The organism is Caballeronia arvi, from assembly GCF_001544695.2.
Taxonomy (GTDB): domain Bacteria; phylum Pseudomonadota; class Gammaproteobacteria; order Burkholderiales; family Burkholderiaceae; genus Caballeronia; species Caballeronia arvi.
This window is the reverse complement of the sequence record NZ_FCOM02000013.1, coordinates 1-57,671: the sequence shown is the minus strand read 5'-3', so window position 1 is coordinate 57,671 and position 57,671 is coordinate 1. Positions and strand designations below refer to the sequence as shown.

The following is a 57,671-nucleotide window of genomic DNA, read 5'->3' as shown; positions in this document are numbered from 1 at the left end:
CGGCGCGCGTCGCGAGGCGGTCTGGTTGCCGCGCTCGCCCTCGCGCTGTGCAACTTCGCTTCACTGTGGTTGCAGTCGGCGGCGATGAGCGGTGCGCCGGTCATGCAAGCGGGCGCGTCGCTGTGGCTCGTCGCGACGGGCACGCACGCGGGCGTCGGTTGGTCGGTCGCGCTGGCGGGCAGCGTGCTCCTGCTGCTCGCGGCGGCGAGCGGCGGCGCGCTGTCGGCTTCGCGGATCGGATCGGCGATGCTTGCCGCGCTGATCGTCGCGGCGGGCAAGTCCGCGGTCGGTCATGCCGCCGACGCGGGCGCGTTCTCCCTCGCGGAAGGCGTTCAGACGCTGCATCTGCTTGCGACGGCCGTATGGGGCGGCATCGTCATCGCGGGTGCGTTCGTGCTGCCGGCGCTCGATACGTCGGTGGCGCGCGCGTTCCTGATCCGCATCGTCGCGCGGATGTCGCGCACGGCGGCGATCGCGGTCGCGTTCGTGATCCTGACGGGCGTGTTCAATGGCTGGCGCGGCATCGGCGGTTCGTTCGCGGTGCTGGGCGCGAGCACGTGGGGTCATGCGCTGATCGTTAAAGTCGTGCTGGTCGCGATGGCGCTCGCGTTCGGCGCGCTGAACCGATGGTCGGCGCTGCCGCGCCTGCAACGCTCGGCCTCGACGATGGACGCGCACACGGTCATCAACGTGATGCGCATCGAAGCGGTCATGATGGCGGGGGTATTCGTGGCCGCGGCCGTGCTGTCGCACAGCGTGCCGGGCTCGGCGCTCGCGGGATAAAAAACGCGCAAACGCGTTATTCGTAGCCGAGCTTGTGACTGACGATCGGCGCACAGAAGAGCGCCACCGCGCAGCCGATGACCTTGCCTTGCAGCTCGACGAACGCCGTATGCGAATCGGCGACGAAAATCACTTCGAGCAGTTGCGGCAGGCAGAAGAACACCGCTGCGCCGATGAACCAGCGCGTCACTGCCGCAATGCGCCAGCCGTGCTGCGCGCCGATTCCCGCCGCCACCACGCGCGCGACGCCCAGCGCGACGAGCGAGCCGACCGCGAGCTGAGCGCGGACGTATTCATCGGGAAGGACGTGCCACATGGTCGTTTTCGCTTTTTTCTGGTGACTATGTTCGAGCATATGCGCAAGAAGCTCACCAGTATGTACGAGAAAACGCAGATCGTGAAGCGCGGCCCGCGCGGGGCCGCTTGCGGTCAGAACGTGTGCTCGGGACCGGGGAAGCTGCCGTCCTTCACCGCGCGCACATAGGCATCGACGGCCGCGAAAATGCTCGGCTGACCTTGCATGAAATCCTTGACGAAGCGCGGGCGCTTGCCGTGGAAAATGCCGAGCATGTCGTGCAGCACGAGCACCTGCCCGGAGCAGTCGACGCCCGCGCCGATGCCGATCGTCGGGATCGCGAGAGTTTCGGTGACTTCGCGCGCGAGCAGCGTCGGCACGGCTTCGATCACGACAAGCTGCGCGCCCGCTTCCTGCAGCGCGATGGCGTCGCGCTTCATCTGCTGCGCCGCCGCTTCGGACTTGCCCTGAACCTTGAAGCCGCCGAACGCATGCACCGATTGCGGCGTGAGCCCGACGTGCCCGCACACCGGAATCGAGCGCTCGACGAGAAAGCGCACGGTCTCCGCGAGCCATTCGCCGCCTTCGATCTTCACCATCTGCGCGCCGGCGCGCATCAGCTGCACGGCGTTCGCATAGGCATCTTCTTTCGATCCGATCGTGCCGAACGGCATGTCCGCCACGATCAGCGCGCTGCGGTTGCCGCGCGCGACCGACGCCGTGTGATACGCGATGTCGGCGAGCGTGACGGGCAGCGTCGTGTGATGACCTTGCAGCACGTTGCCGAGCGAGTCGCCGATCAGCATGACATCGACGCCTGCGCGCTCTAGCAGCGCCGCGAAGCTCGCGTCGTAGCATGTCAGCATCGCGATGCGCTCGCCTGTCTCGCGCATGGCCTGGAGCTTGGGGACGGTGATCGTCGAGCGATTCGTTTCCTGCAGATACGTCATGATGATTTCACTAGAGAGAGCGTGATCGGGCTACAAGACTATAAGCTCAGGCCGAAACGCCTTTGACAAAGAATTCCTTGCGCCCGCGCATCGTCCCGATGCGATCGAGCAGAAGCGCGAGATCTTCATCCGATGCAATCGGATTCAGGTGCTCCGCGTTCACCGTGAGCAACGGCGTCGCGTCGTAGTGATAGAAGAACTCGTTGTAGGCATCGCAGAGCGCGCGCAGATAGGAGTCCGAGATTTGCAGCTCCATCGGCAGGGCGCGCTTCTGAATGCGCGCGAACAGCACTTCCGGGCTCGCCTGCAGATAGATGACGAGATCGGGCGCGGGGCCGCTCGAATGAATGCGCGAGGCGACGTCCTTGTAGAGCTGGAACTCGTCGTCGGGCAGCGTGAGGCGCGCGAACAACTCGCTCTTCTGAGTGACGAAGTCGGTCATCAGCGTCGCGCCGCTCATCGTGATATCGGCGGCTTCCTGCGTCTGCGACGCACGCTGCAACGCGAAGCTCAACTGCGTGGCGAGCGCGTGGCGCGTCGTGTCGCGATAGAAACGCTCGAGAAACGGATTGTCCTGCGGACGCTCGAACAGCGTGCGCATCGACCAGCGTTCGGCGAGCAGCGTCGCGAGCGTGGTCTTGCCGACGCCGATCGGGCCTTCGATCGCAATGTAGCGATGCGGCGGCCGCAGTTGCGGCGCGGTGACGGTGAGTGGCGGAACGCTCATCGGCAATCTGTCTTGTTGGTAAGGGCGGCGCTGGCGTTCGATGTACCAGCCATGCACTGGCACGTCGCGACTTTCTCGATGCGCTGATCGGCGACGCCCGCGATGAACGCATCCGCGCGGCCGCGTTGAGGAAGAATGAGCTCGGGTTCGAGCTCGACGAGTGGCACGAGCACGAAGGCGCGTTCGGTCATGCGCGGATGCGGCACGACGAGATCCGCTTCGTCGATGCTCGATGCGCCGAACAGCAGGATATCCAGATCGAGCGTGCGCGGCGCATTGCGATAGGGCCGCTCGCGCCCGAACTGCTCTTCGATGTGATGACACAGACGCAGAAGCGATCGCGCCGGCAGACTCGTTTCGAGCTTGACGACGCAATTGAAGTAATCGTCGCCCGATGCATCGATCGGCGCGGTGCGATACACGCTCGATTTCGCGAGCACGGTGATCGTGTGCTGCTGGGCGAGACACACGACTGCGTCTTTCAGGGTCTGGCGCGCATCGCCGAGATTCGCTCCCAGGCCCAGATAAGCAATCGTCATGGCAGAAGTCCTACGCGTAGGTTGCAGCGAAAGGCGCGAAAGCTACATCGCTCTCTCGCTACTGTAACCAAATCCGGCCTTACCCGTTGTCGGCGTCGCCGGCGTCTTCGCGCTTGATTGCCACATCGGGCATTGCTTCGCCTTCGCTTCCCTGTGCGGCCTGCTCAGTAGGCTCACCGGACCGGCGCTTCGCGTTGCTGCGACGCCGCCGCTTCTTCGGGCCGCTCTTCTCCTTACCGCCTTGCGACAACAGCGCTTCGCGTTCGGCGTGATCGCCGCTGATGAAATCGCTCCACCATTGACCGACTTCGGCATCGAGCTCGCCCGATTCGCAACGCAGTAGCAGGAAATCATACCCCGCTCTGAATCTTTGGTGTTCCAGCAGCTTCAGTGCGCCGCGGCCGCGTTTTTCCAGCCGATGCTGAAGGCCCCAGATCTCGCGCATGTCCGACGAGAAGCGCTTGTGGATCGCGAGCTTTTCGGTCTGCATGTCGAGCACGTCGTCCATCGCGCGATGCAGCGCGGGCACCGGATATTCGCCATTGGCGGTGAATTGCTGCCAGCGAGTCTGCACGTCATGCCACAAGAGCGTGGCGAACAGAAAGCCCGGCGAAACCGGCTTGCCCGCGCGCACGCGCTCGTCGGTGCTGGTGAGCGCGAGCGTGACGAACTTCTCGCCGTGAGGCTGTTCGAGCACGACATCGAGCAACGGCAGCACGCCATGATGCAGGCCTTCCTGACGCAGCCGCGTGAGACAGGCGAGCGCGTGACCGGACAGCAGCAGCTTCAGCATCTCGTCGAAGAGACGCGCGGCCGGCACGTTGTTCATCAGGTCCGCGAGATCCTTGATGGGCGCGCGCGTGGCTTCGTCGATCTCGAAGCCGAGCTTCGCCGCGAAGCGCACGACGCGCAGCATGCGCACCGGATCTTCGCGATAGCGCGTGGCCGGATCGCCGATCATGCGCAACAGGCGCGCGCGGATATCGGCCATGCCGTCGTGATAATCCAGCACGGTTTGCGTGGCCGGATCGTAGTACATCGCGTTGATGGTGAAATCGCGGCGCGTGGCATCTTCGTGCTGCTCGCCCCAGACGTTGTCGCGCAGCACGCGGCCGCTCGAATCGACGGCGTGCGTGCGGCCATCGAGTTCGCCGCGCTTGAGGCGCCGCGGCGGTTCGGCGGACGGCTCCTGCGGCACGTCCATGAGCGCGCGGAACGTCGATGTCTCGATGATCTCCTGCCCGAACTGCACGTGCACGATCTGAAAGCGCCGCCCGATGATGCGCGCACGGCGGAACAGCTTCTGCACCTGATCGGGCGTGCCATCGGTGGCGACGTCGAAGTCTTTCGGCGCTACGCCGAGCAGCAGATCGCGCACCGCGCCGCCGACGATGAACGCGCGATGCCCCGCGTGCTGCAGGCCTTCGGTGACGCGCACGGCGTTCTTCGAGATCAGCGACGGATCGATGCCGTGAATCTCCGACGACAGGATCACCGGCACGTTCGGGTCGCGCCTCACGGGCGCGGCGGCTTTCTTGCGCGTGCTCTTGCGAGCGGGTTTTGCGTCGGGCGAAGCAGTCGGAGTGTCGTTCGCCGCGCCTTCGTTGCCTGCGTCGGCAGGGGCGCTTTCTTGCCCGAACAGCTTGCGGATGAGTTTTTTAATCACGTGTGTCGAACAGGTTCAGGATGCGCCAGCCTTTGGCTTGCGCGTGCGCGCGCAGGGTGTCGTCGGGATTGGTCGCGACCGGGTCGGTGACGCGCTCGAGCAGCGGGATGTCGTTGTGCGAGTCGCTGTAGAAATAGCTGTGCCTGAAGTCGCCGAGCGTCTTGCCGATCGACGCGAGCCATTCCTCGACGCGCACGATCTTGCCTTCGCGATAACTCGGCGTGCCGGTGGGCCGGCCGGTGAGCGCGCCCGCCGGATGGTTGCCGACGGTTTCGACTTCGCAGGCGATCAGCGTTTCGATGCCGAAGGCTTCCGCGATCGGCGCGGTGATGAACGCGTTGGTCGCGGTGACGAGGCAGCACAGATCGCCTTCGTCCTGATGCTCGCGCACGAGCGTGACGGCGGCCGGCACGATGCGCGGATTGATCACCTCGCGCATGAACTGGGCGTGCCAATCGGTCAGTTGCTCGCGCGAGTATTTTGCGAGCGGTGCGAGCATCGCATGCAGATACGCGTTGATGTCGAGCACGCCCGCCTTGTAATCGGCGTAAAAGGCATCGTTCTGACGCGCGAAGGATTCCGCTTCGACGATGCCGAGTTTCATCATGAAGCGACCCCATTCGTGGTCGCTGTCGGTGGGAATGAGCGTGTGGTCGAGATCAAAGAGGGCGAGGTTCATGGGTGCGCATTTTACTTGAAGCGGGTCGGAGCGTTGTCCGGCGCGGCGCAAGCGGAATCCGCGGCCGGTGTCTGGGCGGGCGGATCGTCCGTTGCGATCGAAGCGAGCGGCGCGGCGCGTCCGGTTTGCTGGAGCATCGCGCGCAGGAGAGGGCGCGTCACCGCGCGCTTTTGTTCCAGCGAGAAGCGGTCGAGCTCGTCGAGCAGCGCCATGAGGCTCGGCATGTCGCGCCGGAAATGCGTGAGCAGATAGCCGGGCACGTCTTCCGCCAGCACGATGCCGCGCTCGCGCGCCGCGTGTTTCAGCACCGAGGCCTTCGCATCGTCCGAAAGCGGCTGGAGATGGAACACGAGGCCCCAGCCGAGACGCGTGCGCAGGTCTTCGCGCACCGTGAGCGCGAGCGGCGCGTCGTTGCCGGTCGCGACGAGCGCGCTGGTCGGGTGCGCGCGCACTTCGTTGAAGAGGTTGAAGAGCGCGATCTGCTGGGCGGGCGACAGGCGGTCGCAATCGTCGATGGCATAGAGCGTCACGCGCGGATCGAAGCCGAATGCGTTGAGCGCGCTTTGCGGGCTCAGATAGCGCGCATGGCCGTTCGCTTCGTGCGTGAGCGCCTGCAGCAAGTGGCTGCGGCCGCTGCCCGGCTCGCCCCACACGTAGAACGTGCGGTCCGCGACGGGGCCCGCCGCGAGCGCGCCTTCGAGCTCGCGCAGCCGCGCGATCACCTCGTGATTGCCGGCGGCGAAGAAATTGTCGAAAGTGGCGGGCGGCGGCGTGCCCAGATCGAGCGTCAGTTGGCGTTGCACGGGGAGATCGGTGTCGTCGGGCCTTGCGTCGGGCATATCTTGAAAACCGGCAGATGAGCCATGCGGGCGCGCGCAAAGCCGCTTCGGACCGTTCCGCGCGCGTTTCGCGGCTACGCTCGTTCGATCACGCTGGATCTCGAAAAGAGCGCCGCCGGCGCATGTCGTGCGCGCGGGAAATCCGGTCGTCGGGTCATCATCGGGTAAAATCGCATTTTACCGACCTTCTCGCACTCCCCCCATGAATCAACCGAAATCCGCCTCTGACACCCAGGGTTTGTCGTACCGCGACGCGGGTGTGGACATCGACGCGGGCGATGCGCTCGTCGACCGCATCAAGCCGTTTGCCAAAAAGACGTTGCGCGATGGCGTGCTGGGCGGCATCGGCGGATTCGGCGCGCTGTTCGAGGTGCCGAAGAAGTACAAGGAGCCGGTGCTCGTGTCGGGCACGGACGGCGTCGGCACCAAGCTGCGCCTCGCGTTCACGCTGAACCGGCATGATACCGTCGGCCAGGATCTCGTCGCGATGAGCGTGAACGATATTCTCGTGCAGGGCGCCGAGCCGCTCTTTTTCCTCGATTACTTCGCGTGCGGCAAGCTGGATGTCGATACGGCCGCGGACGTCGTGAAGGGCATCGCGCAGGGTTGCGAATACGCGGGCTGCGCGCTGATCGGCGGCGAGACGGCGGAAATGCCCGGCATGTATCCGGACGGCGAGTACGATCTGGCCGGTTTCGCGGTCGGGGCGGTGGAAAAGAGCAAGATCATCGACGGCAGCACCATCAAGCCGGGCGATGTTGTGCTGGGGCTCGCGTCGAGCGGGATTCATTCGAACGGTTATTCGCTGGTGCGCAAGATCATCGAGCGCGCGAATCCGGATCTGAACGCCGATTTCGACGGCCGCTCGCTCGCCGATGCGTTGATGGCGCCCACGCGCATCTACGTGAAGCCGCTGCTTTCCGCGATGCAGAGCGTCACGGTGAAGGGCATGGCGCATATCACGGGCGGCGGTCTCGTCGAGAATATTCCGCGCGTGCTGCGCGAAGGGCTGACGGCGGAGCTGGATCATCGCGCGTGGCCGTTGCCGCCGCTCTTCGCGTGGCTGCAGAAGCACGGCGGCGTGGCGGATGCGGAGATGCATCGCGTGTTCAACTGCGGCATCGGGATGGCGGTGATCGTCGCGGCGGAAGATGCCGATGCGGCTATCGGCTTGCTGTCGGGTGCGGGGGAGCAGGTCTGGAAGATCGGCGTCGTGCGCGAGAGCAAGGAAGGGGAGGCGCAGACGGTGGTGGTTTGAGTCAGCCGCTCCGTCTGGTCGCATGAAAAACCCTCGCTGCGTGCGAGGGTTTTTCGTTTTGCGAGCCTACGCGCCAGCAGCCCGCTCCACCGCCTCCACCGCCCGCTCCGTCGCGTCCCCCGCGCAGCAATCCACGACGATGCGTTCCGGCATCGCCCTCAACCAAGTCAACTGCCGCTTGCACAACTGCCGCGTCGCGAACACGCCCTTGTCGCGCATTTCGTCGTAGGCGAACGCGCCGTCGAGATACTCCCACGCCTGCCGATAGCCGACGCAACGCATCGACGGCATCGAAAGATTCAGATCGCCGCGTGCACGCAACGCGCGAACTTCGTCGATGAAACCATGCGCGAGCATCGCATCGAAGCGCGCCTCGATACGCTTGTGCAGCACCGCGCGATCCGACGGCTCCAGCGCGACCGGCACGAAGCGATACGGCGTATCCGCGTCCTGTGAACGCGGCGCGGCGAGCAGCGCGGACATCGGCTTGCCAGAGAGCATGAAAATCTCGAGCGCGCGCTGAATGCGCTGAGAATCGGTCGGTGCGAGCCGCGCGGCCGTCTGCGGATCGACAACGGCGAGACGCGCATGCAACGCTGGCCAGCCATCGCGCTCGGCGTCGGCATCAAGCGCGGCGCGCACGTCGGCATCGGCGGAAGGCAGATCGTTGAGGCCCTGCGTGAGCGCCTTGTAGTACAGCATCGTGCCGCCGACCAGCAACGGCACCTTGCCACGAGCAACGATCTCGCCGACGAGCCGCAGCGCGTCCGCGCGAAACTGCGCGGCGGAATACGTGTCGGCGGGATCGATGATGTCGACGAGATGATGCGGCGCCGCCGCGCGTTCCTCAGCGCTCGGCTTGGCCGTGCCGATATCCATCTCGCGATAGACGAGCGCCGAATCCACACTGACGATCTCGACCGGATGCCGCGCCGCGAACGCGAGCGCGGCGGCGGTCTTTCCAGACGCCGTCGGACCGAGCAGACAGGCTACCGGCAAGAGGCTCATTGTCCGCGCATGAAAAGCCGGTCGAGATCGGCGAGCGTCAGTTGATACCACGTCGGCCGGCCGTGATTGCACTGATCCGCGCGCTCGGTCGCTTCCATCTGGCGCAGGAGCGCGTTCATTTCATCGAGCGTGAGGCGGCGATTCGCGCGCACCGCGTTGTGGCAGGCGAGCGTGCCGAGCAGTTCGTGCTGGCGTTCGGTCAGCACGCGCGAGCCGCCGTAAGCCTGCAGATCGGCGAGCACGGCGCGCGCGAGCGATTGCAGATCGGCGTCCTTCAGGAGCGCGGGCACGGCGCGAATCGCAATCGACGTTGGCGAAAGCACCGCGAGATCGAAGCCAAGCGCATCGAGCGTGTCGCGCTCTTCCTCGACGATGCCGATCTCGACCGGCTCGGCCGTCATCGACACAGGAATCAGCAGCGGCTGCACTGCGATCGCGCGATCGGCGAGCGCGTGCTTGAACTGCTCGTAGAGAATGCGCTCGTGCGCCGCGTGCATGTCGACGATCACGAGTCCGCGTGCGTTCTGCGCCAATACATAGATGCCGTGAATCTGGCCGACGGCAAAGCCGAGCGGCTGTTCGTCGCTGCCACTGAGCGGAGCGTGGTAAGCGGGCGTTTCGTCCGATGCCCACGCCACAGCCGGCGACGGTTCATCGCGCGTGGTCGTCGCGTCAAGCGTACCCGCGCCGGCATCCTTGCGGCCGAAGAGCGCGTCGTAAAGCGCGAGCGGCTGCGCGACCGGCAGCGTGCCCTGTGTCATGCGCGACTGACGCATCCATGTCGAGCCGTTCTCGCTTTTCAGGCTCAGCGTTTCGGGCGCGCTGGTGAAAGGCTTCGCGCTGAACGATGCCGGCCCGGTCGGCTGCAACTGCGCCGCGTGCCCGCCCGATGTCGTCTCCGGCGACGCGCCCGCATGCCGCGCGAGCGACCGCTGCACGGCGTGAAAGACGTACTGGTGAATCGAGCGTGAATCGCGAAAGCGCACTTCGATCTTCGACGGATGCACGTTCACATCGACCGACTTGGGCGGCAGATCGAGAAACAGCACGTACGCGGGATAGCGGTTGCCGTGCAGCACGTCCTCGTACGCGGCGCGCACGGCGTGCGTGAGCAGCTTGTCGCGCACGAAGCGGCCGTTCACGAAGAAATATTGCTGATCGGCGCGGCCGCGGCTCGCGGTCGGCAAGCCCGCGCAGCCATAGACGGCGAGCGGCCCGGCGCGCTCGTCGAGCGGCAGATGCGATGTTTCGAATACCTCGCCGAGAATCTTCGCGACGCGCGCCTGCGGATCGCTCGCGTTCCAGTGCTCGACAGCCTTGCCGTTGTGCATCACCGAAATCGCCACGTCTGGCCGCGCAAGCGCCGTGCGCCGGATCACTTCCAGGCAATGCCCGAGCTCGGTCTGCTCGCTTTTCAGGAACTTGCGGCGCGCGGGCGTGTTGAAGTACAGCTCGCGCACTTCCATCGTGGTGCCGACGGTGCCCGCGGCGGGCGAAATCGCGCCCGTTTGCGCGTCGATGCGCGTCGCGTGCGGGCAGCTTTCGGTGCGGCTCGTGATGAACAACTCGGCGACCGACGCGATCGAGGCGATCGCCTCGCCGCGAAATCCGAGCGTGGCGACGGCTTCGAGCTCGGCGAGCGAGCGGATTTTGCTCGTCGCGTGGCGCATAAGCGCGAGCGCAAGTTCGTTCGGCGGAATGCCGTAGCCGTCGTCGGCGACCACGATGCGTTTCACGCCGCCTTCGTCGAGTGTGATGCGCAGCGTGCGCGCGCCCGCGTCGAGTGCGTTTTCCAGCAGTTCCTTGACGACCGATGCCGGCCGCTCCACGACCTCGCCCGCCGCGATCTGGCTGATGAGCTGGTCGGGCAGCGGGGCGATGGCGCGCGAACGGCGCGCGTCATCGCCTGTCAAAGTGGCTGCCGGGCCGTCGACTGCGGCGCCGGCGAAGGGTTCGTTGAAATCGGCCATGACGAAATTATAACGTTCGCGACCCATCGCCTTCTTCGCGCGTCCGCATCCGTCCAGGTCCGCCAACCTGCCGCATGTGGGCGTTCGGACACGGTTTTTTAACCGTCGCGACGCGTCACTTCGGTATCATGGCGCGACTCCCACGTTCGTTGCCGATGCGCCTTTTTTGCGGCGCCGGCGCATTTTTTTTCGAGGAAAGCTTTTTGGACACGCTGCTGCAATTCCTGGGACTCATCCTTCACATCGACAAGTCGCTCGGTGTCTTCATCCAGAATTACGGCGCCTGGGTCTACGCGGTCCTGTTCCTGATCGTGTTCTGCGAAACCGGGCTCGTCGTGTTTCCGTTCCTGCCGGGCGATTCGCTGCTGTTCATCGGCGGCGCGTTCGCCGCATCGCACGAGATGGATCTGTTCGCGCTGATCGCGCTGCTGCTCGTCGCGGCGATCGTCGGCAACACGGTGAATTACTGGATCGGGCGCGCGATCGGACCGAAAGTCTTCGACACGAACATTCCCGTGCTCGAACGCTTTCTCGACCGGGCGGCGCTTCAGAAGACGCATAACTTCTACGAGAAACACGGCGGCAAGACCATCGTGATCGCGCGCTTCGTGCCGGTGGTGCGGACCTTCGCGCCGTTCGTCGCGGGTGTGTCGTCGATGAGTCACGCGCGCTTTCAACTCTTCAATATTATGGGCGCGCTCATCTGGGTGCTGCTGCTGGTGTTGCTCGGCTACTTCTTCGGCAACATTCCGTTCATCAAGCAGTATCTGAACGTGATCGTGCTGGTGGGTATCGGTGCGGCGATCGTGCCGATCGCGATCGGTGCGCTGTGGAAGATGAGCCGTCGTAATTCGAAGGCCTGAGTTGAATCGACTGCCGCGAGGCCGCCGGACGACGGCCTCGCGAGCGCCGTGCGCCGCTTTAGCGGCGGCGGAACAGGCGGACGATGAAAAGCAGTACCACCGCGCCGATGACGGCCGTGATCAGCGTCCCGAAGATGCCGCCGCCGAATGAGACGCCGAGCGTGCTGAAGAGCCATCCACCGATGACACCGCCGACGATGCCGACGATGATATCGACGATCACGCCGAAGCCGCTGCCGTTCATGATGAGACCGGCGAGCCAACCGGCGACGCCGCCGATGATCAGACTGAGGATGATGCCGTGTTGCATGATTTGCATGCGCTGAGACTCCTGTGAAATTGAGGGTGGCGGGATGCGGGCGGAACCCTGCACCCGGGCGCGGGGAATGTAGCGGAAATGACGGCAGCGGGGGCATGATGACTGTCACAGATTGTCAATCCCGCCGGGTGCGATGGTCCTCGACGGCACACGCCGCGAGCTCTGGCGGTATACGTCAAAAATTTAGAATGCCAAACGGTTATGTCGGCCATTTCGCGAAGTGTGTCGTTTAGGTCACTGCGACGAAATTGGTTCTGTAATGTTTTATGCTGGCGGGGTTTGTGTTTCTTCAGATTTTGGGATTCGTTTGGGGCGAGCGGGTACGAGCGGTGGCGAAGGCGTTCGCCGTTCTCGCGCTCACGGCGCCGATATCGGGCTGCGGCATCTTTCAATGCTTCGGCACCGCGATATACGGCGTCGCTGTGAACATTTGTTCGTGATGAGGGCGCCGCGTGCGAGCGCGGCAGACAAGTTAGAAGAGTCAAGACGACGAGCATGGAAAAGCTGGTGATGGTGCACAAGAAAGCATGCGGACCGAAGCCCCGCGCGGTGATCGCGAGCGTGACGCTCGTGGCGGCGATTGCAGCCGGATTGGCAGGATGTACATCGACGCCGCGCACGCCCGCGCCGATCGTCGAGAATTCGGCGCTGAGCGCGCCGCCGGTCGTGCAGAGCACGTCGCCAAGCGTGACGCCGGCGCCGGTCGTGCCGCTCGGGCCGGCCACGGGCGCGTCGACATCCGTCGAGCCGGGTCTCTACCGCGTGAAGCCGGGCGATACGCTCTACGCCATTTCGCGCAACTTCAAGCAGAAGCCCGCCGATCTGGCGAAGTGGAACAATCTGCCCGAAAGCAGGCAGGTCAATGTCGGGCAGGTGCTGCGCGTGACACCGCCGGGCGCATCGGTGACGGCGAGCACCGCCGCCGCGGCATCCACGCCGTCGAAGATGGCGCAGCCGCCGCTCTTGCCCACGCCGGAAAAATCGGTAGCCCAGAAGCCGGCTGCGGAAAAACCCGCGGCGAGTGAAGAGCATCAGCCCGCCGTTTCCGCGAGCGCACCCAAGGGCACGTTTGTCTGGCCCGTGCACGGCGAAGTCGTGCGCAAGTTCGGTGCGAGCGGCAACAAGGGCATCGATATCGAGGGCAAGGTCGGGCAACCCGTCAAGGCGGCTGCGGCCGGCAAGGTCGTGTACGCGGGCAGCGGCCTGCGCTCCTATGGGCGCATGATCATCGTCAAACACGGCAACGACTATCTGACCGCTTATGCCTACAACGAGAAACTGCTCGTGAAGGAAGGCGATTCCGTCAAGCAGGGCGCCACGATCGCCGATATGGGCACCGGACCGAGCGGCACGCCGGCGTTGCATTTCGAAGTGAGAAAGTCGGGCGCCGCGGTCGATCCGATGCCGCTGCTCGGCGCCACCGGCGGCTGATCCGGCGCGCGCGGAAAGGGAGTATCGAGGTGAAAAAGACCGTGATTGCCGCGCTGGCCGCGGCAGTGTCGATGTCGCTGCTGTCCGGCTGCGATCAGCAGCAGAGCGAGGAAGGGTTGAACAAGCTCAAGGCGTTTTTCAATGCGGTGAAGCCGGACAACCTGCTGCTCAAGAACCTGCAGCCGGGCGTCACGACCGAAGCGCAGATTCGCGATCAGATGGGCGAGCCCGAGACCGAGCGCACCTTCACCGATGGCAGCAAGCGGCTCGAATATCCGCGCGGACCGGCGGGCACGAACACCTATATGGTCGATCTCGATGCGAACGGCCGCTTCGTCTCCGTGACGCAAGTGCTGACCGCGGAGAATATTGCGAAGGTGCGGCCCGGCATGACGATGGACGAAGTCCGCAGACTGCTCGGCAAGCCGACCGAGATCGCGGAGTACCGGCTGAAGAAGGAGCGCGTCTGGAGCTGGCATTGGCTCGAGGACGGTGTCAATCAGGACGCCATGTTCAACGCGCATTTCGGACCCGACGGCACTGTCGTGACGACGTCGCGCTCCGAGTCGATCCGCGGCGGCCAGCGCTGATCTCAGACATACGTACGATGAGCGATTTCTCTTTCTCCGACACCCGCCTTCGCCTGATGGACGAAGCGGCAAGCTATCGCGAGCAGATGCTCAAAAAAGCCGGTCAGAAACCGGTTCCGATCTGGGAATGCGGGCGCGGTCATCGCTGGGACAAGACGCTCGACATCGCGCAGAACGTGCGCTGCATGAATTGCGCGTCCGAGCGGCGTGACCTGGAGACCAGGCGTCTGCGAGAACTGGCGGACGTGCGCGGCGGCATGCTGCTTTCGCACCGCTATGTGGACGCCGCGACGCCCCTGAACTGGAAATGCGCCTACGGCCATGTGTGGGACGCCCATCCCGACGCGGCGTCGCGTCACTGGTGCGCCCAATGCGCGCGGATGGTGTTTGCCAGCTATCGCTGACTCTGGCTCAGTCGCCGTTCAGCGCCGCGATCAGTTCGTCCGTCGTCAGTAGCGCGTGCGCGAAGGTGCGCGCGTTGATTTCGTGTGCGGCGTGCAGCGCTTCGTCGGAGAAGGCGGCGGACATCGCAAACCGTGCAACGCGGGCATCGTGTGCATCGCGGAAAAAGAAAAAGCCGGCGAATGCCGGCTTTTGAGCTTCTTTGTCGGGACGATGGCTTCCTTCACCTGCTACTCGCCGCGTCGTTGGCAAAAACTCGCGCTTTGATTTTCTTGTTGCGCTTTGCTTTCACTCACGACCCGGCGCAGTGCCGTCCTTCCTGTTCTTCGGTCTCTCGGCGCGTTCTGCTGCTTCCCCCCGTGCGCTGGAATGAGTATTGCCGACGTCGTGTCATAACAATGTACGCTCGCAAACACATTCGCAAATTGATAAGCGTATTGGGGGAAAGTCCTGATTCGCGTCCGGTCTTCAGCCTGCCGACGACACCGGCTGCGCATGCCCGATGCCGGAACGCATGTTCGCCGCGACGAGCGATTGCGTGACCATGCTCGCTTCGGCCTGCGCGATATGTTCGAGCGTCGCTTCTTCGAGTTGCTGCGCGAACACGTCGAGCGCAGCACAAAGCCGGGCGTATTCGTCCGCGTCGAGCGACCACGCCGCGTCGGCCGCGTGACGTGCGTCGAGTGCGACGAGCGTTTCGTGCGCGAGCGTGATCTCGTGCTCGGCCTCCGGCGCATGGCCGAGCTGGCACAACTCCTCCGCGACCAGCATGTGACGGCAGAGCGACAGGAAAAGCGGCTGCGAGCCATGTCCGCGATGAAACGCGTCGAGCGCCGCATAGCATTGCAGCAGCATCGCGTCGATCATCGGCTCGCGCGCCGCACGGCTGTAAGTCAGTGCGCGCAGCAGCGGCGACATCGCCGGACGGCTGGACTTCTTGTTCGTCGTTTTCTTCTTCACGACAGTGCTCCCGAAAAATGCGGACTCGATGCGTTGAACGTTGAAAGCATCATCGCACTGGAAAATTAGGTGCGTCTTAAGGCTTGCGACCGCTTTTTTCACGCAGGCGTCAGCGTCTCGCCGGACACATGCACCTTCTGGCCGACCGCCACGCCAGGCGCAGCCTCGTAGTTGAAGCTGCGCACGCTGCCGTCGTTCATGCGGACCTGCACCTGATACGTCGTCGCCTTGTGAACCGCGTGCTCGATCTGATTGCCCGCCAGCCCGCCGCCGATCGCGCCGATGATCGTCGCCGCCGTGCGTCCTCGGCCATTGCCGATCTGCGTGCCCGCGAGCCCGCCGACCACCGCGCCACCGACCGCTCCGAGGCCGGTCGTCGGCTGCGCGGTCTGCACGGCGTTCACGGCGGTCACTTCGCCAGCGTACGGATCGTAGGCAGGCGCGGCGGCCGGTGCGTAGGAAGCGCTCGACTGTTCGGGCGCGGGACGATGAACCGGCGTCGGATGATGTCCGCGCACGGCGCGCGGCAGCGAAGCGGGCTGTTGCGGCGCGGATTGCGTCACGGGCTTCGCAGCAGGCTCGGTCGCGGGCTTGGCCGTTTGCGCATCGACGAGCGGCGAGGCCGTCACGGCGGTTGCCGTCGCCTTCGACGATGGCAGCAGGCCCGTCATCGCCGCGATGCCCGTGCCGCACGCGAGGATGACCGACACGGCGGCGGCCGCGACGAGCGGGTGAATGCGGGACGGCTTCGTTTGAATCTCGGTTGCGGCGGTCATGGCAGCGACTCCTGTGGATGCCTGCCAGCTATAACGCCGCGCAACGCGAGCGGTGTACGCGACTGCTGTGACATTTGTAAGCAAAACTCGCAGCGATGCGGTCTCAGGACGCGGCTAAGGGTGAATACATATGTTGCGTTAATTTTGTCGATGGCAACATATGTATCATTCCATCCTGAAAAGAGAACGCCATGAAATCCACGCCGCTCGTCGCATCCGCTGTCGCGTTCGCCGCGCTTTCGCTCGTCACGGGCGCGAGCTACGGCCAGGACGGTCAGGCTACGCTCGCCAAGGTTCAGAGTGTCAATCTGATCGCGATCGGCCATCGCGAGACGTCCGTGCCGTTCTCTTATGTCGATGCGAACAACAATGTCATCGGCTTTTCGCAGGATTTGTGCAACAAGGTGATCGACGCGGTCAAGGCGAAAACGAAACACCCCGATTTACGCGTGCGCTTCATTCCGGTGACGTCGCAGAATCGCATTTCGCTCGTGCAGAACGGCACGGTCGATCTCGAATGCGGCGTGACGACCAATCTCACGTCGCGGCAGAACCAGGTCGCCTTCTCTGATACGTTCTTCGTCGCGACGACGCGTCTGCTCACGAAGAAGGATTCCGGCATCAAGGACTTTCCCGATCTCGCGGGCAAGACCGTCGTGACGAATCAGGGCACGACGTCCGAGCGCATTCTTCGCAAGATGAACGAAGAGAAGAAGATGAACATGAGCATCATCAGCGCGAAGGACTACGGGGAAGGGCGCGCGACGCTCGAGACCGGGCGCGCCGTCGCCTACATGATGGACGACGTGCTGCTCGCCGGCACGCGCTCGCTGACGGCGAAGCCTTCGGACTGGGTGCTCGTCGGCACGCCGCAGTCGTCGGAGGCGTACGGCTTCATGATGCGCAAGGACGATCCCGAGTTCAAGAAGCTCGTCGACGACGCGATGAGCCAGGTCATGAAAAGCTCCGAGATCAAGACCATGTACGACAAGTGGTTCATGAAACCCGTGCCGCCGAAGAACATCAACTTCGATTTCCCGATGAGCGAACAGATGCAGAAGCTCTACGCCGAGCCGAACGACAAGGCGTTCGAATAACGATCGTTCATTCCGCGAAGGGCAAGCTCGTTTGCCCTTCGGCGCGCATGCCGAATGTGTTGAGCGTCATCGCGACGAGCGCGTAATAGCCGAGCAGCCCGACGAGATTCACCACCACCGTATGACCGAAACGTGCGACGGCGGCGTCGTAGGTCGCGTCGCTCACGCGCTTCGTTTCATAGAGCTCGGTCGCGAAATCGTGGATGAGCTTGTCATCGGCATCGGCGAAAACGGGCGTCTGGCCGGTGCGCAGCGCTTCGGCGAGTTCGGCGGGCAGGCCGGCGTCGAGCGCGATCGGATGATGGATGTGCCATTCCGCCTGCGAGCGCCAGCGCGCCGCGGTCACCAGAATCGCGAGTTCCGAAAGGCGCAGCGGCAGGCCCGTCTTGTAGCGGCAGAATGCGCCCAGCTTTTGCGCGTTCTGCGCGAGCTCCGGGCTGAAGATCCAGCCGAGAAACGGACCGTTCAGATTGCCACGCGGTCCGCTCAGGATGTCCTGCAGCACGGCTTTCTGTTCGTCGGATGCGGTGGCAGTGTCGAAGTCGGGAAGTCGCTTGTTCATGGTCGTTCTCACTTGATGGAGGCAAGCGCGCCGTCGATCGCATCGGAAAGCCGCTCGACGATGGTTTCGATCTGCGCGGCCGTCGTGATGAACGGCGGCGCGATGAGCACGTGATCGCCGATCCGGCCATCGACGGTGCCGCCCATCGGATAGACCATGAGGCCGCGCTTCATCGCCTCGCTCTTGATGAGCGCGTGCAGCTTGTGCTTCGGATCGAACGGCGCCTTGCTCGCGCGATCCTGCACGAGCTCGACGCCGGTGAAGAGGCCGCGCCCGCGCACGTCGCCGATGAACGGGTGATTCGCATGGCGCTCGCGCAACAGCGTGCGCAGTTGCTCGCCACGGGCCTTCACGTTGTCGAGCAGCCTGTCTTCCGCGATGACCTTCTGCACTTCGAGCGCCGCCGCGCACGCCGTCGCGTGACCGATATAGGTATGACCGTGCTGAAAGAATCCCGAGCCGCCGACGATCGTATCGAAGATCTCGTTGGAGACGAGCGTCGCGCCGATCGGCTGATAGCCCGCGCCGAGTCCTTTCGCGATCGCGAGAATGTCGGGTTCGACGCCGTCTTCCTCGCACGCGAAGAGATATCCGGTGCGGCCCATGCCCGACATCACTTCGTCGAGAATCAGCAGCACGCCGTATTTGTCGCAGACCGCGCGGATCTTGCGGAAGTACTCGCGCACCGGCGGCACCGCGCCCGCCGTCGCACCGACGACCGTCTCCGCGACGAATGCCGCCACCGACTCCGGCCCGAGTTCGAGAATCTTCGCTTCGAGTTCGTCGGCGAGACGCTGCGCGAAGGCTTCGTCGCTTTCGCCCGCCTGCTGTTCGCGATACGCGAAGCAGGGCGTGACGTGATGCGCTTCGATGAGGATAGGCAGGAACGGCTCGCGGCGCCACGCGTTGCCGCCGATCGCGAGCGCGCCGAGCGTATTGCCGTGATAGCTCTGTCGCCGCGCGATGAAATGTCGCCGCTCGCGCTCGCCCTTCTCGACGAAATACTGGCGCGCGAGCTTCAGCGCCGCTTCCATCGCTTCCGAGCCGCCGGAGACGAAATACACGTGACCGAGATTTTTGGGCGCGTTGTCGACGAGAAAGTCAGCGAGTGCTTCGGCGGGTTCGGTCGTGAAGAACGACGTATGCGCGTAGGGCAATTGCTGCACCTGGCGCTGGATGGCTTCGATCACGCGCGGATGGCTGTGGCCGAGACACGAGACCGCCGCGCCGCCGCACGCGTCGATATAGCGCTTGCCGTCCGAATCGACGATCTCGATGCCGTCGCCGCGCACAGCGACGGGAAGCCTGGCGCGGGGCGCGCGATGAAATACCGTGGTCATGGTGCCTTGCCTTGTAAGTGCGTGCACAACACGCGATGTATCATTCTAGCTCAATAACAACATATGTTGTCAATGGCGCGTGCATCACAACGCACGCGCAGCCGCGATGCTGCGCGCGGCAAACGCGGGGATCGGCTAGCTTGCCGCGTAGGCGCCTTGCGAGTGGAGCGCGGCTTCGGCCTGTTCGAGATTGGCGATTGCGTCCTTGCCTTCGAGCGCGAGCAGTTGCGCGACCAGCATTTCGGCGAGCGCCGATGCCGCGACGAGCGACGGAAAGAACGACGGCGATTCGTGCGAGAAGATCAGCGTGTGATCCGCATTCAACGCGATGGGCGACACGGCGCTGTCGGTGAGCGCAATGAGTTTCGCGCCGCGCTCGATCGCCGCCTGCGCGACGCGCACCGCTTCGACGGAATACGGCGCGAAGCTGACGACGACCGCCGCGTGCCGCTTTTCGATGCCGCGCAACTGCATTTCGAGCGTGCCGGCTTCGCCCGAGATCAGGCTGACGGACGGACGAAACAGCCGATAGCCGTACAACAGACCAAACGCGACCGGATAGCACGAGCGAAAGCCCGCGACATGCACGTGCGGCGCCTTCTTCAATGTCTTCGCCGCTTCGACGACGTTTTCGGCGTTTTGCGCGAGCGTCAGCTCGAGGTTGTGCGCCTGGGCCTGGGCGAGATCGCGGCTGAGGTGATTGTCGGCGCCGCTTTTGACGAGCGAGCGCGCGCGGGCAGTCAGCGGTTCGGGGCGCGTGCGCACGCGGCTCACGAAGATCTCGCGCAACTCGTTCCAGCCGGGAAAACCGAGCTGCTGCGATAGGCGGACCATCGCGGCGGGCTGGACTTTTGCGCGCTCGGCGACCTTGCGCATCGAGAGGACGGCGACTTCGTCGGGATAGTCGAGCAGGAATGCGGCACCCGCCTGGAATTGCGGGCTCAGGTCGGGGAAGCGGTCGCGGATGGTCGCGGCGAGTTGATCGAAGGTGGGCACGTTGGGCTCGTGATGGGGCGCAGCGGATGCGCTATTTAAACACGACGCCGGCGGTTGACAGGCGTTTGACGCCGCGCGCTGCCTGTGTTCGGGACGGGGCGGATTTTTGTCCGGCATCAAACCCGCGCCATATTCCACTTGCTCCTATTTTCGCGGGGTCTCGACTCGGGTATAAGTCCCCGGCTTCGCGGCCCGGGTGTGGTCGCCTTCTGTGAAAACAACAAAAAATAACCAAATGAATAAGTATTCCTACAAATTGGTCTTCAGTCGCGTGCGACACATGTTCGTCGCGGTGGCCGATTTTGCAATGGCTCATGGTAACGGCGCGGCGCGGGGCGAAGGCGCTGCACGGTGCGCGCATACGGCGTCGATCATGACGCCGGTGGTGCGGGCGATGGCATTGGCTGCCATGTCGTTGTTCGGAACCGCTTCGACGTTCGCCGTGGCGCAGATCGTCGCCGCGCCGGGATCGGGCGCGCAGGTCATCCAGACGCAGAACGGCTTGAATCAGGTGAATATTGCAAGGCCCTCCGCGGCGGGCGTGTCGATGAACACCTACTCTCAGTTCGACGTGCCGGGCAAGGGCGCGATCCTCAACAACTCGCCGACCATCACGCAGACGCAACAGGCCGGTTACATCAACGGCAACGCGAACCTGACGCCGGGTCAGGAAGCGCGCGTGATCGTGAATCAGGTGATGTCGAATTCACCGTCGCAGTTGCGCGGCTATCTGGAAGTGGCGGGTCCGCGCTCGGAAGTCATCGTGGCCAATCCGAACGGCATCGTGGTCGATGGCGGCGGCTTCATCAATACATCGCGCGCCATTCTCACGACCGGCACGCCGAACTTCGGGCCGAACGGCAGCCTCGCCGGCTTCAATGTTTCAGGCGGCAGCATCACGGTTCAAGGCGCAGGCCTCAACGCGACAAGCGTCGATCAGGTGGATCTGCTCGCGCGTGCGATTCAGGTCAATGCCGCCATCTACGCCAACAATCTGAGCGCCGTCGCAGGCGCCAATCAGGTCGATCACGACACGCTCGCAGCCACGCCGATTGGAGGCAATGGTGCGGCACCGTCGCTTGCCATCGACGTGAGCGCATTGGGCGGCATGTATGCGAACCGTATCTATCTCGCGTCGAACGAATACGGCGTTGGTGTGAGTACGCGCGGCGTGCTCGCGGCGCAGGCCGGGGATTTGACGCTCCAGTCCAACGGTCAGCTCGTGCTCGCGGGCCAGACGAACGCGCGCGGCAGTATCAGCGCGCAGGCAGCCGGCGGCATCGATAACAGCGGCGTCACCTACGCGCAACGCGACGTGATCGCGACGACGGGCGGCGCGTTGACCAACAGCGGGACGCTGGCCGCGCAGCAAAACGCGACCGTCAACGCCAGGAGTGTCGCATCGACGGGCACGCTCGGCGCGGGCGTCAACACCGATGGCTCGATCGCGCCGGGCGGCGATCTGAATTTGATCGCATCCGGCGCGCTGAGCGCCACGGGCCGCAACGCGGCGGGCGGCAATGCCGTCTTGCAGGGCGCATCGGTGAATCTGGCGGGCAGTTCCACCACGGCGAACGGCAATCTCGGACTGACAGCCACCGCGGGCGACGTGAACCTGTCCACCGCGTCCACGACCGCGGGCGGTGCAATCAACGCAAACGCTACCGGCTCGTTCACGAACGACAATGGCGCATTGAAATCGGGCGGTGCGCAGACGATCACCGCAAGCGCGTTGTCGAATCGCAATGGCCAGATCATTGCGGGCGGCGCGCTCACCGAAAGCATCGCAGGCGCGATCCAGAATCAAGGCGGCACGATGCAGGCCGCAGGCGCGCTCACGACGCGTGCGGGCAGTCTCGACAACAGCGCGGGGCATCTGAGCTCGCTCAATGCCGATGGCTTGAGTCTCACGGTCACGGGTCTCCTGAACAATGGTCAGGGCGGCACGATCGGCGGCAACGGAAGCGTCATCGCGCAGGCGGGTCAGCTCGTCAATGCCGGTTCGATCACCGCCGTGCAGGATCTCGTGGCGAGCACGACGCAGACGCTGACGAACACGGGCACGCTCGCGGCGAATGGCAATGCGACGGCATCGGCGGGAACGACGCTCGCCAACTCGGGAACGCTGTCGGCCGGGCGGAGCGCGACGCTCAAGGCCTCGACGCTCGATAACAGCAACGGTGCGATCACCGGCGATCAGCTCAGCGTCACCGCGACGAACTTCACGAATCGCAACGGCCGCCTGACGCAAACGGGCGCAGGCGCGACGACGCTGGCCATCTCGAATACGCTGGACAATGCCAGCGGAACGATTGCGACCAACGCGCAAGACCTGACGCTTGCGCCAGCCGTGCTGATCAACGACCACGGCAGGATCACCGCTTCGGGCACGGGCACGCTGTCGATCGCGACGAACAGCTTGTCGAACAACGGCGGCACGATCGCCACCAACGGCGCGCTCGCGGCGAACGTGAGCGGCGCGGCATCGAACCAGAGCGGCACATTGCAGGCGGGCAGCGCGCTGTCGATGCGCGCGGGCAGTCTCGACAACACGGGCGGAAGCATCGCCGCGCTCGGCACGGGCGGCGTGGCGCTGACGGTCGCGGGCCTGTTCAACAACGGCTCGGGCGGGACCATCGGCAGCAATGGAAATATCGTCCTGCAAGCCGGACAACTGGTGAACGCGGGGTCGATCACTACGGTGCAGAGCCTGATCGTCGCTGCGGTGCAGAGCCTCTTCAACAGCGGCACGCTGGCATCCAACGGCACGACGAGCGTTTCGGCGGGCACGACGCTGACGAACACGAACACGATTGCGGGCAGACAGCTCGCGGTGTCGGCATTCGATCTCGTCAATCGCGGCAGCATCACCCAAGCCGGCACGGCTGCCACCACGTTCACCGTTTCGGGCACGCTCGACAACACGTCCGGCACGATCCAGACCAACGCCGATGATCTGACGCTCGCGCCCGCCGTGCTCGTGAACGACCGCGGCACGATCACGAGTTCGGGCACGGGCACGCTGTCGGTGAATTCGGGCAGCGTGTCGAACAATGGCGGCACGATTGCGACCAACGGCGCGCTGGACATGAAGAGCGGCGCGCTCTCGAACCAGGGCGGCACGTTGTCGGCGCAAACATCGGCCTCGCTCGATGTCGCTTCGCTCGACAACCGTGCGGGCTATGTGGGCGCACAGAACGTATCGGTCAGCGATGCAGGCACGCTCGACAACACGGGCGGCACGATGCAGGCGAACGGTGCACTGGACGTATCCGCGCAGGACGTGCGCAATGACGGCGGCTCGATCTCCAACGGCGGAACGGGCGCGAGCACGGTCCAGGCACGCGGCGCGTTGAGCAACACGAACAATGGCGTGATCGGGGGCAATGGCGACGTGTCCGTATCGGGCGCGAGCATCGACAACTCGGGCGGCACGTTCGTGGCGGGCGGATCGATTGCGGCGCACTCGGATAGCACTTTCGCCAATCGCGCGGGTCTGGTGCAAGGCGGCGGCGACGCGTCGATTGCCGCGACGGGCGCAATCGACAACACCGGCGGTCAGATCGAAGCCGACGGCGCAAACTCCGCGCTGTCGGTGTCGGGCGCCTCGCTCGATAACTCGAACGGCCGCATCGCCAATAGCGGCGCCGGCGCGATGAACGTGAGCGCGGGGTCGATCGTCAACAGCAATACGAATGGCGTGGCGGGCGCCGGCACGATCGGCGGCAATGGCGATGTGACGCTCGACGCACAGGCGCTGTCGAACACGAACGGCGCGCAGGTGCTCGCGGGTCACGATCTGACGCTGAACATCGCGCAATGGGCGGACAACACGAACGGGACGCTCTCGGGCGCGAACAATGTCACGCTCAACGGCCCGAACGCGGCGCTCGTGAATGCGAGCGGATCGATTCACGGCAACGGTGCGATCGGACTCAATACGGCTTCGATCGATAACGCGAATGGCCGCATCGGCAACGATCAGGGCAGCGGCGGCAGCGTATCGATTGCAACGGGCACGCTTGCGAACCAGAACGGCGCGATCGGCAGCGATCAGGACCTGAGCGTGAGGACGAACATGCTCACGGGCGATGGACGCATCGTCGCGGGCCGCGATGGCACGGTCACGATCGACGGCGATTACACGCTCGATGGCGCGAACCTGATCCAGGCGAATCACGACCTCACCTTAACGACGTCGGGCACCTTCACGAATCAGGGCATGCTCGCGGCGGTGAACGCGCTGAACGTGAACGCGTACAACGTCGACAATCAGGCGGGCGCGGATCTGAACGCCGCGACGACGACGGTAAATGCGGCGAACGCGATCAGTAACGAAGGGCGCATCGAAGGCGATTCGGTGACGACCACGAGCGCGACGCTCGTGAACACGGCGACGATCATCGGCAATATCGTCACGCTCACCGGCACGCAATCGATCGTGAACGACGGCGCGGCGGCGGTGATGGCGGCGGCGTCCGAGTTGAATCTGTATTCGCGCGGCGATATCGGCAATACGAACGGCGCGAACATCTTCAGCCTGGTCGATATCGTTATCGCGGGCGATGCGACGCGCGACGCGGATGGACTGCTCACGAACCGCGCGAACACGGTGACGAACGATCAGTCGACGATCGAGGCGTTGAGTAATATCGAAGTTGCGGCGAACACGCTGAACAATACGCGTCCGGCGCCGGCGGTGGAGACCGTCGAGACGAGTGTCGAAACGAAGCATGAGACCAAGCGTGCGAGGTACTTTGGCTGCACGACCACGGGCAACGACGACCACGCGAACTGCTCGAACGCGGACTACAACGGGCCGTATCAGCATCCGCTGGACGTGACGTACAGCGACTCCGATGTCGTGTCCACAGCGAGCGGACCGAACGCGGTGGATCGTGTGCTGGTGGTGAACATCGCCGGCACGCCGACGACGATCTACTACAACACGCTCACGCAAAACGCGGACGGCACGATCAGCGTCAGCTACTGGGACGCCTACGATCCGCATATCAACTACGATCCGGCGACGGAATATCCCTCGACCAACGACGCGCACAACGGCTGGCAGCGCGTGGAGCTGGCGCGGGACACGACGACCACGACGCAGGAAGATCGTGTGGTGAGCGGAGCGCAGGCGCAACAGGCGCAACTGCTCGCGGGCGGCACGATGACGCTGGCCAACGTCGGCACGATCAACAATGCCTATAGCGCGATCGCGGCGGGCGATGCGATTCAGATCGGCAACGCGGTGCAAAACGGCGAGCTCGACACGAGCGGCAACGGCAGCGTGGGCGGCACGATCGTCAATAACATCGGGCAGACGCTATATCGGTATCAGCGTCAGGACATCGAGTCGACCTACACGTGGAACGAGGACCCCAACCGGGATGTGGGCCCGGTCACGCAGCCGTCGATCGTGCTTGCGCCGGTGGCGATCGGCGGCACGGGCGGCACGATCATCGCGAACAACCTGATCGACATCCGTGCGCTCGATGTCAATAACGTCAACGTGGCGGCGGCCAGTTCGGCCACGGGCGCGACGGGCGGCACGCTCGGGGCGAACGCGGCGATGACGTCGGTCGCGGGCGCAAGCGGCGCGAACGTGAACGCGGCGGGCGGCGCATCGGTCGATGGTGCGAACGGAGCCGCCACGCAGGCCGCGACCGGCAGCGGTGCGCGCATCGACGCGCCGCAATCGGTGGCGGGTCCAACCGGGGCGCTGAATATCCCGCTGCCCACGAGCGGCCTGTATCACTACAACACGGCGCCGGATGCGGCGTATCTGATTGCAACCGATCCACGCCTGACGAGCTACACGAGCTTTATTTCGAGCGACTACATGCTCAAGGCGCTGGACCTCGATCCGTCGAAGGTCATCAAGCGCCTGGGCGATGGCGTGTACGAGCAGCAACTCATCCGCAACCAGATCACGCAACTGACGGGCCGCGTGTATCTGCAGGGCTATACGAGCAACGAGGATGAATATCGTGCGCTGATGACCAATGGCGTGAACGTTGCGAAGGCATTCGGCCTGGTGCCGGGCATGGCGTTGACGGCCGCGCAGATGGATGCGCTGACGAGCGACATCGTGTGGCTGGTGGAGCAGACGGTCACCCTGCCCGATGGCAGCGTGCAGCATGCGCTGGCGCCGGTGGTGTATCTGGCGCATGCCCACGCCAACGACTTGCAGCCCACGGGTGCGTTGATCGCGGCTGATGACGTCGAGATCCACACGACCGGCAGCGTGAGCAATAGCGGCGTGATCAACGGCGGCACGAAGACGGTGATCAGCGCGACGGACATCCTGAATCGCGGCGGCACGATCGGCAGTTCATCGGCCAATGGCACGACGGTTATTTCGGCCACGAACGACATAACCAATGCGTCGGGCCGCATCACGGGCAATCGGGTGGCGGTGCTGGCGGGGCATGACGTCGTCAACACGACGCTGGTCGATGCGGTGGGCGTGAGTTCGGCGGCGGGCGACAGCCGCGTTCAGCAGACGCTGATCGGCGCGCAAGGCACGATCGACTCGACAGGCGACATGCTGATCGCAGCGGGCCACGATCTGACCGTGCATGGCGCGACGATCAGTGCAGGTGGTAAGGCGCAGATCACGGCGGGTCATGACGTGCTGGTGGATACGGTGCAGTCGGAGACGTCGCAGTCGGTGACGAAGAACGCGGATCATCACTGGGAAGCGCACTCGACGATCAACGAGACGAGCGGGATCAGTGCGGGCGGCAGTCTGTCGATGCAGTCGGGCAACGACATGACCTTCAAGGGCGCGAAGGTGAGCGCGGGCGGGGACCTGTCGGCGGTGGCGGGCGGCAATCTGACGGCGACGACGGTCACGGACAGCCAGAAGCTCGACAACGTGGCGACCGATGATCGGGTCAAGCGCATCGAACATTACTACGACGAGCAGGCGCAGGGCACGACGTTCTCGGCAGGGGGCAAGGGCACGCTGGCGGCGCTGTCGACCGACGAGTCCAAGGGCAACGTGACGCTGACAGGCTCGACGCTGTCGACGGACAAGGGCGCGGCAAGTATCGCCGCGACGGGCGATGTGACGCTCAACGAAGCGCGTGAGGAGCACGACAGTTTCAGCTATGTGCACTCGGAGCGTGGGAGCTTTGTGAGCAAGACGACGGAGGACGACAGCGTCGATATCAAATCGAACGATGCGAAGGGCAGTCTTGTCAGCGGCAACACGGTCGCAATCATCGCGGGCAAGGACATCACGGTGCAGGGCAGCGACGTGGTGGCGACGCACGACATGTCCATCGCAGCACTCGGCAACGTGAACATCACGGCCGCGCAGAACCAGTATCGCGACGTCGAGCAGCACGAAGTGAAGACGTCGGGGATTTCGGGCAGCGGCGGCATCGGCGTGTCGATCGGTTCGAGCGAGCAGAAAGCCGCCTATGACAGCAGCGCCGTCACCGAAAGCCAGTCGCGCAGCACGATAGGCAGCGTGCAGGGCAATGTGTCGATCAAGGCGGGCAAGGATCTGCATATCGGCGGCAGCGATATCGTGGCAGGGCGCGCCCCGGACGACATCGCTGGGGCGGGAGGCAATATCGCCCTCAAAGGGCAGAACGTGACGATCGATCCGGGCCGAGACAACGCGAATTCGCACGAGCATCAGGAAGCGAGTTCGAGTGGTGTGGCAATCGGAATCGCCGGCACGCCGTTCGACACGGCGCGCAACGTGAAGGCGGCCAGTGCGTCGGGCAATGGTTATCAGCGTGCCAAAGGCATCGGCAATGAACTGGCCGCGAGCCCGCTCGATACGCCATCGGTGACGGCGACGTTCAGCCACAGCAGCAGTTCCGCTACGATCGATGCATCGAGCCTGACGAACAGCGGCAGCACGATTCGCGGCGCGGGCAACGTGAGCGTGACGGCCACGGGTGGCGCGCTCATGGATGCGAATGGTCACCCGCTCGATGGCGACATCACGGTAACCGGTTCGACGATCACGGCGGGCGGCACCGCGAAGCTCGACGCCAATCGGAACGTGACGCTGCAGGCATCGACCGATCAGATGCAGCAGTCGAACCAGTCGGAGAGTTCCAGTTCGAGCCTGCAGATCGCCAGCCCCAGCTTGGGCGACGTCAGCCGCTGGGTCAACGGCGGTCCGAACAGCAGCGGCGTCAGTTCGTCGCCGTACAACGCGGCGAGCGGGCATAGCAACGCCAACGGATCGTCGAGCACACAGACAGCCTCGGTCGTGACGGGCAACAATGTGACGCTGGTGAGCCATACGGGCGATATCAACGTGATCGGCTCGGGCATCGTCGGCACGCAGGGTGTCGATTTGTTGGCGAACCAGGGCTCGATCAACGTGCTCGCCGGCATCGAGACTAGTACCAGTCATCTGGACGAGAGCCGTCACCAATTCGGTGATCTGGGCAGCAATGGCGTGGGCACGGGTTTCAGCCAGGGCGTATCGAACAGCCATCGCACGCAGGACGACGCGGCGCAGACGCAGAGCACGATCCGCAGCCAGATCGTGAGCGGCAACGGCAGCGTGACGGCGGTAGCGAAAAACGATATCAACGTGCAGGGCGCAGACCTGGTGGCATCGAAGGATCTGACGCTGATGGGCCGCAATGTCAATCTGGACGCCGGCGCGGACGCGACGCAAAGCCAGATGAGCCAGAGTTCGAGCCAGTATGGCGTGACGTTCGCGCTGGGCGGGGTGGCGGGCGATACGGTGGCGACGGTGAATCGCAACGTGACCGCGGCCAGTCAGACGCACGACAAGCGGCTCGCGGCACTCGAAGTGGCACAGGCAGGTCTGGCGGGTTACGGCGCGTCCGCAGCGGCGGCAAGCGGTAATGCGCCGCTGATCAAGGCGACGGTGAGCGTGGGTGGCGGCAGCAGCCAGAGCGAGGCGCAGTCGGACGCGGTTGCGCACGCTGGCAGCACGCTCACGGGCAAGAACGTGACGATCGTGGCGGCGGGCAGCGGAGCGAAGGATGCGGCGGGCTACGCATCCGATGGCGACATCAACTCGCGCGGCACGACGATCAGCGGCGAGAACGTGACGATGATGGCCGCGCGCGATGTGAATCTGCTCAGTGCGCAGGACATGAGCCGGCAAAGCGGCAGCAACAGCAGCAGCAATGCGAGCATCGGCGTCGGCCTGGGGCTGGGAGGCCAGCAGAACGGCTTCACGCTGGAACTGGCTGCGAGCGGGACGAAGGGCCACATGAATGGCAACGGCGTGACGCACGTCGACACACAGGTCAATGCGAGCGATGCACTCACGATTGCCAGTGGGCGCGACACGAACCTGATCGGCGCGGAAGCGGCGGGCAGGACGGTGAACGTGGACGTCGGGCGTAACCTGACGATCACGAGCCCGCAGGACACGAATGCCTACGATAGCCAGCAAAAGAGCGCGGGTATGCAGGCGAGCATTTGCGTGCCGCCGTTCTGTGTCGGCCAGACGGTGAGCGGCGGCGCGAGCGTGAGCGAAACGAAGATCGACGCCAACTATGAGTCGGTGAACCGGCAGAGTGGTCTCTTTGCGGGCGAGGGCGGTTTCAACGTCAACGTTCGCGAGCACACGCAACTCGATGGCGGTGCGATTGCGAGCACGGCGGCGGCGCAGAGGAATACGTTGTCGACGGGCACGTTCGGGTTCAGCGACGTGCAGAACCATGCGGATTACTCGGGTTCATCGATCGGATTCAGCGCGAGTACGACGATGGACAAGGGGGCGTCGGCGTTCCCGGGGATTGCGGGTATCGGTCCGACGGGTTTCGGTGTGGCAGGCACGAGCGGCAGCGCATCGGGCACGACGCACGCAGTGGTGAGTGCGGGCACGATTACTGTGCGTGACGATGCGCTCACGGGTCACGACAGCACGGCAGGCCTGAGCCGTGATGCGGCGAATGCGAACGGATCGGTGCTCAATTCGTTCGATGCGCAGAAGGTGGCCGATGATATGGCGGTGCAGCAGGCTGCGGTGCAGGTGGGCATGACGGTCGCGGGCGATGTGGCTGATTCGCTGGCGAAGGGCAATCCGTCGCTGTGGGGTACGGATGGGGCGGGCCGGATTGCGTTGCATGGAGCGGTGGCGGCAGCAGGCGCCGCGCTGGGCGGTGGCAATGTGGCGGGTGCGATCGGAGGCACGATAGCGGGGGATCTGGCGTCGGGAGCATTGAACACTGCGATGGGCGCAGGTGCGGGAGCGACGCTGGCGGGCAATGTTGCGGCGGGGGCTGCGGGGGCTGCGGTTGGTGGTTTGATCGGTGGGGCTGGCGGGGCGATGAGTGGCGCCAATGGGGCGCTGGGGGCGGATCTCTACAACAACCAGGGACACAGGGACAAGCCAGATGAGCGGCCGGGGCATGAGAACACGGCGGGTAACGATGTTACGGACACGCATCTGAATATACTGCCGACTGCTGGCGGTGCGATGTCCAAGGATGCGCAGCCCGACACGTTCACCGTAGGCGGCGGTGTGGCTCTGCCGGCAACGGGCCTGCCGACCGATTGGGAAAGTGTCACGAAGGGCTTCAGCACTCCAAACGCTGCGATCGGCTTGACTCGTGAGGAGTTTGAACGAAACTTGCTCAATAGTGGCTTTACAGCTACGCCCTTAGGCGGAGAAAACGACATAACTCTCTACAGGAACGGTGATGTTCAATACACTGTGAGAAATAATGCTAGTTCAACAGGTGGGCCTTCCGTTGACTACCGTGTCGGCAATAAGACAATAAGTAAGATTCGGTTGAAGTAAAGGATGCTTTAAATGCCTTATATAACTGATTTGTCGCTGTTTGAGCAGATTACGAAACTCGCCAAAATTCCTCTGGGGACTTCCTCGCGGAGCATCGAGATTCGAATCTTGGAATGGGGCGAGTTCTCAGTCGGAGGTTTCTGGCCGTATGTCGTTGAACTGGCAAAAATGAGCTTGGATAACACCCTTTATTTCTGGGATGTTAATCGTTCAATGGACGACACGTTTCACAAATCTTTCGGTAAATATCCTGCGATTGCGCTTTCCACATCAATGACCGAGCAAGAATACTTGGATGAATTGGGTGGGCTTTTTGCGGGCAAGGACGAGCAGTGGTTTGTTATGAACGCTACAGACTCGTATCTCCTTGCTCCCGCGTCCGGTGCGTGGCGAATCTCCGGTGAATACGCGACCGAACGCGGCAAGATTATTTCAACGGTCGGATTGCCGCCCGACGAATTGTTTCCTCACGATTTCCTGAGGGAATAGAAGAAGTAAAACCGCTGTGGTTGATCTCTACAACCGGCAGCTGCATCCGGATGAGAAGAATAAGCTGGCCGAGTTGCAGGATGGCAAGACGCCGGAAGAGCAGCAAAGGCTGGCGGATGCGGCGTGTTATCGGGTGCAGTGTGCGGCGCAGATGTCGGACAGTAATCCGGAAAAGGCCGATGCGCTGGCGTCGCAGCAGCGTGGCGCGGGGTACATCACCGAGCAGAACGAGCTTAAGAACACGGGGTTGTTCGTGTATAGCCCCTCGGATGTGGCGAGTGATGCGTCGTATCGTGGTGCAGATTATCTTGCGCAACAGGCGAAGTCAGCGGGTCGTGGCGCGTCGAATCTGGCGGACCAGTTCGTGAACGAGATGAAGGCGCGGGGAGGTCAGTCGGCGCCGGCGGATGCAGATCCGTTGGGGGATATAGGCAACGGCAACAAAACGCCCCCGACGGCGGGTGGAGCGGCGCCGGTGATGGTGTGCGTGCCTCGGGTGTGCGTCGAGGTGCCGGTGGTGACGCCGGGGATGCCTGGGAATGCGATCTTCGCAAAGGGTGATGGAGCGCCGCCGCCGAACATGTCTCCCGATGGTGCTGGCCGTAGCGGTGCCTTCAATGAGGCAAAGCGCAACGCGGGAGTTCCTGTTAGTCAGCAACCGGTCGAAGTCAGGCCCAATGTTGATCGACAAGGAAACGTTCAGCCTGGTTATCAGTACGTGTACGAGGTTCCCTCGGAGGGGGGTAGAACAAAAGAAGTGATCATTCGCGACGACGCTGGCGGGCATAATTTTGGAACGAATGACCCACAGAATCGAGGTGCTCATTTTAACGATCCAGCAGGAAACCACTATGACTATTGAAATCAATGTTGGCGTTGCCGAGGATGCATTCCAAAAGAATGCTCTAATTAAACTCGAGCGTTCTAGATACGAAACGGCTATCGCTTTGTCAGTTGCTGACTGGAGCGCAAAGAGAGTGCCGCATGATGTGGCACTACTCGAAGTTTTGCGTTTTGTATTTCTCACGATATGCGAACGTATGAGCGGATACCATGTTTGGCTGCTTTTAGGCGACACATGCTGGCAAGATGACACACGGATCATCCGCTACCGGAAAATGTTTAATGCTCTAAAGGCTCAGGGTTTGGATTTCGCAGCACTTCAAGATCGACGAGAGTTCATGATCGAGCAATATGGAAAACTGAAGTTCTTTGGGGCTGTTCGCCTTGAAGAGGATGCGCTGCCACTTGTGCCTAAGACAATGCAGCCAGGATCATGCACTTACCTACTTGCGCTACCCGACATTGTGCCGGAGTTGTCGGAGTTCAGCGGATGGTCGGGGCGATTGAACGAAGATTCAAAATTGATCCAATCTAACGTCAAAAATGACGGCATCATTTTTCAACGCACCGGCTACTTTGACGATCCCGAAGTCGGACTCGTTGCACTTGGGAAGCCGAACGTTGTGGCGAGGCTCACTGCATAACGGGGTACGTGCCGAGGAATGCGACTCTGAATAGCGGAAGTCGGGAAACGGTGCTCGAAGGCCAAAGCAGTACAGAGCGGTCTGTATGCGGGCGATGGCGGTTTCAACGTCAACGTTCGCGAGCCACGCAACTCGATGGCGGTGCGATTGCGAGCACGGCGGAGGCGGACAAAAACACGCTATCGACGGGCACATTTGGGGTTCATCGGTCGGATTCAGCGCGAGTACGACGATGGACAAGGGGGCGTCGGCGTTCCCGGGGATCGCGGGTATCGGTCCGACGGGTTTCGGTGTGGCAGGCACGAGCGGTAGCGCATCGGGCACGACGCACGCAGTGGTGAGTGCGGGCACGATTACTGTGCGTGACGATGCGCTCACGGGTCACGACAGCACGGCAGGCCTGAGCCGTAATGCGGCGAATGCGAACGGATCGGTGCTCAATTCGTTCGATGCGCAGAAGGTGGCCGATGATATGGCGGTCCAGCAGGCTGCGGTGCAGGTGGGCATGACGGTAGCGGGCAATGTGGCTGATTCGCTGGCGAAGGGCAATCCGTCGCTGTGGGGTACGGATGGGGCGGGCCGGATTGCGTTGCATGGAGCGGTGGCGGCAGCAGGCGCGGCGCTGGGCGGTGGCAATGTGGCGGGTGCGATCGGAGGCACGATAGCGGGGGATCTGGCGTCGGGAGCATTGAACACTGCGATGGGCGCAGGTGCGGAAGCGACACTGGCGGGCAATGTTGCGGCGGGGGCAGCGGGGGCGGCGGTTGGTGGTTTGATCGGTGGGGCTGGCGGGGCGATGAGTGGCGGCAATGGGGCGCTGGGGGCGGATTTGTACAACCGGCAACTTCATCCGGAAGAAAAGACGCTGGCGAAGCAGCTTGCGGACAAGAGCGGCGCGAAGTACACCGAACAGCAGATCGAGGATCAGATGCGGATCATGGGCGGCACGATCGGCGGAGATCGCGAGTCAGGTGCGCCTGCCACGTTGATTGGTCAGATGCCGACCGATTCTGGAGCGCAATGGCAGTACGCAGGCAAGACGGATGACGGTAAGCCGATCCTGACGCAGACTACCGCGCAGGCGAATGCGGACTTGCAGAGCTACATTCTGGCGAACTCGGGATCTGCACAAGGCGGTGTACCGAATATCGTGTATGACCAGACGGGCAAGAAAGGCTTCAGCCTGGATTTGACGGGGCCGTTCACGAAGTTTGATAAGTCGGATGCGGATTACATGCGTGGCACGGTTGCGGATGTGGCGTCGGCAGTGTCTAGCAATTCGGGCAACTTCCACTGTTTGAGTCGTTCGTCGAGCAAGTTATCGAAAACCCGATAATAAAGGCTGACGCAGGCTCGATTGGCGGAGTCGTAGTATCCGTATTGAGCTTCGACCAATGCTGCTGCCGCCTGTTCGGCCGATTCGAATGAGCGCCGCGCCTCATCTCTTGTGATTGTTTGCATGTCTACTCTCTTGAAGTTAAACGTTTGCTGAGTTCTAGGGATATCGGTGCACTCCGCAGTTCCTTTAACTCCTATCGCTCGATTGAGGCATCTCTCGTTTAAGTCTTCTTCGGTTAAGAACGGGTCGGGATAGCGCCATGCGGCCCTGCGCCTTGCCGACGTTAGCTGCCGCTACGCCGTTCGATTCATTGGGCGCGAAGATAAGGGCTGGATAACAGCCCTTATAGGCGCGCTCAAATCTGCGCTCGTCTAGTTGCACGCTTCGTCGCGGTAGACAATCACAGCTTCATCGGGACGTGGGCAGGCGCCGGGTCTGGCGTGTTCTCAAGAACAGTCATGTCGTGAATTACGCCGTAGAGTTCGACGAGCGCTTTTTCCTTTTCCACGTCGTGTCCACCGATGACGCGAGCCATCGCTGTGTGAGACAGTTCTTCTTCGTGTCGGAGGTCAACTGTAGTCAGCGTGCTCATTTCGATTCACCTATCGCAAAGTAGTGTGGGACTTTCACCGTGGGTCTGGCCGAGCGGTTCTTAGCTCCGCTCGCCCAGCAATAGACAGTTTCTGTGCCAGTCGACGCTTGTCACGCCCCTTCAACGCAACGTGATGTTTTCAAAGGAGAAGATTCGGGGTTTCCTTTTGTAAAAGTCGTCCTCCGTCGGCACTATGTTGGACTTCCAACAACAGACCGGAAGTCGCCCGTTGGCGTCATGCAGACGCGTTAGCTGCGATGGGAGTCGTCGCTTCCACGTAACGCCTGGCGAGGCAACACTGCAGGGCGGGAACCGGCCCAGCTCGAAAGCTCTTGTTCGATTGGTGCACCGTCGGCTAGGCGGCGCCTTCCCGCTCGCGCAGCAAGGGTGCGATTTCAAAACGAATGCACCTAAAATGAGCAGGGATGCACGGCAACGAGCGTTGCGTCAGAAGCTGATTCCGGCAGCTCCGAAGCATGGCAGAAATCGGGAGGCGGACGATGAAGGTTCCGGTGACAGACCGGCTGGTCCCTCTTGGGCTGACGTTGTTTGGCGCGGCACTTTTTGGGCTCGCCGGATACGGACTTCTTAAGTTCTTTTTATCGCTGCTGCTCCTACTCCACGGAGACTACTGACCTCAGCACAGTCGGCGACTCGCATCTCATCCTTGAGCCCAAGCTCACGCGCCACGACCTCGACATCAGTCGCCACATCTGCCAGCACCGAGCAACGGACGCCCATTTGGGTGTTTCTCGTTAATGGTATAAAACTGACCGGGGTCATCACTTCGTTCGACCAATACGTTCTCGCCGTCGAATCGAACTCCGTAACCCAGATGGTTCTGAAGCATGCCGTGTCGACAGTGATTGAGCAGCACGCCTTAGGCGCTCGCTCGACAGATACGCGAAAACCGCCACGAGGTGACAGCCAACACGCCTCCAGTCGGTGAAGGTGAGCGACTTCACAAGTCCCGCCGACGCGCTTAGATTTCTTCGGCGTCGTTCTCGGAACTGGTGACGACCCAAGCATCCTCCTACGAGATTTGCGCGGGCGCATACCTCGAACCAAACGGCCCGCGCAGCGATGACGGGCTACGTCCCAAACGGGTGGACTCCCACCGGTTATGTCAAGACTGCGCTACCTTTTTGGTAGCTAATGGGCTTTTTTGTCCGAGCGACAATATCTGCACCGTGGTGCTCTCGAGTCGTTCCGAGCCGGCGTCGCAGCGCTGTCAAATGCATCTGCTACCGTGCTTACTCCACGCCCTTCGACTTGCAAGGGTTGAAGGAGTGGATGCGTTGCCACGGCTCAATCCAAGTGACAGGAACAGGAGTCAACGATGCTGACGTGTTTCGCCGTGAGCCACACCGCCAATGACCCGACGCTAGAGTCAACTGACCACGGTATTCTGCAGGCAATTGCCGATGAGGCTAGCGTTCAGTTTGAGCCCGGGTTTGCTGGAAGCAGCTACCTAGAGGTACCAGTCGATGATGCCGCCAAGCAAGCCGTCGAGGCACGTTTGGAGCAGAACAGGATGTCCTTCAGCGTCGTAACGCGTATAGCGTACTAGGGGCGAACCGCGGACTCGGCGGCGAGAGCCGGCGCTCGTCGCCCGGCGTACCGGCGGAGTGGTCGGGCGTCCACCGCAATGTCTGCCGCCCGACATCGGCGCCACGTCGCTATTCCCCCGCTCGAGCCCATTTCATCTTCGTGGTGGAAGGGGCTCGGACCATCCCGCTCAGCGCTGATTGACGATGGCGCTGTTCGCAATGCCCGACTGGCTCACAGCGGCGAGATTACCCGTGCCTGCCTGACTGACGCTGGAAATGTTGGTAGCACCGACTTGGCTCAGATATGCGCGATTGCCGGAACCCGACTGGATAGAGTCTATGCTGTTGTTCGTACCGCTCTGGGCAAGCAACAGACTTTCCTCAAACCCACTTTGCGATGCCGTCACCGAATTCGAAGTGCCATCTTGCAGCGAACCGATAGTCGAGAAGGACGACGTTGCTTGAGTGAGACTCGCGACGTTGCTGTTTCCAGTCTGAATGGACGTCAGCGCGTTGTTGTTGCCACCATCTTGCAGCGATGTCAGGCGGTTCATCCAGCCACCCTGATTGACGTAGGTGTGGTCATTCGATTCGCCGTCGACCTGGAAGACGTACGCTACGTTTGAACCGAATCCCGTTTGACCGATGCTCACGCGGTTGCTGAAGGCATCGTCCTGATTGACGAAGGCGACGTTGAATTCGCCGGCACCCACCTGGGAAATGTTTGTCCGGTTGTATCCGCCGTTGTTCGCATGTATGACCGCTGACTCCGTACCGCTTTGGTAGATGGTGATGTTGTCACCCATCTCAGCCGACTGATAGACGCGAGCATCGGTGAGGCCGCCGGTCTGTTGGATGGCGATGTTGTTGCCGCCGAATCGATTTATCTCAACGTACGCGTAACCGTTGCTCATGCCCTGGCTTACCTGGACGCCATTGCCGACAGTGTCGGTCTCATTGACTTCTGCGCGAGCCTCCAACACCTTTCCTGCAGAACGAGATGTACCTTGGTCGATGCTAACGAAGTTGCCGGAGGTGCGAGTTTGGGTAACAGTCGCGGTATCGTTGGCACCGACTTGACCAATTCGGTTCGAGTCACTCTTCGAGTCGCTCTGCGTGACTGTTGCCTGGTGATTGTCGCCGGCTTGGAACACGGAGTTTTTCGTGTTGAACGCCCCGCTTTGAGCGACCGTGGTCGTGGATGCAGATTCACCGCTCGCTCCGGGCAGCGTCGTTTGCACGATGTTGGTCCAGTTTCCTCCGCCGGACTTTGACGTGACCTGCGCCGATGCGCCATTAGTTGACTGCAACACTGACACCGCATCGTAAGACGAGGCCTGCTGGTCGATTGCTGCGTTGTTGCGGTCGCCCGTTTGAGTCACCGCGGCTCGTTCCCCGAAAGACTGTGAGGCGGGTGCGGCCTCATCTGCCATTGCGTTGCTCGATGCGAAAGCGATGATTCCCATCGCCAGTACGGATGCTTTGAGTCTCACTGAGCTTCTCCCCTTGTTGTTCTATTTCGGTCGTGCTCCGCTGACCGGAGTCGTTATTGAACCATCACGTTAATACTTCGCGAACAATGGTACGAGTGCGCTTGTCGTATTACCGGGCCTTCTTCACGGGAATGTGAGCTGCCGCTCGTTTTACGACTTGAGCGTTGGTTTCCGTCCACGACTAGATGCGCTCGAAACTCCCGCGCGTCGCAGCGTCGCGAGAACTTTGGGAAAAGCCATGCCCGAACCATCCGGAACCGTTGAGCGTCCAATCGTCAAGACCGAAACCGGCGAGGAGGGCAGCTCGCGTTAGCGAAGGATTTCGGAAAGGCGCTCGATACTCGGCGAAGAGGTGATGCGCGGTAACGAAGACGGGTAGTCGTGCGGCCAATTCCTCGCGAGCAATTCCAACGCGCATCGGAGGCGCATCATGTTCGCGTCATGACCGCATCCGGAATTTCTCGAACCCTGGCAAGCAAGCCGATGTGTCGTTCCACGAAGTTCGCCACGTTCGTGTTGTCCGGCACGTCTTTGACTGCAATTGCCTCCAAAATCTGCTGGGCGCAGTTAAGTCGGTCGACCGCGCGTTGCAGTCGCGCGACCATTTCGTCGCGAAGACCGAGCTCGCGTGCGACTACGTTGACGTCTGTCACTGCGTCGGACATGAGGAAGTCGAGGAGCTTTAAAAGCTGGGGCGACGAAGGGGAGCCGGGCAGGCCGCTCGAGTTCGCGGAGTTAGATGAGGTTTGCATCCGCAGTGAAGCGGATGCATTTATACATGAGGGCGCGATACGGACTTTAGACGAGGCTACAGGTTGGGCCATGCCTTGGCGGTCGCAGCCAGAGCCTCCGGAGAACCCTCTGGTGCTAGGTATTCGTCGCAGACAGCCACGGCTCGTGATACCTCCGGGGTGTTTGCATCCGCTCGTGCTAACAGTTCTGCACGCCATGCCAGCACGTCCGAACGCCCGCTGTGGCTCAAATTCCACACACAGTAGTCAAGGAGGTTGACCAATTCGCTGGCGGGGATGTCTGCTAGTTCCGCACTTGCCATCAGTTGCTCCTATTCGGAGTTGTGCATTTCATCGTCCGCAATCAAACGACTGATGCTTTTGTAGTCGCCGTCAGCTCAAAGCCGGCGCGTTCAATCTATGCACTGAGGCGACGCCTCGTGAATCCTCGCGGTCCTCTTGAGCACTGACCCGCCTAGTCAGCTTTAGATTCATCGTTCACGCGCAGCGGAGCACGGCTCTGCTCGTTGTTCAAATGAACAAACTTTCGAAGGAGGCGAATCAGGTCTTCGGCATCCTCCTCGCCCATTCCATCAAATAAGCCCGCCCGAAGCTTCTTTACTGCGGGAATGAATTTGTGCAGCAATTCCTCTCCGGCAGGTGTAAGAAGCAGTCGCCGTTGGCGGCGTGGGAGGACCTGGCGGACTATCCACCCCTTCGATTCCATGCGCGCAGCCATTTCAGCTGTCGTCGACGTGTCCAGAGCGACACGCTGAGCAAGCGTCACTTGGTCCAGGCCCGGGCATTCGTAGAGCATGCGCAGTACGGCGTACTGCACCGGGGTGACTTCCCGCCCCAATTTCTCGTGGAACATCGCCACGGATATCTGGTGCGCCCGACGAATCAAGTGCCCCGGTTCCTCATAGAGGTCGAGACTCGATGCGGCCTCGCTCACGTCCTTCATATTTTCCATAGCTGAAACCATCACTGGCTCGTAGAACTCCGCGTTCCGGGAAAACCAGTATACCGCGCGCCTTGTTTCATCACTCATCAATGAGTACACTGAATGTCATTCAGTGTACGGAATGTAAGTTCCGGCGGGTTGAGAATCTGGTTCCCCAGGAGATGTAAAGTGTTTTTGAAGAATGCTTGGTACGTGGCGTGTACGCCGGACGAAATCAAGGACGACAAGCCCCTTGGCCGAAAGATTTGCGGTGAGTCGATGGTCCTCTATCGTACGGCGGACGGCAGTGTCACCGCGCTTGAAGACTTCTGCCCACACCGCGGTGCTCCCCTGTCGCTTGGATTCTTGCGCAACGGAACGCTCGTGTGCGGATACCACGGTCTCGAGATGGGCTGTGCGGGGAAGACGACGGGTATGCCCGGGCAGCGGGTCAACGGTTTCCCGACGATACGCAGCTTTCCGGCTATCGAGAAGTATGGATTCATCTGGGTCTGGCCCGGCGACAGAGCAGAAGCCGACCCTGCCAAGCTGCACCATCTTCAATGGGCGGAAGACCCGGCATGGGCGCACGGAGGCGGTCTGTATCACATCCGCTGTGACTACCGGCTCATGATTGACAACCTGATGGACCTTACGCACGAGACGTATGTGCATGCGAGCAGTATCGGTCAGAAGGAAATCGATGAAGCCGCGCCCAAAACGACTAGCGTGGGTGATGAAGTCATTACCAGTCGCTTCATGGAGAACGTCATGCCGCCTCCCTTTTGGCGCATGGCGCTGCGAGGCCATGGCCTGGCCGATGATGTTCCGGTCGACCGCTGGCAAATCTGTCGATTCTCGCCTCCTAGTCACGTGATGATTGAAGTGGGTGTCGCCCACGCTGGAAAGGGCGGCTACAACGCCCCTGCTGAGGGCAAAGCCTCCTCCATCGTTGTCGATTTCATTACGCCTGAGACTGAGTCGTCGATTTGGTACTTCTGGGGTATGGCTCGCAACTTCCGTCCCGAAGATAAGGAACTGACGGACACCATCAGAGAGGGGCAAGGCAAGATTTTCGGCGAAGACCTCGAGCTGCTTGAACAGCAGCAACGGAATCTGGAGGCATGGCCCGACCGCGCACTGCTTAAACTCAACATCGACGCCGGCGGAGTGCTGTCGCGCAAAGTCATCGAGCGCCTGCTCGCGGAAGAGCGCAAGTCTCAGTCGGACCGCAAGGTTATCCCGCTTGCGAACGCGTCGGAGGCGTCATGAACACTGCGACGCTTGAAGTGAAGATTTCACGGAAATGGGAGGAGGCGCAAGGCATATGCGCCTTCGAATTCACCTCTGGAAATGGAAGTGCGCTGCCGCCGTTCAGCGCCGGGTCGCATATCGACGTTCATCTGCCGGGCGGGCACATCCGACAGTATTCCCTGTGCAACAATCCGAACGAGTCAAATCGTTACCGCATTGCTGTCTTGCGTGATGCCGATGGTCGTGGCGGTTCCAAGGCGATTCACGACCTCGTCCACGAAGGCGACACGCTCAAGATAAGCGAACCGAAGAATCACTTTCCGCTGGCACACGAGGCTCAGAGTCATCTTCTGCTGGCAGGTGGCATTGGCATAACGCCCATCCTGTGCATGGCGGAGCGATTGCATTGCGCTGGCGAGACGTTCGAGATGCACTATTGTGCGCGCTCGCCGCAGCGCACAGCGTTTGTCTCCCGAATCATGTCATCTGAACTGGGCAAGTCGGTCAGCATTCATTTCGACGATGGCGAGCCCGAGCAGAAGTTCAATTTGTCCGCAACGCTCAAGCAGGCATCCGAGGGGGCGCATCTTTACGTATGCGGGCCGCGTGGCTTTATGGATGCAGTTCTTGCTGAAGCACGTCAGCAGGGGTGGCCCGAAGACAGACTTCACTATGAGTTCTTTGGCGCTGTCGTCGAGCAGGAAGTCGGAGACGCAACGTTCCAGGTGAAGCTAGCGAGCAGCGGCCTCACGGTCGACGTCCCGCCCGGATGCACGGTCGTCGAGGCTCTAGCTGAGAAAGGCGTCGAGGTGCTGACCTCGTGCGAACAGGGCGTTTGTGGCACGTGTCTCACGCGCGTTTTGGAGGGGCAGCCCGACCATCGGGATTCGTACCTTACCGACGACGAAAAAGCTGCTTGCGACCAGTTCCTGCCGTGCTGCTCGCGTTCGAAAACCCCGGTCCTCATTCTCGACCTCTAAGCAAGGCAATTATCAGGCTCGCGCCTGCAGGCTGTCGTCGTTCACGAAGCCGGGCGCGAACACCCATCGGAGACAAGAAGTGGAAAACCTTCAGGTAGAGCAGCTCGTAAAATTTCGTACAACTACGTTCCCAATGAATCAATGGTGGGTTGCCGGCTTCTCGTGGGAGCTCGATGGCAAGCCGGTCGCGAGAAAGATTCTGAACCGTCCAGTCGTTTTGTTCAGGCTGCCGTCCGGCGAAGTAGGCGCGCTCGAGGACCGTTGCTGCCACAAGGAACTCCCGTTGTCATGCGGCTCGGTCGAGGGACGTGGCGTTCGATGTGGATACCACGGCCTGCTGTTCAATCGAGAAGGGGCATGCATCGAGATTCCTGGGCAAGACCGTATCCCTTCCAAGGCGCGCGTGCAGTCCTATCCCGTGATGGAACGCGACCAGATTGTTTGGGTCTGGATTGGGGAGTTCGCCGACGCGAAGCCTTCATCGGAGCCACCTTCGTACACGTTCCACTCCGACCCGAGCTACCAATTTGGTGGTGGCAACTACCACTACGATGCACCGTATCAACTGATTCACGACAATCTGATGGACCTCAGCCATCTCGGATACGTCCATTTGAAGACCATCGGCGGCAACGCGCCCGTTCACATGAACGCACAAACCCGGGTGAGCGTCGAAGGGGATACGGTGAAGCTCGTACGCACCATGCTGGACTCTGAGCCGCCGCCGACTTACACCGCTGCGTGGCCATTTAAAGGACTCGTCGACCGATGGCAGGAGATTGAGTTTCACGTCTCGCACATTCGCATATGGACAGGCGCCCTCGACGCTGGTGAAGGAAGCCTCGAAGACCCTTCGCGGGGTGGCTTTCATATGCGTGGATTCCATGGAATCACTCCAGAGACTGAGACGACGACGCACTACTTCTGGAGCGTAGCAAGCAATTTGCAGACGGACATCGAGAAGGTCAAGCAGACCGTTATTGAGCAGAGCGCCGCAACCTTCGACGAGGACAAGCTAATCATTGAGGCGCAATACCGTAACCAACGCGAGTTTCCGGTGCGCAATCAAATCGACATCCACGTCGACGTAGGGCCCAACCGGGTTCGTCGCGTCATCGACCGGCTTCTGAAGCAGCCGCAATCCGCATAGAGAAACCATCCATCACTCAGGAGGCATCCTTCATGGCATCAAATCGCGGTGTTGCGTACGTTGGACCTGGAAAAGTAGAAGTTCAGTCGATTGCCTACCCGACACTCGCTGACCCAAGAGGACGCAGGATTGACCACGGCGTCATTTTGCGGGTGGTTTCGACCAACATCTGTGGCTCGGACCAGCACATGGTCCGCGGCCGAACAACTGCGCCTGCTGGCTTGATCCTTGGCCACGAAATCACCGGCGAAGTCATCGAAATTGGACGAGACGTGGAGACGCTCCAGAAGGGCGATTTGGTTTCGGTACCGTTCAACGTTGCCTGCGGCCGCTGTCGGACCTGCAAGGAGCAGCACACCGGCGTTTGCCTGACAGTGAATCCCGCGCGCGCGGGAGGCGCATACGGCTATGTCGACATGGGCGACTGGGTCGGCGGACAAGCCGAATATGTCATGGTGCCCTATGCCGACTTCAATCTCTTGCGCTTTCCCGACAAGGCGCAGGCCATGGAAAAAATCTGCGACCTGACGTGCCTCTCCGACATTTTGCCTACCGGTTACCACGGCGCAGTCACGGCCGGCGTCGGTCCAGGGAGCACCGTGTATGTCGCAGGTGCGGGTCCGGTCGGTTTGGCAGCCGCCAGTTCCGCAGTATTGCTCGGCGCAGCCGTCGTCATTGTCGGTGACATCAATGCTGCACGCCTGGACCATGCCCGCAAGCAGGGGTTCCAGACGGTGAACCTGTCCGAACACGACAGCCTCGCAGACCAAATTGCGCAGATTCTCGGAACCCCGGAAGTTGACTGCGCTATCGACGCCGTCGGCTTTGAGGCACGCGGGCACGGGCACGAAGGGGCCCAACACGAAGCGCCCGCAACCGTTTTAAATTCCTTGATGGAAGTGACACGCGTGGCCGGAAAGATTGGCATTCCGGGCCTATACGTCACTGAAGACCCCGGCGCGGCCGACTCTGCCGCTCAAAAGGGGGCTCTGAGTATCCGCTTTGGCCTGGGTTGGGCCAAGTCGCACAGCTTCTTCACTGGTCAGACGCCGGTCATGAAGTACAACCGAGCTCTCATGCAGGCGATTTTGTGGGACCGAATCAAGATTGCCGAAACGGTTGGCGTAGAGGTCATTTCCCTCGACGACGCCCCGATGGGTTACTCGCAATTCGACTCCGGTGTACCCAAGAAGTTTGTGATTGACCCTCACAACCTATTTAGGAAAGCAGCTTGACGGGTTGTGCGACGAGAGTGCGTTGACCCCAAGGCACGGTGTTCTCGCCATCGAATCGCTTTGAATGCTCCAGGGCGACCAGACGAAAGACCAAAGAAGCGAAGCAACACCAGCGCTCGAGAGTGTTGGTACCGACCGCGCGTGCCCGGATTGGCTTCGCAACCGGCCGGGAGTTTTGGAGTCAACCACTGCCTAAAGCACGCTGGGTGTCCGTCCGCGGGCCGTTCCCGAGGGCACTACTTACTACATCACAAGGAGACACAGATGGAAATCAACGTGCGGCGAACAGTCGATGAACGCCCGATGAGCCGTTTCCAGGTAACTGCAGTGGTCGTTTGCATCGTGCTCAACATGCTCGACGGCTTCGACGTGCTGGCGGTTGCGTTCTCGGCCGCCCATCTGTCGGCGGACTGGAAACTGACGGGCAAGGAAATAGGCGTATTGCTCAGCGCAGGCCTGTTCGGTATGGCCGGCGGTTCGATGTTTATCGCACCTCTCGCAGACCGCGTAGGGCGCAGACCACTTGTTATCGGCTGTTTAGCGACCATTGCATGCGGCATGATGGCGTCGGCTTTCGCACAAAATCTGACGCAACTTGTCGCTCTTCGAGCCGCTACCGGACTGGGAATCGGTGGCATGCTTGCCAGCACTGCGGTCATCGCATCCGAATACAGCTCCCTTCGTTGGAGGAGCGGCGCGGTGAGCATGCAGTCCACAGGTTACGCCCTTGGCGCAACGCTAGGCGGAGCAGCCTCCGCGTACCTTCTGATGCACTTCGGCTGGCGGAGTGTCTTCGTCTTTGGTGGCCTGGCGACAGCGATTGTGCTTCCGCTTGTCCTGTCTTCGCTGCCCGAGTCATTAGACTTTCTGATTGCTCGCAGGCCGGCCTTCGCGCTCGATAAAGTCAACAATATTCTCGAAAGAATGGGTGTTGAGCGTATTTCCGCTTTGCCAAAAACAGAGCCGACAATCGGGCGCGAGCAATCATCCGCTTCGCCACTCTCTCATGGAACGATGGGGCAGACTCTCTGCATCTGGGCCGCGTTCTTCTGCGTGATGGCGGGCTTCTATTTCGTCATGAGCTGGACACCCAAGCTGCTGGTCCAGGCGGGACTGTCCGCAGTACAGGGCATCACTGGCGGAGTTCTTCTCAACGTTGGCGGGATGGTGGGGTGTACCTTGTTCAGCTTTGCCTCGGCGCGCTGCAACGTCGTTCGCCTGCTAGCCGGCTTTCTAGTTGCAAGCGCGCTGCTCATTGGGATGTTTGGTGCAGTTTCGTCGTCCCTGAGCGTGGCGTTGATTGTCTCGGTGATTTTGGGAGCGGTCATTTCTGCGTGCGTTGGAGGACTCTATGCCCTCACGCCTCGATTGTATGCACCGCAGGTGCGCGCCACTGGCGTGGGCTGGGCGATTGGTATGGGCCGCGCAGGTGCAATCCTCGCGCCATTCGCTGTGGGCGCACTTCTGGATTCCGGATGGAGCGTATCCGGTCTCTATTACCTATTTTGTGGTCCATTCATTTTAGCAGTCCTATTCGTGGTTTCGATTTCGCTTAAGACGAGTGTCCCGGCATTGCCGGAAGGGCAGCAGGCGCTTCATTAGCGGAAGGTCGATGGCAAACATATTCAAAACTACAATCTGTTTGGAGACGCAATGAAGAAGCTATGGTTAATCCCCACGATGATGGTCAGTTCTATCGCCCCGGTGTTCGCGCAGAGCTCCATAACCCTTTACGGCATCGTCGACACTGGAGTTGAATATATCTCCCACGCGAACGCAGCGGGAGACAGCCTGTTTCGGATGCCGGCAATCACTGGGTCGCTTCCGTCGCGGTGGGGTCTCCGCGGTGTTGAGGACCTCGGTGGCGGACTGAAGGCTGTCTTCCAATTGGAAAACGGCTTCAATATTCGAGGCGGCGACCTGGGGCAAGGTGGTCGGCTGTTTGGACGACAGGCTTGGGTCGGTCTGGCGTCCAACTACGGCACCTTTAGCTTTGGACGGCAGTACACCATGACGTACATCGCGTTGCTGGAAAACGACGTCATGGGGCCCGCCATCTACAGCCTGGGCTCGCTCGATGCGTACGTCCCGAACGCGCGCAGTGACAACACGGTAGCGTACAAGGGAACTTTTTCGGGCGTGACGATTGGTGCGACCTACTCATTCGGACGCGATTCCGCCGGTACCGGCAATTCCCCTGGACAGGGCACATGCGCGGGTTCGGTTGCGGGTGACTTCCAGCAGTGTAAGCAGTGGTCGGCAATGCTCAAATACGACATCAACCACTTCGGCGCCGTAGTCACGTATGACCAGCAACGCGGTGGCACCAATGCGGCCGCGAACTTCTTCGACGGTGTTGCAACGACGCCGCTCACGAGCAGCGGGGACAAAGACACACGCATTCAGGCCAATGTGTACGTTTCGTACGCGGGTGCGAAGGTGTCGGGAGGATGGCTCGGCAGATGGGTCGAACCCGGGAACGACGCCGTCGCGAGCGTGCGTTCCGATATCTACTACCTTGGTGCGCAGTATTTCGTCACACCAGCGTTTATTGTTGATGGAGCCGTTTATCGAGTCCTTAACGCCCAGCACGACACACGAGCGACGCTCGGGACCGTTCGCACGACCTATCTCTTGTCGAAAGCCACAGCGTTATACGCGCAACTTGGCTACCTCGGGAATAGCGCGCACGCCCGCTATGCGGTAAGTTCGGGCGGAGCGGGCGCCACGCCCGCGGCTGGAGCAAATCAGACTGGCGCGATGGTCGGGATGAGGCATCTATTCTGATGCGGCTACAACATGCCTCTGCAACCTCGCGGGACTAACTGGTGCGATTCGAACTGCCGGTGCTCTGCGAGCCTCGCACGAGCGGTCGATGGATGAAATGCCGGTCCGGCGCGATTGCATCACTTGCTGAAGTCAGGACGACGGCAGAGGCCGGTTCATTCGTGACGCTTCACGAATGACGCCGCCGCTACATGACCAATTCTTTGATTTCTACTGGAGCCGCGACCATTCTTAGTTCGAAATCGTGCGCGACGAGGCACGGATGCTTCATAACGCGAAAAACAGCGTTTCAACGCGCGGCTTGAGTGCGCAGGACACAAAGCTATATATTGTGCGAGCGCTCTTGCGTGGAGTGCGCTCTCTTTGCCCGTCGCTCGCGACGGGTCTCCTTTCAAGCCGGCGAATAGTCTCGTGCGTTCAACGTCACGGTTGCGCGAACGGATTGATTGGCTGCACCGTCTTTCGGTCCGTCAGAACTCAAGCTGGTCGCGTCGCTTTAGAGCCGCGTGCTTACGGAAGCCCATTTCTACAATGCTCGGCAAAGTTTTCGGAACATTACCACTGCAGTTGGACATTCGATGTGCCGTGACAGGACAATTGGACGCTTGCCCTCGTGGCGGACGTGGATGCTCGCGTTCTGAACTGGGTTTTCATCAGCTCCGCATCGCGTCTTGTCTGAACGCTACGCATCGCTAGTAACGATGCGCTGGATGAGTCGACTCCACTGGCGCGGCCCCCCTCGCGACCGCAGCCGTCTTCTTAGCGCTGACCTTCCGTGCCGGTTTCGACGTGGTTACCACGTCAGCCTCCGAACCATTCGACTTGGCGGCAGGCCAACACCTGGCTGTTTGCCGTCAGAGGCGACCAATCTCGAGACTAGGCCCACTGCTTCCGGTCAAAGCGACCACGCTCCCGCACTGGTCACACACAGCAACGAGCGCATCCTTCGCCTTTATGGTCGGCTCGTCCAGGTCGCGCTGCTCGAAAGTCGTTGAGACCAGTTCATCGCACTGCGGGCAGTACGCCTTGCATTTGTCGCCAAGGCGATATACGTGCTGCTGCATCGTCCCTGACTCACTCATGCCGTTGTCCGCGCCTATTTTTTTCATTCGCTTAACCGAGAAAACGCCGCGCGAAAGGTAGTTATCTTTTACTCGCAGCAACACCACGACTAGCACGCCCGCGATTGCCGGCAGCAAAATCAAGCCCGGATTCGTGAGCGCAAAGTCAAGAAGCGAAGGCACGTGTCCATCCTCCGGTTAAGTCGGCGGTCGCAATCAGTTTCTGAAGCTCTCGCCCCGGCAATCATCCTCTTGCTCGAGTGCAGCTAGAACTCGTCGACGTCACAAGACTCGCCGCTCTAGATTTCAGCTTCACCCATCGCCAAGATTGCCAGCAGGGGGGTGGTTTCGTCGCTCGGGCTCATCAAAACCTCCGTTCGGTCTTGATTCAGCCTCCAATCGTCGATAACGCTCTAGCGGCCGAATTTGCGAACAGAACCAACACGACCCCCACTATCTCGAGCGAGCGCGCTCGGCGTCCCCGAAGCGTGAGCAGCGTCCATTGCGCGAGCGCGCCCTCATCGTCTTCTACTTCCGCCGTTCCGGCAAGAAAGCGCACACAAGCGTTGTCGAGATGGCGGGTCGCAGCTCCTGTCTTGTCTCGCGGGCCATGCGCCAGACAGGAAGTCGACCGCTCATGGGGTTTACCCCAGTATGGAAATTGCATAAAAGTAAAATATTGACACCAGATTAACGGATGAGTACCGTGGCACCATGCGTCGGATGTCCCGCCGCAGTACCCACGAGACAGCGAAAATGTTGATTTGTTTGCTCAAGCGCGTTGGACAGCTTCTTGGTTTCGCGGCGACGGCAGCTGCGTTGACTATGTCGACGCCTGTCTACTCTGCGAGCGACACACTGAGAGTGGCGACGGAGGGGACCTACCCTCCGTGGAGCTTCAAGGATTCCAGCGGTAACTTGCAGGGCTTCGATGTGGACATCGCGAACGCCCTTTGTGCGCAGTTGAAGATGAAATGCCAGATTGTGGCGCAGGCATGGGACGGCATCATTCCAGGCCTCCAGGCCAACCGGTATGACGCCATCGTGGCTTCTATGTCAACCACCCCGGCGCGTCGGAAGCAGGTGCTGTTCACGAACAAATACAAAGAAACCACATCGAGCTTCATCGTTGCCAAAGATAGTGGAATCAAGGATGTGACGCCTGTCGGTCTGAAAGGCAAGCGCATTGGTGTCCAGCGGGGTTCTTCCCAACATCAATGGCTGACCGCGAATGGCTATGAGAAGACAGCGACTCTTGTTCTCTACGATAGCACGCGACAGCCGGAGCTTGACCTTGTTGCGGGACGGGTGGACGCAGTCATCGGCAACAAGGCGACCTTCTACGCCGATTTCTTCAAGCGTCCTGAGTCCAAGGACTTTACGTTTGTCGGTCCTGAATTCAAGGGCGGTGTTTTAGGGGAGGGCAATGCCATCGCTGTCCGACTCGACGATAGTGACCTCTGCAATCGCCTTAATACCGCGCTAGACGCAATCATCAAGAACGGTACTTACGACCAGATTCGCAAGAAGTATTTCCCTTTCCCCTTGATGTAACTAGGTGCCAGCATGTCTAGTTTCACGCTCAACGGATACGGCGGTCTGATTTTATTGGGGGCCGTCACAACGCTACTCGTGGCGTTGGCGGCCACGGCAATTGGTTCGCTCATCGGCGTTTTGATGGCCGCCGCTAAGCTTTCGCCGTCGAACGTGCTTAGGCACATTGCGGGAGCTTACACGACGACGATACGAGGGGTACCGGACCTACTGGTCATTTTCCTCGTCTATTACGGCGGGAGTTCGACTCTCTCGCACGTACTGGGTCGACCCATCGAAATCAACGCGTTCACGGCCGGTGCAGTATCGCTCGGCCTTGTCTTCGGTGCCTACGCAACCGAAATCTTCCGGGGCGCAATCCTTGAGGTACCAAGAGGACAGACCGAGGCAGCAGCTGCGCTAGGTCTGTCGGGAGCCGGTGTTTTCGCACACGTGATAGCACCCCAGGCGTGGAGATTGGCGCTGCCGGCGTTTGGAAACCAGTTGACCGTACTGCTGAAAGAGACCGCATTGGTATCACTCGTCGGGCTCGAGGACCTCATGCGCCGTACCGGGTTCGCGGTGGAAGGAACCAACCGACCCTTCTTTTTCTATCTGGTGGCCGGCATTCTGTATTTCATACTTAGCTACGCCATGACGAACGCATTCAGCATGGCACGGCGGAAGACTGCCACAACCCTGGCAAGGTGAGACATGTTCGACTTTTCTCTGCTTCTCTCGAGTCTCCCTCAATTGCTTGCTTCGTTGCCTATAACGCTTGAGCTCTTCGCGGCTATTGTCTTGACGGGTATCTGCATCGGAGTTCCGATGGCGCTCGTTGGGCTAAGTGACTCAAGAATTCTGAGTGGCTCCGTCAAGTTCTACATTGGCGCATTCCGCGGGACGCCCGCCCTGGTGCAACTGTTCTTTATTTACTACGGCTTCGGGCAATTTTCATTCATCCGCCATTCGATGCTTTGGCCAGTGTTGCGCGACCCTTTCATGTGTGCAGTGCTCGCACTAGGAATGAACTCTGGAGCCTATACAGCTCGGATTCTCATGGGTGCCCTGAGTGCGGTTCCAAAAGGCATTGTCGAAGCCGCGCAAGCATTAGGCCTCAGCAATACTTCGATTCTCGTTAAGATAAAGGCTCCTATTGCGATACGCATTTCGATTCCAGCGTACGCGAACGAGACCATTCTTAATCTCAAGGCTACCTCGCTGGCGTCAACCGTGACCATCATGGAACTGACTGGAACCTCGAAGCTGCTTGTTAGCGAGACCTATGCCCCATATGAGATTTTTGTCGGAGCTGGTCTTGTTTATCTGGCAATGACCTACATTCTCGCCCACTTCTTCAAGTACCTCGAGTCTTTCGTGGGGCGTAAGACCGGCAAACTCGAGACCTCGGTGAGGCCCAAGAGGAAGAACAGTGCAACGGCGCTCAAAGCGAAAGATTCAGGTGAGACACAGGCCGCATCGCACTGAGCGAACGGTCGCTAGTAATGTTTGGAGATACAGAACGTGCTTCGTTTTATGACTCTCGGTCCGAGCGGCAGCAATCATGAGTTCGTTACCGCTCGCTACCTCAAATTTCACGGAATTTCGGACAAAGCGTCCGTGGAGCTAGTCCTCGATTTCGATAGCGCGGCTCAGGCGGTGATAAGGGGCGATGCCGATTACCTTGTGCAGGTAGCGGTTCACCCTTCCACTACCGAAATCGTGGCGAGATTTCGGAAGCATCTGTTTGTCGTCGATGCATTTGTTTCCGGCAGCAAAGACATGGCGGTGGTCACGCGTGTAGATGTAGAGCGTCCGAGGTCACTGGCGCTGCAGCCGGCGACGCGGGACTACATTGATACGCAAGGGTTGAAGCTTATTCCGGAGACATCGACGGCATCGGTTGCCGAAGGCCTGCTTTCCGGCAAGTACGAGAGCGGTCTGACGTATTCGTCCCTTGCAGCCGACTATCCGGCGCGTTTCCGCCTGGATGAAGTGGTCGGAACAGTCGACGACCCATGGATTGTTTACGGTCGGGAGCGCCTCTCTGGGGGACGAGTGGTGACATGGAAAGATAGTCCCGCCGGACAGGCTTATCAACGCGAACTTAAGCAGGCTGTCTGCTGACAACCCTGCCCAGCTGACTGACACGTAAGCACGCAAGAGGATTCATCATGGCCACTCAATCGAACGCAGATTACGTCATCACCATCAAGGGACTTCGCAAGAGCTATGGCGATGTCAATGTCTTGAAGTCCATCTCTCTCGACGTACGGAAGGGCGAAAAAATCGTGCTCTGCGGCCCGTCTGGTTCGGGCAAGTCGACCCTCATCCGATGCGTGAATCGTCTCGAGAAGCATGACGCGGGTGATATCGTCGTCGACGGAATCGCACTGACCGACGACGTCAAAAACGTCCGCATGGTGCGAGCAGATGTCGGCATGGTCTTCCAGCACTTCAACTTGTTCCCACATATGACTGTGTTGGAGAACTGTACACTCGCGCCGATGAGCGTTCGGGGGATGAAGCGCAAAGAGGCGGAAGAGAAAGCAATGGCGATGCTGGAGCGCGTGCGCGTCTCTGGGCATGCAGCGAAATACCCAGCGCAACTTTCGGGCGGGCAACAACAGCGCGTTGCTATCGCCCGAGCACTTTGTATGTCTCCGACAATCATGCTGTTGGACGAACCCACGTCCGCGTTGGACCCAGAAATGGTTCGCGAAGTGCTTGACACCCTGACGCTGCTCGTCGAAGACGGGATGACGATGCTTTGCGTCACGCACGAGATGGGCTTTGCAAGAGCTGTTGCGGACCGGGTTCTGTTCCTCGACCAAGGTGAAATCATTGAAGACGGTCCGCCGGAAGAATTCTTCTCGGCCCCGAAAACGGAACGCGCCAAGCGCTTCCTAAACCAAATGATTCACAAGTAACCCAAGCAGGAATCAATCCGTCGCGCTTTAGTCGACCTGGTGCTCAGTGAGTCACGGGTCTGGTTTTCAAATCCGGAGAAGTACCTTGCAGGAAGCCGTTCAGCGCAGTGACTTTGACAAGTTCGTCGCTCCGACGTACTCACCGGCACAATTGATTCCCCAGAGGGGGCAAGGGTCGCTGGTCTGGGACCAAAACGGTCGTCGGTACGTAGATTTAGCGGGTGGTGTGGCCGTCACAGGGCTCGGCCACGCTCATCCGGAGCTTGTGGCGACATTGCGCGAACAGAGCGAATCCCTCTGGCACGTTGGGAATGTCTTCACCAATGAACCGGTTCTGGCCCTCGCTAAGCAACTCACGGAATCGACCTTCGCGGACCGAGCCTTCTTCGCGAACTCTGGTGCGGAAGCGAATGAGGCAGCACTTAAACTGGCCCGGAAGGTTGCGCACGACACAGGCGACGCCCAGAGGGGAAAGACCGAAATTGTGGCTTTCCAGCAATCCTTCCATGGAAGAACGCTCTTTACTGTCAGCGTCGGCGGCCAGTCAAAATACAGTGAGCCGTTTGGCCCACTGCCGCCAGGCATAAAGCATCTGCCGTTCAACGATACGCAGGCCGCACTTGACGGAATCACTGAGCAAACGTGCGCAGTGATTGTCGAACTGGTACAGGGCGAAAGCGGTGTCCGCCCGGCGTCAGCGGAATTCGTGGATGCCTTGCGAGTGCGCTGCTCGGCGGTCAATGCGCTTCTTATTTTCGACGAAGTGCAGACGGGCGTCGGAAGAACCGGTGAGCTTTTCGCTTATCTCGGCTATGGCATCGAACCTGACATCCTTACCACCGCCAAGGCTTTGGGCAACGGCTTTCCCATCGGAGCGATGCTGACTTCTCAAGCCTTGGCTGAACACCTTACAGCCGGGTCTCATGGAAGCACCTTTGGAGGGAATCCGCTTGCGGCTGCTGTGGCTGACAAAGTACTGGAAATCGTTCGAAGACCCGAGACGCTCGCTGGCGTAAAGGAGCGTCATGCGATATGCATGCAGCGTCTGAATGAAATCAATGCCAGAACGTCTGTCTTCGCCGACATTCGGGGTCGTGGTTTGCTTATCGGTGCCGAACTCGGTCAACAATTCAAAGGTCGGTCAGGAAAGCTGGTAGAGCACGCCTACGCCGCGGGAGTATTCACTTTGATGGCCGGACCGGACGTGCTGCGGCTCGCTCCATCGCTAGTTATTCCTCTGGATGTGCTCAATGAGGGGATGGACGCGATGGAGAGGGCGGTTGTCCAGTTCGCAGCCACGCCCGAGTGACGTTTCGGAATCGCAGCCAGCGCATCGTGCGCGCTAGCTGTACTCACGGATATTGAAGAAGACTGCAAGGAAACGAACCGGAATGCTATCGATTTCTTCCGGTCCGTGCGCTGCATTGGGGTCGAAGAGCAGACTGTCGCCAGGCTTCATCTCATACAGGCGGTTGGCATAGCGATACTTCATTCGACCTTCGAGCATGTGAACGAACTGGAGCCCTGTTGTCTGATGCGTAGACCATGGTTCCGATTTCTCGTCGAGAGTCACGATATACGGTTCGACGTTGAGGTTTCCGGAGAGCACGTGACCTATCAGGGTATAGACGTGACCGAACGACGACCCCTCGCGGTCTACTGATACGCCAGCGCCCGCGGGGACGAAGGAACAATCGTGGCGCTCACTCTGGTCAACGAAGAAGCGCGACACAGGCTTGCCCAGGGCATTCGCAATTCGCGTGAGGGTTTCGATAGAGGGCGTTGCGGTCCCCTTTTCTATTCTGGAGAGCATGGAATGCGAGATACCGGCCATCTTCGCCAGAGTTCCGGAGGCAAGGCCTGACGCGGTGCGGAAGGTGTGAATCTGCGTAGCAAGGGCCCTCGATACCTTTTCTACGCTCGGGTCACGCTGTCTTTCTGCGTCGACGGTCTGCTCATCTTGTTCGAGATGTGAATCTTGCGTTCGTGGCATGTGTTCTCAACCATTGATGGGTCATTGCATCACCATTGGCCTTCATTATATGAGCCATCACGGCTCTGACGGCAGACTTCACGACTGAAAAAACCGATGATGAATGAAAAGGTCCGCAGTATTCAATGCCGCATTCGACGAGTCACCGCTGACGACGTGAATGAAGTCACAAGACTGCTTGGTGCGCTATACGCAGAATTGCATGAGCGTGAAGCGTTTCCCGACTACCGTCTAAGCTCCGTGGAGGACGTGTTGCGAGACAGTGAACGGACCTTCGGCTTCGTTGCACACGCCGGAGACCAACTAATGGGCGTGCTCATGCTCACAGAGGGCGTCGCTGTTTATGCGGGAGGAGTATTTGGGCAAATTACTGAGCTGTACGTTGAACCCGAATATCGGTCGCAAGGAATCGCGTCTCTGCTGGTTCGCCGAGCAACTCAGTTTGGTCGGGAGCGCGGGTGGAAGCGGCTAGATGTTGGTGCTCCGCATCAACCGCGGTGGAACCGGTCGCTCCGCTTCTACGAATCGGAAGGCTTTTTCGAGGTAGGCCCCCGCCTGAAACTGGACCTGTAACGCCGCTCCCCTGACCCGAGGTAGCACACGCTCGTGCATACCTCCCGCGTTGGACAGCGATGCGCCCATGAGGGCAGGCGGCATACTATGCGAAACTTGTGTGAAATTAAAAAATTGACATGAGATTAAAATTGAATTAGGTTGTAAGTTGGTTGCCGCTGTGTTCAGTCGTCGTTGGTGGGCGGCGGTCACCTGCGCATTGAGCAAAGCACGAACGTCGCCGTAGCAAGGGCCGCACGCCAGGCGAAGGCGACGTCGTCGCAAATTCCGCGGATTCTGAGCACGAACATGACAAGTCGGTCAACAGCCTTAGGTAGTCCCAAAGATATGAGTTCTCGACGAAAGATTGGCTACCTAGGCCCGGGCGGGTCTTGGACGCATCAAGCTTGTCTCGATATGTTCGGTCCAGAGGGACTCGTCGCATTAGAAAGCGCGAGACTCTTTGCGGCTTTCGAAAACGATGAGATTGACCAGGCCTGCGTGCCGGTAACTACATCCATCGTCGGAGTGACGCCGTATCTGGACCCGGTGCTCGAGCTGCCGTCCGTAGTGATTGTGGCCGAGTATCCCAAGATGCTCGGTTACAGCCTTCTGGCACGTCCCGGTACGAAGCTTGAGGAAATCAAAAATGTCATCGCGCATCCCGTTGCGCTGGAAGAGGTCAAACCTTGGCTCGACCGAAAGTTGCCCTCGGTACGCCGCATCACTTCAATTGGCGGCGGTGCGGCCGCAAGAAGCGTGTCCGAGAGTTCATCGATGGACACTGCATCGATGGGACCGAAGATTGGGGGCTCGATTTACGGACTTGTCTCTCTGGTCGACGCTATCGAAGAGGGCCCGCATAACGTGACGAGATGGTGGGTACTCGGCAGAGAAATGTCCGCTCCGACGGGGAACGACAAGACATCGTTGGTCGTAGACGTGATAGATGACGAGTTCTCAAAGCTGCTTAAGGACATGACGCTTGCTGGCCTGGCAATTCTGAATATATACGAACGACCGAGCAAGAGGACGCTGGACAGTCATCGGTACCTAATCGAGGTGACGGGTCACGCTACAGAAGCTCCGCTTGCTGATTTTCTTCGAGCAGAACCTCAGGTCAGGCTGCTCGGCTCCTACCCGCGAAAATATTGACAGGCCGGTTCCTGTGCCTCTCGTATGCGAGCAGGGCGCGCAGAGGTCCGTGCCACTATCTGAGGCGTTGGCCATCCGGAAAAGACAATGAAGCGTGATGGTGCTTGCTCCAGGCGCCGACCTGCCTCAACCTCGAACTCTACCTGCGGTCCGGACTAAAACCGGGGCAGGCCAGTATCAGTTGCTCGTCACGCTTCCGCCACTGAGTACGAAGACCTCGCAGCGTACCGACGTGATAATCGTAGGTGCCGTTTGGGAGTGTCATCATATAAAGGCGTCTCGCTAGATTTTCAAAAAGAGTTTTCTCCGGGTTCGAAAGACTTCTTCAAAAACAAGAAAAGAGTCTTTTCACGGGTAGCTGCGCTTTGTTGCTTGACCTTCACAAGACCCGTGAGCATGTCTCGTGGACGCGAGAGGTGAGTCGGAGCCGAAATTTCCATTAGAGAGCAAGCCTAGGCAGGGAATGTGCGGACGGTACGCGCTAGGTTAGTTCGGGACATCAAATGAGCAAGCCCAAAGACTTGCAACCGCAAACTGCGGCGCAACGAGGTCGTCAAGTGCCGCATCATGCAGGCTACTTGCGCGACCCGCGACGGCCGGCGCATCACCGACAACGCTTCGTGGGATGGCTTGCTTTGTCGAAGCGAGCATGGTTGCACTGAAAGCTTCAACAAGAACAGCAGCCCATCGGCTACCTGGCATCCTCTACTACGTTGGCAATCGCGGCCTGTCGACGACGTCCGCTGCCATCGAGTCACGGGACTTGTCTGAACCGCGAACCGTCAACGAATCGCGCATCGTCGCCAATTAAACACTTCCAAGACCACACGATACTCGCCCGCGGCCTTTGATGCGGTCGCGTCTTGGGGTTAGCGGCCGCACGAGATTGATTTCTCTCAAAGCCACGGCATTGGTATAACGCGGGCGATAGCAAATGCAAATCGCTTTCTGCCAAATGGACGTCGCGAGCGCGCGAATCATGCTGACCAAGCGCTGTGTTTGAATTCGACGGGAGACTTCATACACTGAGGATAGGGGCCGAGCCCTTTCCTCGGAGGGATGTCCTTCGTTAGACCTCATGCAATGGACAGGCAGAGCGCGGTGCCTCTGAAGGACTTCAAGCTCGTTTTCGAATCGACACCCGACGCGTTGCTCATTCTGCGTCCCGACGACGCCTTCACGATTGCGGGCGCCAGTGACGCGTATCTCAAGGAGACACTGACTGTTCGAGAAGAAATCATCGGCAAGGGTGTCTTCGACGTTTTCCCCGACAACCCGGAGGCACCGGAGGCGGGCGCCACGACGAACTTGCGCGCATCTCTCTCGTTCGTAGTTGCCCACACCCATTAGCGGGCTCGTGTCAAGCGAGCAAGCAGCATCATGGCCGCTTGAGCGACCGGATTCTATTGCTGAGCCCCGATAGCGGAAGCTGAGCGCGCCCGGTTCTTCAGATAATGGCTGCGACGGATCGCGCCACACACCCATCAGGATCAAGCGAATGGCGAAGTACGTAGCCTGTCGCCCTGGCGGCTATGCCGCCCCAGAAGAACGTTGGTGCCGCAATGCGTCCATATGGTTGCACAAATCTGTGGCTGCCGACGCGTC

The 57,671-nt window shown here is 61.0% G+C and carries 49 protein-coding genes (1 of these 49 running past the window's edge); 28 read left to right on the top strand and 21 right to left on the bottom strand.

The window, feature by feature from the left end; genetic code table 11:
• Positions 1-783, top strand: partial view of a copper resistance D family protein gene (locus AWB74_RS17125; protein ID WP_061148035.1) — the 3' portion only. The gene continues 150 nt to the left of window position 1, outside the view; 783 of the gene's 933 nt are visible here — the last part of the coding sequence; its start codon lies beyond the left edge, outside the window; the stop codon is at positions 781-783.
• A 16-nt stretch (positions 784-799) separates the two neighbouring features.
• Here AWB74_RS17125 and AWB74_RS17120 read toward each other — a convergent pair whose 3' ends face one another.
• The 7 genes from AWB74_RS17120 to hda all read right to left on the bottom strand — a co-directional run bounded on the left by AWB74_RS17120 (position 800) and on the right by hda (position 6,478).
• The gene (locus AWB74_RS17120; RefSeq protein WP_061123738.1) at positions 800-1,099 is read right to left on the bottom strand and encodes a hypothetical protein; all 300 of its coding nucleotides are present in this window, start codon (positions 1,097-1,099) and stop codon (positions 800-802) included.
• A gap of 113 nt (positions 1,100-1,212) precedes the next feature.
• Positions 1,213-2,028, bottom strand: a complete 816-nt coding sequence (panB, locus tag AWB74_RS17115) for a 3-methyl-2-oxobutanoate hydroxymethyltransferase (protein ID WP_061147930.1) — start codon at positions 2,026-2,028, stop codon at positions 1,213-1,215.
• 46 nt (positions 2,029-2,074) lie between these two features.
• Positions 2,075-2,755, bottom strand: a complete 681-nt coding sequence (locus AWB74_RS17110; protein ID WP_061148034.1) for a deoxynucleoside kinase — start codon at positions 2,753-2,755, stop codon at positions 2,075-2,077.
• Positions 2,752-3,294 carry a 2-amino-4-hydroxy-6-hydroxymethyldihydropteridine diphosphokinase gene (gene folK, locus AWB74_RS17105; protein ID WP_061147929.1) on the bottom strand — a complete coding sequence of 181 codons (543 nt, stop codon included), beginning with the start codon at positions 3,292-3,294 and terminating at the stop codon, positions 2,752-2,754. Before folK ends, AWB74_RS17110 begins: the two co-directional genes overlap by 4 nt.
• A gap of 79 nt (positions 3,295-3,373) precedes the next feature.
• Positions 3,374-4,960 (bottom strand): polynucleotide adenylyltransferase PcnB, encoded by a 1,587-nt coding sequence (gene pcnB / locus AWB74_RS17100; protein ID WP_061147928.1) that lies wholly within the window; start codon positions 4,958-4,960, stop codon positions 3,374-3,376.
• Entirely contained in the window at positions 4,953-5,639 is a 687-nt protein-coding gene (locus tag AWB74_RS17095) for a histidinol-phosphatase (RefSeq protein WP_061147927.1), read from the bottom strand. The genes pcnB and AWB74_RS17095 overlap by 8 nt, the downstream gene beginning before the upstream one ends.
• Positions 5,640-5,650: 11 nt before the next feature.
• A complete protein-coding gene (gene hda / locus AWB74_RS17090; RefSeq protein WP_327361975.1) occupies positions 5,651-6,478 on the bottom strand; it encodes a DnaA regulatory inactivator Hda in 828 nt (275 codons plus the stop codon).
• Between the two features lie 202 nt (positions 6,479-6,680).
• Between hda and purM the strand changes: the two genes are divergently transcribed.
• The gene (gene purM / locus AWB74_RS17085) at positions 6,681-7,736 is read left to right on the top strand and encodes a phosphoribosylformylglycinamidine cyclo-ligase (protein WP_061147926.1); all 1,056 of its coding nucleotides are present in this window, start codon (positions 6,681-6,683) and stop codon (positions 7,734-7,736) included.
• Between the two features lie 66 nt (positions 7,737-7,802).
• On the opposite strand, the gene miaA is transcribed toward purM, so the two are convergent.
• A complete protein-coding gene (miaA, locus tag AWB74_RS17080; RefSeq protein WP_061147925.1) occupies positions 7,803-8,744 on the bottom strand; it encodes a tRNA (adenosine(37)-N6)-dimethylallyltransferase MiaA in 942 nt (313 codons plus the stop codon).
• Entirely contained in the window at positions 8,741-10,714 is a 1,974-nt protein-coding gene (mutL, locus tag AWB74_RS17075) for a DNA mismatch repair endonuclease MutL (RefSeq protein WP_061148032.1), read from the bottom strand. Before mutL ends, miaA begins: the two co-directional genes overlap by 4 nt.
• Positions 10,715-10,917: 203 nt before the next feature.
• Between mutL and AWB74_RS17070 the strand changes: the two genes are divergently transcribed.
• A complete protein-coding gene (locus tag AWB74_RS17070) occupies positions 10,918-11,577 on the top strand; it encodes a DedA family protein (protein ID WP_061148031.1) in 660 nt (219 codons plus the stop codon).
• Positions 11,578-11,635: 58 nt separating this feature from the next.
• Here AWB74_RS17070 and AWB74_RS17065 read toward each other — a convergent pair whose 3' ends face one another.
• Positions 11,636-11,887 carry a GlsB/YeaQ/YmgE family stress response membrane protein gene (locus AWB74_RS17065; RefSeq protein ID WP_061148030.1) on the bottom strand — a complete coding sequence of 84 codons (252 nt, stop codon included), beginning with the start codon at positions 11,885-11,887 and terminating at the stop codon, positions 11,636-11,638.
• Positions 11,888-12,391: 504 nt separating this feature from the next.
• On the opposite strand from AWB74_RS17065, the gene AWB74_RS17060 reads away from it, so the two are divergent.
• The 3 genes from AWB74_RS17060 to AWB74_RS17050 all read left to right on the top strand — a co-directional run bounded on the left by AWB74_RS17060 (position 12,392) and on the right by AWB74_RS17050 (position 14,321).
• A complete protein-coding gene (locus AWB74_RS17060) occupies positions 12,392-13,327 on the top strand; it encodes a peptidoglycan DD-metalloendopeptidase family protein (protein ID WP_061147924.1) in 936 nt (311 codons plus the stop codon).
• A gap of 71 nt (positions 13,328-13,398) precedes the next feature.
• On the top strand, positions 13,399-13,917 hold the full coding sequence (gene bamE / locus AWB74_RS17055; protein ID WP_061148029.1) for an outer membrane protein assembly factor BamE domain-containing protein: 519 nt from the start codon (positions 13,399-13,401) through the stop codon (positions 13,915-13,917).
• Positions 13,918-13,934: 17 nt separating this feature from the next.
• Positions 13,935-14,321 (top strand): hypothetical protein, encoded by a 387-nt coding sequence (locus tag AWB74_RS17050; RefSeq protein ID WP_061147923.1) that lies wholly within the window; start codon positions 13,935-13,937, stop codon positions 14,319-14,321.
• 466 nt (positions 14,322-14,787) lie between these two features.
• Here AWB74_RS17050 and AWB74_RS17045 read toward each other — a convergent pair whose 3' ends face one another.
• Together AWB74_RS17045 and AWB74_RS17040 are read right to left on the bottom strand one after the other, a co-directional pair.
• On the bottom strand, positions 14,788-15,279 hold the full coding sequence (locus tag AWB74_RS17045; protein WP_087039066.1) for a hypothetical protein: 492 nt from the start codon (positions 15,277-15,279) through the stop codon (positions 14,788-14,790).
• A 98-nt stretch (positions 15,280-15,377) separates the two neighbouring features.
• Complete coding sequence (locus AWB74_RS17040) at positions 15,378-16,055, bottom strand: glycine zipper 2TM domain-containing protein (RefSeq protein WP_061147922.1); 678 nt, start codon at positions 16,053-16,055, stop codon at positions 15,378-15,380.
• A gap of 191 nt (positions 16,056-16,246) precedes the next feature.
• On the opposite strand from AWB74_RS17040, the gene AWB74_RS17035 reads away from it, so the two are divergent.
• Entirely contained in the window at positions 16,247-17,152 is a 906-nt protein-coding gene (locus AWB74_RS17035; RefSeq protein ID WP_061147921.1) for a glutamate/aspartate ABC transporter substrate-binding protein, read from the top strand.
• Between the two features lie 7 nt (positions 17,153-17,159).
• Here the strand turns inward: AWB74_RS17035 and AWB74_RS17030 are convergent, their stop codons facing one another.
• The 3 genes from AWB74_RS17030 to AWB74_RS17020 all read right to left on the bottom strand — a co-directional run bounded on the left by AWB74_RS17030 (position 17,160) and on the right by AWB74_RS17020 (position 20,050).
• Complete coding sequence (locus tag AWB74_RS17030; RefSeq protein WP_061147920.1) at positions 17,160-17,714, bottom strand: carboxymuconolactone decarboxylase family protein; 555 nt, start codon at positions 17,712-17,714, stop codon at positions 17,160-17,162.
• 8 nt (positions 17,715-17,722) lie between these two features.
• Complete coding sequence (locus tag AWB74_RS17025) at positions 17,723-19,054, bottom strand: aspartate aminotransferase family protein (RefSeq protein ID WP_061147919.1); 1,332 nt, start codon at positions 19,052-19,054, stop codon at positions 17,723-17,725.
• A gap of 135 nt (positions 19,055-19,189) precedes the next feature.
• Complete coding sequence (locus AWB74_RS17020; protein ID WP_061147918.1) at positions 19,190-20,050, bottom strand: MurR/RpiR family transcriptional regulator; 861 nt, start codon at positions 20,048-20,050, stop codon at positions 19,190-19,192.
• Between the two features lie 235 nt (positions 20,051-20,285).
• Between AWB74_RS17020 and AWB74_RS17015 the strand changes: the two genes are divergently transcribed.
• The 5 genes from AWB74_RS17015 to AWB74_RS16995 all read left to right on the top strand — a co-directional run bounded on the left by AWB74_RS17015 (position 20,286) and on the right by AWB74_RS16995 (position 34,124).
• Positions 20,286-30,812 carry a hemagglutinin repeat-containing protein gene (locus AWB74_RS17015; protein ID WP_087039065.1) on the top strand — a complete coding sequence of 3,509 codons (10,527 nt, stop codon included), beginning with the start codon at positions 20,286-20,288 and terminating at the stop codon, positions 30,810-30,812.
• Between the two features lie 12 nt (positions 30,813-30,824).
• Positions 30,825-31,301, top strand: a complete 477-nt coding sequence (locus AWB74_RS17010; RefSeq protein WP_061147916.1) for a hypothetical protein — start codon at positions 30,825-30,827, stop codon at positions 31,299-31,301.
• A 16-nt stretch (positions 31,302-31,317) separates the two neighbouring features.
• The gene (locus AWB74_RS17005; protein WP_061147915.1) at positions 31,318-32,163 is read left to right on the top strand and encodes an HNH/endonuclease VII fold putative polymorphic toxin; all 846 of its coding nucleotides are present in this window, start codon (positions 31,318-31,320) and stop codon (positions 32,161-32,163) included.
• Positions 32,153-32,788, top strand: a complete 636-nt coding sequence (locus AWB74_RS17000; RefSeq protein WP_061147914.1) for a hypothetical protein — start codon at positions 32,153-32,155, stop codon at positions 32,786-32,788. The genes AWB74_RS17005 and AWB74_RS17000 overlap by 11 nt, the downstream gene beginning before the upstream one ends.
• 232 nt (positions 32,789-33,020) lie before the next feature.
• The gene (locus AWB74_RS16995) at positions 33,021-34,124 is read left to right on the top strand and encodes a hypothetical protein (protein ID WP_061147913.1); all 1,104 of its coding nucleotides are present in this window, start codon (positions 33,021-33,023) and stop codon (positions 34,122-34,124) included.
• Between the two features lie 403 nt (positions 34,125-34,527).
• On the opposite strand, the gene AWB74_RS16990 is transcribed toward AWB74_RS16995, so the two are convergent.
• Entirely contained in the window at positions 34,528-34,719 is a 192-nt protein-coding gene (locus tag AWB74_RS16990) for a hypothetical protein (protein WP_061147912.1), read from the bottom strand.
• 667 nt (positions 34,720-35,386) lie between these two features.
• Between AWB74_RS16990 and AWB74_RS16985 the strand changes: the two genes are divergently transcribed.
• The gene (locus tag AWB74_RS16985; protein WP_087039064.1) at positions 35,387-35,668 is read left to right on the top strand and encodes an RNA chaperone Hfq; all 282 of its coding nucleotides are present in this window, start codon (positions 35,387-35,389) and stop codon (positions 35,666-35,668) included.
• Between the two features lie 789 nt (positions 35,669-36,457).
• Here AWB74_RS16985 and AWB74_RS16975 read toward each other — a convergent pair.
• From AWB74_RS16975 to AWB74_RS16965, 3 genes are all read right to left on the bottom strand, one after another.
• Positions 36,458-37,762, bottom strand: coding sequence for a hypothetical protein (locus AWB74_RS16975; RefSeq protein WP_143749271.1), 1,305 nt, complete (start codon positions 37,760-37,762; stop codon positions 36,458-36,460).
• A 428-nt stretch (positions 37,763-38,190) separates the two neighbouring features.
• Entirely contained in the window at positions 38,191-38,427 is a 237-nt protein-coding gene (locus AWB74_RS16970) for a hypothetical protein (RefSeq protein WP_143749268.1), read from the bottom strand.
• Between the two features lie 541 nt (positions 38,428-38,968).
• Complete coding sequence (locus AWB74_RS16965; protein WP_235024607.1) at positions 38,969-39,478, bottom strand: MarR family winged helix-turn-helix transcriptional regulator; 510 nt, start codon at positions 39,476-39,478, stop codon at positions 38,969-38,971.
• 147 nt (positions 39,479-39,625) lie between these two features.
• On the opposite strand from AWB74_RS16965, the gene AWB74_RS16960 reads away from it, so the two are divergent.
• From AWB74_RS16960 to AWB74_RS16935, 6 genes are all read left to right on the top strand, one after another.
• Entirely contained in the window at positions 39,626-40,708 is a 1,083-nt protein-coding gene (locus AWB74_RS16960; RefSeq protein WP_061147908.1) for an aromatic ring-hydroxylating oxygenase subunit alpha, read from the top strand.
• On the top strand, positions 40,705-41,670 hold the full coding sequence (locus AWB74_RS16955; protein WP_061147907.1) for a PDR/VanB family oxidoreductase: 966 nt from the start codon (positions 40,705-40,707) through the stop codon (positions 41,668-41,670). Before AWB74_RS16960 ends, AWB74_RS16955 begins: the two co-directional genes overlap by 4 nt.
• A 133-nt stretch (positions 41,671-41,803) precedes the next feature.
• The gene (locus AWB74_RS16950) at positions 41,804-42,820 is read left to right on the top strand and encodes an aromatic ring-hydroxylating dioxygenase subunit alpha (protein WP_061147906.1); all 1,017 of its coding nucleotides are present in this window, start codon (positions 41,804-41,806) and stop codon (positions 42,818-42,820) included.
• A gap of 32 nt (positions 42,821-42,852) precedes the next feature.
• Positions 42,853-44,055, top strand: coding sequence for a formaldehyde dehydrogenase, glutathione-independent (fdhA, locus tag AWB74_RS16945; protein WP_061147905.1), 1,203 nt, complete (start codon positions 42,853-42,855; stop codon positions 44,053-44,055).
• A gap of 264 nt (positions 44,056-44,319) precedes the next feature.
• On the top strand, positions 44,320-45,657 hold the full coding sequence (locus AWB74_RS16940) for an MFS transporter (protein ID WP_061147904.1): 1,338 nt from the start codon (positions 44,320-44,322) through the stop codon (positions 45,655-45,657).
• A 51-nt stretch (positions 45,658-45,708) separates the two neighbouring features.
• A complete protein-coding gene (locus tag AWB74_RS16935; RefSeq protein ID WP_061147903.1) occupies positions 45,709-46,842 on the top strand; it encodes a porin in 1,134 nt (377 codons plus the stop codon).
• A gap of 854 nt (positions 46,843-47,696) precedes the next feature.
• Here the strand turns inward: AWB74_RS16935 and AWB74_RS16930 are convergent.
• Positions 47,697-48,086: a hypothetical protein gene (locus AWB74_RS16930; protein WP_143749266.1), complete on the bottom strand. Its 390-nt coding sequence runs from the start codon at positions 48,084-48,086 to the stop codon at positions 47,697-47,699.
• A 573-nt stretch (positions 48,087-48,659) separates the two neighbouring features.
• Between AWB74_RS16930 and AWB74_RS16925 the strand changes: the two genes are divergently transcribed.
• The 6 genes from AWB74_RS16925 (at position 48,660) to astC (ending at position 53,675) form a co-directional block, all read left to right on the top strand.
• On the top strand, positions 48,660-49,457 hold the full coding sequence (locus tag AWB74_RS16925; protein WP_235024606.1) for a transporter substrate-binding domain-containing protein: 798 nt from the start codon (positions 48,660-48,662) through the stop codon (positions 49,455-49,457).
• 12 nt (positions 49,458-49,469) lie between these two features.
• Positions 49,470-50,147 carry an ABC transporter permease gene (locus AWB74_RS16920; protein WP_061147901.1) on the top strand — a complete coding sequence of 226 codons (678 nt, stop codon included), beginning with the start codon at positions 49,470-49,472 and terminating at the stop codon, positions 50,145-50,147.
• A gap of 3 nt (positions 50,148-50,150) precedes the next feature.
• Complete coding sequence (locus AWB74_RS16915) at positions 50,151-50,924, top strand: ABC transporter permease (RefSeq protein WP_087039062.1); 774 nt, start codon at positions 50,151-50,153, stop codon at positions 50,922-50,924.
• Between the two features lie 36 nt (positions 50,925-50,960).
• Entirely contained in the window at positions 50,961-51,563 is a 603-nt protein-coding gene (locus tag AWB74_RS16910; RefSeq protein ID WP_143749264.1) for a hypothetical protein, read from the top strand.
• A gap of 47 nt (positions 51,564-51,610) precedes the next feature.
• Positions 51,611-52,366 carry an amino acid ABC transporter ATP-binding protein gene (locus AWB74_RS16905; RefSeq protein WP_061147899.1) on the top strand — a complete coding sequence of 252 codons (756 nt, stop codon included), beginning with the start codon at positions 51,611-51,613 and terminating at the stop codon, positions 52,364-52,366.
• A gap of 85 nt (positions 52,367-52,451) precedes the next feature.
• Positions 52,452-53,675: an acetylornithine/succinylornithine family transaminase gene (gene astC, locus AWB74_RS16900; protein ID WP_061147898.1), complete on the top strand. Its 1,224-nt coding sequence runs from the start codon at positions 52,452-52,454 to the stop codon at positions 53,673-53,675.
• A gap of 33 nt (positions 53,676-53,708) precedes the next feature.
• On the opposite strand, the gene AWB74_RS16895 is transcribed toward astC, so the two are convergent.
• The gene (locus AWB74_RS16895) at positions 53,709-54,359 is read right to left on the bottom strand and encodes a helix-turn-helix domain-containing protein (RefSeq protein ID WP_087039061.1); all 651 of its coding nucleotides are present in this window, start codon (positions 54,357-54,359) and stop codon (positions 53,709-53,711) included.
• A 96-nt stretch (positions 54,360-54,455) separates the two neighbouring features.
• Here AWB74_RS16895 and AWB74_RS16890 point away from each other — a divergent pair, with 96 nt between their 5' ends.
• From AWB74_RS16890 to AWB74_RS16880, 3 genes are all read left to right on the top strand, one after another.
• Positions 54,456-54,932 carry a GNAT family N-acetyltransferase gene (locus AWB74_RS16890; protein ID WP_087039060.1) on the top strand — a complete coding sequence of 159 codons (477 nt, stop codon included), beginning with the start codon at positions 54,456-54,458 and terminating at the stop codon, positions 54,930-54,932.
• Positions 54,933-55,220: 288 nt separating this feature from the next.
• Positions 55,221-56,066, top strand: coding sequence for a prephenate dehydratase (locus AWB74_RS16885; RefSeq protein ID WP_087039072.1), 846 nt, complete (start codon positions 55,221-55,223; stop codon positions 56,064-56,066).
• Between the two features lie 1,083 nt (positions 56,067-57,149).
• Positions 57,150-57,416: a hypothetical protein gene (locus AWB74_RS16880; RefSeq protein ID WP_061147896.1), complete on the top strand. Its 267-nt coding sequence runs from the start codon at positions 57,150-57,152 to the stop codon at positions 57,414-57,416.
• Positions 57,417-57,671 lie beyond the last annotated feature (255 nt).

What these genes read in the sequence shown, in the direction of transcription:
- AWB74_RS16955 (WP_061147907.1), top strand. Translation starts at nt 40,705, where the DNA reads ATGAACACTGCGACGCTTGAAGTGAAGATTTCACGGAAATGGGAGGAG.
- AWB74_RS17030 (WP_061147920.1), bottom strand. Translation starts at nt 17,714, where the DNA reads ATGAACAAGCGACTTCCCGACTTCGACACTGCCACCGCATCCGACGAA.
- AWB74_RS17050 (WP_061147923.1), top strand. Translation starts at nt 13,935, where the DNA reads ATGAGCGATTTCTCTTTCTCCGACACCCGCCTTCGCCTGATGGACGAA.
- AWB74_RS17035 (WP_061147921.1), top strand. Translation starts at nt 16,247, where the DNA reads ATGAAATCCACGCCGCTCGTCGCATCCGCTGTCGCGTTCGCCGCGCTT.
- AWB74_RS16905 (WP_061147899.1), top strand. Translation starts at nt 51,611, where the DNA reads ATGGCCACTCAATCGAACGCAGATTACGTCATCACCATCAAGGGACTT.
- fdhA (WP_061147905.1), top strand. Translation starts at nt 42,853, where the DNA reads ATGGCATCAAATCGCGGTGTTGCGTACGTTGGACCTGGAAAAGTAGAA.
- AWB74_RS16920 (WP_061147901.1), top strand. Translation starts at nt 49,470, where the DNA reads ATGTCTAGTTTCACGCTCAACGGATACGGCGGTCTGATTTTATTGGGG.
- AWB74_RS17095 (WP_061147927.1), bottom strand. Translation starts at nt 5,639, where the DNA reads ATGAACCTCGCCCTCTTTGATCTCGACCACACGCTCATTCCCACCGAC.
- hda (WP_327361975.1), bottom strand. Translation starts at nt 6,478, where the DNA reads ATGCCCGACGCAAGGCCCGACGACACCGATCTCCCCGTGCAACGCCAA.
- AWB74_RS16995 (WP_061147913.1), top strand. Translation starts at nt 33,021, where the DNA reads ATGGACAAGGGGGCGTCGGCGTTCCCGGGGATCGCGGGTATCGGTCCG.
- AWB74_RS17060 (WP_061147924.1), top strand. Translation starts at nt 12,392, where the DNA reads ATGGAAAAGCTGGTGATGGTGCACAAGAAAGCATGCGGACCGAAGCCC.
- AWB74_RS16925 (WP_235024606.1), top strand. Translation starts at nt 48,660, where the DNA reads ATGTTGATTTGTTTGCTCAAGCGCGTTGGACAGCTTCTTGGTTTCGCG.
- AWB74_RS16895 (WP_087039061.1), bottom strand. Translation starts at nt 54,359, where the DNA reads ATGCCACGAACGCAAGATTCACATCTCGAACAAGATGAGCAGACCGTC.
- AWB74_RS17025 (WP_061147919.1), bottom strand. Translation starts at nt 19,054, where the DNA reads ATGACCACGGTATTTCATCGCGCGCCCCGCGCCAGGCTTCCCGTCGCT.
- AWB74_RS16990 (WP_061147912.1), bottom strand. Translation starts at nt 34,719, where the DNA reads ATGAGCACGCTGACTACAGTTGACCTCCGACACGAAGAAGAACTGTCT.
- AWB74_RS17000 (WP_061147914.1), top strand. Translation starts at nt 32,153, where the DNA reads ATGACTATTGAAATCAATGTTGGCGTTGCCGAGGATGCATTCCAAAAG.
- AWB74_RS17010 (WP_061147916.1), top strand. Translation starts at nt 30,825, where the DNA reads ATGCCTTATATAACTGATTTGTCGCTGTTTGAGCAGATTACGAAACTC.
- AWB74_RS16970 (WP_143749268.1), bottom strand. Translation starts at nt 38,427, where the DNA reads ATGTCCGACGCAGTGACAGACGTCAACGTAGTCGCACGCGAGCTCGGT.
- AWB74_RS17040 (WP_061147922.1), bottom strand. Translation starts at nt 16,055, where the DNA reads ATGACCGCCGCAACCGAGATTCAAACGAAGCCGTCCCGCATTCACCCG.
- AWB74_RS16965 (WP_235024607.1), bottom strand. Translation starts at nt 39,478, where the DNA reads ATGGTTTCAGCTATGGAAAATATGAAGGACGTGAGCGAGGCCGCATCG.
- AWB74_RS16935 (WP_061147903.1), top strand. Translation starts at nt 45,709, where the DNA reads ATGAAGAAGCTATGGTTAATCCCCACGATGATGGTCAGTTCTATCGCC.
- AWB74_RS16880 (WP_061147896.1), top strand. Translation starts at nt 57,150, where the DNA reads ATGGACAGGCAGAGCGCGGTGCCTCTGAAGGACTTCAAGCTCGTTTTC.
- AWB74_RS16915 (WP_087039062.1), top strand. Translation starts at nt 50,151, where the DNA reads ATGTTCGACTTTTCTCTGCTTCTCTCGAGTCTCCCTCAATTGCTTGCT.
- purM (WP_061147926.1), top strand. Translation starts at nt 6,681, where the DNA reads ATGAATCAACCGAAATCCGCCTCTGACACCCAGGGTTTGTCGTACCGC.
- AWB74_RS17110 (WP_061148034.1), bottom strand. Translation starts at nt 2,755, where the DNA reads ATGAGCGTTCCGCCACTCACCGTCACCGCGCCGCAACTGCGGCCGCCG.
- folK (WP_061147929.1), bottom strand. Translation starts at nt 3,294, where the DNA reads ATGACGATTGCTTATCTGGGCCTGGGAGCGAATCTCGGCGATGCGCGC.
- AWB74_RS16885 (WP_087039072.1), top strand. Translation starts at nt 55,221, where the DNA reads ATGACAAGTCGGTCAACAGCCTTAGGTAGTCCCAAAGATATGAGTTCT.
- AWB74_RS16940 (WP_061147904.1), top strand. Translation starts at nt 44,320, where the DNA reads ATGGAAATCAACGTGCGGCGAACAGTCGATGAACGCCCGATGAGCCGT.
- AWB74_RS17065 (WP_061148030.1), bottom strand. Translation starts at nt 11,887, where the DNA reads ATGCAACACGGCATCATCCTCAGTCTGATCATCGGCGGCGTCGCCGGT.
- bamE (WP_061148029.1), top strand. Translation starts at nt 13,399, where the DNA reads ATGTCGCTGCTGTCCGGCTGCGATCAGCAGCAGAGCGAGGAAGGGTTG.
- miaA (WP_061147925.1), bottom strand. Translation starts at nt 8,744, where the DNA reads ATGAGCCTCTTGCCGGTAGCCTGTCTGCTCGGTCCGACGGCGTCTGGA.
- AWB74_RS16950 (WP_061147906.1), top strand. Translation starts at nt 41,804, where the DNA reads ATGAATCAATGGTGGGTTGCCGGCTTCTCGTGGGAGCTCGATGGCAAG.
- AWB74_RS16890 (WP_087039060.1), top strand. Translation starts at nt 54,456, where the DNA reads ATGATGAATGAAAAGGTCCGCAGTATTCAATGCCGCATTCGACGAGTC.
- AWB74_RS17015 (WP_087039065.1), top strand. Translation starts at nt 20,286, where the DNA reads ATGAATAAGTATTCCTACAAATTGGTCTTCAGTCGCGTGCGACACATG.
- mutL (WP_061148032.1), bottom strand. Translation starts at nt 10,714, where the DNA reads ATGGCCGATTTCAACGAACCCTTCGCCGGCGCCGCAGTCGACGGCCCG.
- AWB74_RS17120 (WP_061123738.1), bottom strand. Translation starts at nt 1,099, where the DNA reads ATGTGGCACGTCCTTCCCGATGAATACGTCCGCGCTCAGCTCGCGGTC.
- panB (WP_061147930.1), bottom strand. Translation starts at nt 2,028, where the DNA reads ATGACGTATCTGCAGGAAACGAATCGCTCGACGATCACCGTCCCCAAG.